The sequence below is a fragment of the Phaeovulum sp. genome, assembly GCF_030684035.1.
Classification (GTDB): Bacteria; Pseudomonadota; Alphaproteobacteria; order Rhodobacterales; family Rhodobacteraceae; genus UBA6213.
This window is the reverse complement of sequence record NZ_JAUXPI010000004.1, coordinates 1-56,452: the sequence shown is the minus strand read 5'-3', so window position 1 is coordinate 56,452 and position 56,452 is coordinate 1. Positions and strand designations below refer to the sequence as shown.

Annotated in this window: 49 protein-coding genes and 1 pseudogene (1 of these 50 cut by a window edge); 24 read left to right on the top strand and 26 right to left on the bottom strand. The window is 65.5% G+C overall.

What is annotated here, in order from left to right:
- Positions 1 to 87 carry the end of a PTS sugar transporter subunit IIA gene (locus Q8J98_RS01730; protein WP_305184565.1) on the top strand. It extends 378 nt beyond the left edge of the window, so the window shows 87 of its 465 coding nt (coding positions 379-465); its start codon lies beyond the left edge, outside the window; the stop codon is at positions 85 to 87.
- On the opposite strand, the gene Q8J98_RS01725 is transcribed toward Q8J98_RS01730, so the two are convergent.
- From Q8J98_RS01725 to cysQ, 8 genes are all read right to left on the bottom strand, one after another.
- Entirely contained in the window at positions 84 to 1,487 is a 1,404-nt protein-coding gene (locus Q8J98_RS01725; protein WP_305292875.1) for a nodulation protein NodH, read from the bottom strand. The genes Q8J98_RS01730 and Q8J98_RS01725 overlap by 4 nt on opposite strands.
- A gap of 12 nt (positions 1,488 to 1,499) precedes the next feature.
- The gene (locus Q8J98_RS01720) at positions 1,500 to 3,197 is read right to left on the bottom strand and encodes a beta-1,6-N-acetylglucosaminyltransferase (RefSeq protein WP_305292874.1); all 1,698 of its coding nucleotides are present in this window, start codon (positions 3,195 to 3,197) and stop codon (positions 1,500 to 1,502) included.
- A 10-nt stretch (positions 3,198 to 3,207) separates the two neighbouring features.
- Positions 3,208 to 4,209, bottom strand: a complete 1,002-nt coding sequence (locus tag Q8J98_RS01715; RefSeq protein ID WP_305292873.1) for a glycosyltransferase family 2 protein — start codon at positions 4,207 to 4,209, stop codon at positions 3,208 to 3,210.
- 210 nt (positions 4,210 to 4,419) lie between these two features.
- Positions 4,420 to 5,415, bottom strand: coding sequence for a glycosyltransferase family 2 protein (locus tag Q8J98_RS01710; RefSeq protein ID WP_305292872.1), 996 nt, complete (start codon positions 5,413 to 5,415; stop codon positions 4,420 to 4,422).
- 48 nt (positions 5,416 to 5,463) lie between these two features.
- Positions 5,464 to 6,450 carry a UDP-glucose 4-epimerase GalE gene (galE, locus tag Q8J98_RS01705; protein ID WP_305292871.1) on the bottom strand — a complete coding sequence of 329 codons (987 nt, stop codon included), beginning with the start codon at positions 6,448 to 6,450 and terminating at the stop codon, positions 5,464 to 5,466.
- 5 nt (positions 6,451 to 6,455) lie between these two features.
- Positions 6,456 to 7,349 (bottom strand): UTP--glucose-1-phosphate uridylyltransferase GalU, encoded by an 894-nt coding sequence (galU, locus tag Q8J98_RS01700; protein ID WP_305292870.1) that lies wholly within the window; start codon positions 7,347 to 7,349, stop codon positions 6,456 to 6,458.
- Between the two features lie 163 nt (positions 7,350 to 7,512).
- Positions 7,513 to 8,313, bottom strand: a complete 801-nt coding sequence (locus Q8J98_RS01695; RefSeq protein WP_305292869.1) for a 3-deoxy-manno-octulosonate cytidylyltransferase — start codon at positions 8,311 to 8,313, stop codon at positions 7,513 to 7,515.
- Entirely contained in the window at positions 8,310 to 9,107 is a 798-nt protein-coding gene (gene cysQ, locus Q8J98_RS01690; RefSeq protein ID WP_305292906.1) for a 3'(2'),5'-bisphosphate nucleotidase CysQ, read from the bottom strand. Before cysQ ends, Q8J98_RS01695 begins: the two co-directional genes overlap by 4 nt.
- 135 nt (positions 9,108 to 9,242) lie before the next feature.
- Here cysQ and Q8J98_RS01685 point away from each other — a divergent pair, with 135 nt between their 5' ends.
- The 4 genes from Q8J98_RS01685 to radC all read left to right on the top strand — a co-directional run bounded on the left by Q8J98_RS01685 (position 9,243) and on the right by radC (position 14,288).
- Positions 9,243 to 10,064 (top strand): ABC transporter permease, encoded by an 822-nt coding sequence (locus Q8J98_RS01685; RefSeq protein WP_305184557.1) that lies wholly within the window; start codon positions 9,243 to 9,245, stop codon positions 10,062 to 10,064.
- A gap of 241 nt (positions 10,065 to 10,305) precedes the next feature.
- Entirely contained in the window at positions 10,306 to 12,216 is a 1,911-nt protein-coding gene (dnaK, locus tag Q8J98_RS01680; RefSeq protein WP_305184556.1) for a molecular chaperone DnaK, read from the top strand.
- Positions 12,217 to 12,284: 68 nt separating this feature from the next.
- Positions 12,285 to 13,430, top strand: coding sequence for a molecular chaperone DnaJ (gene dnaJ / locus Q8J98_RS01675; protein WP_305292868.1), 1,146 nt, complete (start codon positions 12,285 to 12,287; stop codon positions 13,428 to 13,430).
- Between the two features lie 87 nt (positions 13,431 to 13,517).
- Positions 13,518 to 14,288 (top strand): DNA repair protein RadC, encoded by a 771-nt coding sequence (gene radC, locus Q8J98_RS01670; protein WP_305292867.1) that lies wholly within the window; start codon positions 13,518 to 13,520, stop codon positions 14,286 to 14,288.
- Here radC and Q8J98_RS01665 read toward each other — a convergent pair.
- Both Q8J98_RS01665 and secA read right to left on the bottom strand, forming a co-directional pair.
- Entirely contained in the window at positions 14,279 to 15,190 is a 912-nt protein-coding gene (locus Q8J98_RS01665; RefSeq protein WP_305292866.1) for a hypothetical protein, read from the bottom strand. The two genes, radC and Q8J98_RS01665, sit on opposite strands and share 10 nt — an antisense overlap.
- Before the next feature lie 127 nt (positions 15,191 to 15,317).
- Positions 15,318 to 18,017 (bottom strand): preprotein translocase subunit SecA, encoded by a 2,700-nt coding sequence (gene secA, locus Q8J98_RS01660; protein ID WP_305292865.1) that lies wholly within the window; start codon positions 18,015 to 18,017, stop codon positions 15,318 to 15,320.
- A gap of 184 nt (positions 18,018 to 18,201) precedes the next feature.
- On the opposite strand from secA, the gene Q8J98_RS01655 reads away from it, so the two are divergent.
- Genes Q8J98_RS01655 through Q8J98_RS01645 form a run of 3 tightly spaced genes read left to right on the top strand, consistent with a single transcriptional unit; the run spans position 18,202 to position 20,830 of the window.
- Positions 18,202 to 19,047: a peptidylprolyl isomerase gene (locus tag Q8J98_RS01655; RefSeq protein WP_305292864.1), complete on the top strand. Its 846-nt coding sequence runs from the start codon at positions 18,202 to 18,204 to the stop codon at positions 19,045 to 19,047.
- Positions 19,048 to 19,058: 11 nt separating this feature from the next.
- Positions 19,059 to 20,435: a bifunctional glutamate N-acetyltransferase/amino-acid acetyltransferase ArgJ gene (gene argJ / locus Q8J98_RS01650; protein ID WP_305292862.1), complete on the top strand. Its 1,377-nt coding sequence runs from the start codon at positions 19,059 to 19,061 to the stop codon at positions 20,433 to 20,435.
- The gene (locus Q8J98_RS01645) at positions 20,432 to 20,830 is read left to right on the top strand and encodes a (deoxy)nucleoside triphosphate pyrophosphohydrolase (protein WP_305292860.1); all 399 of its coding nucleotides are present in this window, start codon (positions 20,432 to 20,434) and stop codon (positions 20,828 to 20,830) included. Before argJ ends, Q8J98_RS01645 begins: the two co-directional genes overlap by 4 nt.
- A gap of 47 nt (positions 20,831 to 20,877) precedes the next feature.
- On the opposite strand, the gene infB is transcribed toward Q8J98_RS01645, so the two are convergent.
- From infB to pip, 6 genes are all read right to left on the bottom strand, one after another.
- On the bottom strand, positions 20,878 to 23,433 hold the full coding sequence (infB, locus tag Q8J98_RS01640; protein ID WP_305292858.1) for a translation initiation factor IF-2: 2,556 nt from the start codon (positions 23,431 to 23,433) through the stop codon (positions 20,878 to 20,880).
- A complete protein-coding gene (locus tag Q8J98_RS01635) occupies positions 23,430 to 24,059 on the bottom strand; it encodes an RNA-binding protein (protein ID WP_305184547.1) in 630 nt (209 codons plus the stop codon). The genes infB and Q8J98_RS01635 overlap by 4 nt, the downstream gene beginning before the upstream one ends.
- 23 nt (positions 24,060 to 24,082) lie before the next feature.
- A complete protein-coding gene (gene nusA / locus Q8J98_RS01630; protein WP_305184546.1) occupies positions 24,083 to 25,690 on the bottom strand; it encodes a transcription termination factor NusA in 1,608 nt (535 codons plus the stop codon).
- Between the two features lie 18 nt (positions 25,691 to 25,708).
- Complete coding sequence (gene rimP, locus Q8J98_RS01625) at positions 25,709 to 26,332, bottom strand: ribosome maturation factor RimP (protein WP_305184545.1); 624 nt, start codon at positions 26,330 to 26,332, stop codon at positions 25,709 to 25,711.
- Between the two features lie 144 nt (positions 26,333 to 26,476).
- On the bottom strand, positions 26,477 to 26,839 hold the full coding sequence (locus Q8J98_RS01620) for a TspO/MBR family protein (protein ID WP_305292905.1): 363 nt from the start codon (positions 26,837 to 26,839) through the stop codon (positions 26,477 to 26,479).
- A gap of 146 nt (positions 26,840 to 26,985) precedes the next feature.
- Entirely contained in the window at positions 26,986 to 27,960 is a 975-nt protein-coding gene (pip, locus tag Q8J98_RS01615) for a prolyl aminopeptidase (protein ID WP_305292856.1), read from the bottom strand.
- A 64-nt stretch (positions 27,961 to 28,024) separates the two neighbouring features.
- On the opposite strand from pip, the gene ubiG reads away from it, so the two are divergent.
- Positions 28,025 to 28,777: a bifunctional 2-polyprenyl-6-hydroxyphenol methylase/3-demethylubiquinol 3-O-methyltransferase UbiG gene (gene ubiG / locus Q8J98_RS01610; RefSeq protein ID WP_305292854.1), complete on the top strand. Its 753-nt coding sequence runs from the start codon at positions 28,025 to 28,027 to the stop codon at positions 28,775 to 28,777.
- Positions 28,778 to 28,780: 3 nt separating this feature from the next.
- Here ubiG and Q8J98_RS01605 read toward each other — a convergent pair whose 3' ends face one another.
- The 8 genes from Q8J98_RS01605 to Q8J98_RS01570 are packed head-to-tail and all read right to left on the bottom strand — an operon-like array spanning position 28,781 to position 37,393.
- A complete protein-coding gene (locus Q8J98_RS01605; protein ID WP_305292853.1) occupies positions 28,781 to 30,184 on the bottom strand; it encodes a glutamine synthetase family protein in 1,404 nt (467 codons plus the stop codon).
- Positions 30,181 to 31,548 carry a transaminase gene (locus Q8J98_RS01600; protein ID WP_305292852.1) on the bottom strand — a complete coding sequence of 456 codons (1,368 nt, stop codon included), beginning with the start codon at positions 31,546 to 31,548 and terminating at the stop codon, positions 30,181 to 30,183. Before Q8J98_RS01600 ends, Q8J98_RS01605 begins: the two co-directional genes overlap by 4 nt.
- A gap of 26 nt (positions 31,549 to 31,574) precedes the next feature.
- On the bottom strand, positions 31,575 to 31,991 hold the full coding sequence (locus tag Q8J98_RS01595; protein ID WP_305184539.1) for a Na+/H+ antiporter subunit G: 417 nt from the start codon (positions 31,989 to 31,991) through the stop codon (positions 31,575 to 31,577).
- 9 nt (positions 31,992 to 32,000) lie between these two features.
- Entirely contained in the window at positions 32,001 to 32,270 is a 270-nt protein-coding gene (locus tag Q8J98_RS01590; RefSeq protein ID WP_305184538.1) for a K+/H+ antiporter subunit F, read from the bottom strand.
- Positions 32,267 to 32,758 carry a Na+/H+ antiporter subunit E gene (locus Q8J98_RS01585; protein WP_305184537.1) on the bottom strand — a complete coding sequence of 164 codons (492 nt, stop codon included), beginning with the start codon at positions 32,756 to 32,758 and terminating at the stop codon, positions 32,267 to 32,269. The genes Q8J98_RS01590 and Q8J98_RS01585 overlap by 4 nt, the downstream gene beginning before the upstream one ends.
- Positions 32,755 to 34,251 carry a monovalent cation/H+ antiporter subunit D gene (locus Q8J98_RS01580; RefSeq protein ID WP_305292850.1) on the bottom strand — a complete coding sequence of 499 codons (1,497 nt, stop codon included), beginning with the start codon at positions 34,249 to 34,251 and terminating at the stop codon, positions 32,755 to 32,757. Before Q8J98_RS01580 ends, Q8J98_RS01585 begins: the two co-directional genes overlap by 4 nt.
- Positions 34,248 to 34,580 (bottom strand): Na+/H+ antiporter subunit C, encoded by a 333-nt coding sequence (locus Q8J98_RS01575; RefSeq protein ID WP_305184535.1) that lies wholly within the window; start codon positions 34,578 to 34,580, stop codon positions 34,248 to 34,250. The genes Q8J98_RS01580 and Q8J98_RS01575 overlap by 4 nt, the downstream gene beginning before the upstream one ends.
- Positions 34,580 to 37,393 (bottom strand): monovalent cation/H+ antiporter subunit A, encoded by a 2,814-nt coding sequence (locus Q8J98_RS01570; protein WP_305292848.1) that lies wholly within the window; start codon positions 37,391 to 37,393, stop codon positions 34,580 to 34,582. The genes Q8J98_RS01575 and Q8J98_RS01570 overlap by 1 nt, the downstream gene beginning before the upstream one ends.
- A 232-nt stretch (positions 37,394 to 37,625) precedes the next feature.
- Here Q8J98_RS01570 and Q8J98_RS01565 point away from each other — a divergent pair, with 232 nt between their 5' ends.
- From Q8J98_RS01565 to Q8J98_RS01540, 6 genes are all read left to right on the top strand, one after another.
- Positions 37,626 to 39,773 (top strand): FAD-dependent oxidoreductase, encoded by a 2,148-nt coding sequence (locus Q8J98_RS01565; RefSeq protein WP_305292845.1) that lies wholly within the window; start codon positions 37,626 to 37,628, stop codon positions 39,771 to 39,773.
- Complete coding sequence (locus Q8J98_RS01560; RefSeq protein WP_305292843.1) at positions 39,770 to 40,372, top strand: CDP-alcohol phosphatidyltransferase family protein; 603 nt, start codon at positions 39,770 to 39,772, stop codon at positions 40,370 to 40,372. Before Q8J98_RS01565 ends, Q8J98_RS01560 begins: the two co-directional genes overlap by 4 nt.
- Positions 40,373 to 40,391: 19 nt before the next feature.
- Positions 40,392 to 41,576, top strand: a complete 1,185-nt coding sequence (locus Q8J98_RS01555; protein ID WP_305292841.1) for an ABC transporter substrate-binding protein — start codon at positions 40,392 to 40,394, stop codon at positions 41,574 to 41,576.
- A complete protein-coding gene (locus tag Q8J98_RS01550) occupies positions 41,573 to 43,282 on the top strand; it encodes an ABC transporter permease (RefSeq protein WP_305292839.1) in 1,710 nt (569 codons plus the stop codon). The genes Q8J98_RS01555 and Q8J98_RS01550 overlap by 4 nt, the downstream gene beginning before the upstream one ends.
- Positions 43,279 to 43,914: an ATP-binding cassette domain-containing protein gene (locus Q8J98_RS01545; protein ID WP_305292837.1), complete on the top strand. Its 636-nt coding sequence runs from the start codon at positions 43,279 to 43,281 to the stop codon at positions 43,912 to 43,914. Before Q8J98_RS01550 ends, Q8J98_RS01545 begins: the two co-directional genes overlap by 4 nt.
- 325 nt (positions 43,915 to 44,239) lie before the next feature.
- Positions 44,240 to 44,989: an NYN domain-containing protein gene (locus Q8J98_RS01540; protein ID WP_305184528.1), complete on the top strand. Its 750-nt coding sequence runs from the start codon at positions 44,240 to 44,242 to the stop codon at positions 44,987 to 44,989.
- A gap of 84 nt (positions 44,990 to 45,073) precedes the next feature.
- Here the strand turns inward: Q8J98_RS01540 and Q8J98_RS01535 are convergent, their stop codons facing one another.
- Entirely contained in the window at positions 45,074 to 45,694 is a 621-nt protein-coding gene (locus Q8J98_RS01535) for a TetR/AcrR family transcriptional regulator (protein ID WP_305292835.1), read from the bottom strand.
- Between the two features lie 187 nt (positions 45,695 to 45,881).
- On the opposite strand from Q8J98_RS01535, the gene Q8J98_RS01530 reads away from it, so the two are divergent.
- From Q8J98_RS01530 to Q8J98_RS01490, 9 genes are all read left to right on the top strand, one after another.
- Positions 45,882 to 48,170 (top strand): M10 family metallopeptidase C-terminal domain-containing protein, encoded by a 2,289-nt coding sequence (locus Q8J98_RS01530; RefSeq protein ID WP_305292834.1) that lies wholly within the window; start codon positions 45,882 to 45,884, stop codon positions 48,168 to 48,170.
- Positions 48,171 to 48,293: 123 nt separating this feature from the next.
- Positions 48,294 to 48,605 carry a GNAT family N-acetyltransferase gene (locus Q8J98_RS01525; protein WP_305292833.1) on the top strand — a complete coding sequence of 104 codons (312 nt, stop codon included), beginning with the start codon at positions 48,294 to 48,296 and terminating at the stop codon, positions 48,603 to 48,605.
- Between the two features lie 68 nt (positions 48,606 to 48,673).
- Complete coding sequence (locus Q8J98_RS01520; protein WP_305292831.1) at positions 48,674 to 49,228, top strand: flavin reductase family protein; 555 nt, start codon at positions 48,674 to 48,676, stop codon at positions 49,226 to 49,228.
- Between the two features lie 82 nt (positions 49,229 to 49,310).
- Positions 49,311 to 50,159, top strand: a complete 849-nt coding sequence (locus Q8J98_RS01515) for a flagellar motor protein MotB (RefSeq protein ID WP_305292829.1) — start codon at positions 49,311 to 49,313, stop codon at positions 50,157 to 50,159.
- Between the two features lie 91 nt (positions 50,160 to 50,250).
- The gene (locus tag Q8J98_RS01510; RefSeq protein WP_305292827.1) at positions 50,251 to 51,558 is read left to right on the top strand and encodes a flagellar hook protein FlgE; all 1,308 of its coding nucleotides are present in this window, start codon (positions 50,251 to 50,253) and stop codon (positions 51,556 to 51,558) included.
- Positions 51,559 to 51,594: 36 nt separating this feature from the next.
- Complete coding sequence (flgK, locus tag Q8J98_RS01505; RefSeq protein ID WP_305292825.1) at positions 51,595 to 53,049, top strand: flagellar hook-associated protein FlgK; 1,455 nt, start codon at positions 51,595 to 51,597, stop codon at positions 53,047 to 53,049.
- 1 nt (position 53,050) lies between these two features.
- Complete coding sequence (locus tag Q8J98_RS01500; protein WP_305292823.1) at positions 53,051 to 54,064, top strand: flagellin; 1,014 nt, start codon at positions 53,051 to 53,053, stop codon at positions 54,062 to 54,064.
- Positions 54,061 to 55,158, top strand: a complete 1,098-nt coding sequence (locus tag Q8J98_RS01495; protein WP_305292821.1) for a flagellar basal body P-ring protein FlgI — start codon at positions 54,061 to 54,063, stop codon at positions 55,156 to 55,158. Before Q8J98_RS01500 ends, Q8J98_RS01495 begins: the two co-directional genes overlap by 4 nt.
- A gap of 185 nt (positions 55,159 to 55,343) precedes the next feature.
- Positions 55,344 to 55,787: a hypothetical protein gene (locus Q8J98_RS01490; protein ID WP_305292819.1), complete on the top strand. Its 444-nt coding sequence runs from the start codon at positions 55,344 to 55,346 to the stop codon at positions 55,785 to 55,787.
- A 352-nt stretch (positions 55,788 to 56,139) separates the two neighbouring features.
- On the opposite strand, the pseudogene Q8J98_RS01485 reads toward Q8J98_RS01490, so the two are convergent.
- Positions 56,140 to 56,452, bottom strand: a pseudogene (locus tag Q8J98_RS01485) (S-(hydroxymethyl)glutathione dehydrogenase); the annotation flags it as partial.

Genomic DNA, 56,452 nt, shown 5'->3' with positions numbered 1-56,452 from the left:
GAATTCTGCGCCAAGCTGCGTGCCAATTCGGCACCCACGGCGCTGCATGCGCTGCTGACCGAGGCGGTGGGAACCCAGGCCGCCTAGCCGCGCCAGTCGGCAAAGCCAAAGCTCATGTAGTCGCGCGGGTAGGCTTCGCGCACCGCTGCTTCCATCTCGCCATCGTAGATTTTCGCAAGCGGAATCCCCTCGGCCTTGGCCGCAGGTGGCAGCGCCGGGCCGGGCAGGCCAACCGCCGCTGCAAGGCAGCCAAGATCGGCGGCCAATGTTTCCTCGCGGCAGAGCATGTCGGGCGGGGCAAAACTGCCAAATCCCTGAATCACCGCGTATTGGCTGGCCCAAAGCTGGTCGATGCGCACCGAGGTCTGGCCATTCAGATTGGCCTTGAGAAACTTCAGGAACGCCATGAACGCGTTGCGATGCGCCAGCGCGCTCAGCTTGCCCGCCGCCTCGACCGGCGGCAGCGGCACCTCGTAAAGCGAGCGCAGCACCTCGCGGATTTCGCCATAACGCCCCGGCAGAATTGCCTCGGTAAAGGCGGCATGGGCGCGCGACAGCGGGTGGCGGAGCACGGTAAAGCTGCGGTGGCCGGGGTGCCCGCGCTTCCACTGGCGCAGCGACTTCTGGGTGAAATCCTCGATCAGGCCGCCGTCAAAGCCTGCGAGCCAGCCGCGCACCCGCGCCTCGGGCCCGGTCTTCAGCGGCAGATAGAGCAGTGGCGCGCCGCTGGCGGCCACAAAGCCCGGCACGTTCGGCCCCCGGCGCGGCTCGAAGTTCGGGGTGCGCGAGAGGTTGAACCAGTCGATCCGCGTCAGCGCCGCCTCCATCTCGGGAAAATTGCGCACCTTTTGCGCCATTTCCTCGGGGTTCTGCACGATCAGCGCCTGCGATACCGCCCCCACGCCCTCCGGATGGCCCAGAAATCGGGCCATGCCGTTCAGCACGTCAACATTCAGAATGTCTTCGTAATCGACATAAAATGCGGTCTGGCCCGAGGTCTGCAAGGCGCGCAGCAGCTTCACCTGAAACTCCAGCAGCGGCGCAAGAAATGCCTCGAACTCGGCGGGCTTGAACGGAGCCTTGAATTCGCGCCGGTCGCGCACGTCGGTCAGCCGCCAGCGGTCGGTGTTATAGGCGATCTTCAGGCTGATGTAGCTTTCCACCGGGTTGCGGGTGAGAATGATCTTGGCGCAGCGCGGATCGGCCAGCACCGCCTCGAGCACGCGCGGGTCGTGGTCATGGAAATAGCGAAAGCCGTTCAGCCCCTCGGCCCCGCGGATGCGGGCCAGCAGGCCGAGCGGGTCGGCGGTGCGCTCTGCCAGCGTCACCCCCAGAAGCTCCTGAAGTTTCGGGTCGCCCAGATGCGCCGGGTTGAACGCCTCGCCGTGGCAGGTCAGCCCCTCGATCTGGTTCAGGCTCGCTTCCAGCAGGTTGGAACCGGTGCGCATTTCGGCAAAAATCACGAATGTGTCGAACGGGCGGGTCATGCGCGCGGGGCCTTACCTGACAATATAGGGGCGGCCGCGCTGCGGGCTAGGGCCCTGCGCATCGTCACCCACCGGAAACTCGCCCATCAGGCGCGGCTGCATGCCCTGATTCTTGAGGTTCTGCAAGAACCGGCCAAAGCCGGTCAGGTCCACCAGCCGCGGCACCTCGGCCAGCCGCCGGGTCGAACGCGGGCTGATTTCGTCGATGATGGTCTGCATCAGCTCCATCGGGTTCTCGATGAAATCGGCCATCGTCCAGATCCGCACCCGCGCCTTCACATACATCGAGCGCAGAATGTTGATCTGGTCGAGCTCGATCTTTTGCAGCCGCGCCGCCTCGCGCCGGGTCACCGCAAAGCTTTCGGGAGAACGGAACAGCGGCACCGCCCAGGCACCGCTGATCACCGAGATCTGCGCATTCGGGTCGGTGGCGAGGAACCAGTTGCAGGCCTGATTGTCGCGCGGGCTGAACTGAAAACACTGCCGCTCGCCGCGGCTGTTCCAGATCAGGTTGGTCAGGAAGGCTTGCGGGTTATAGTCGCGCAAGGTGGCGCTGTCGGTCAGGCAGCCCGCAAAAACGCTCTCGCCGCCTGCAAACCCGGCGCGTTCGGGCGCAAAAAGGTGCCCGTGCACCCGCGCGCCCGCGTATTTTGCCAGCCATCCGTCGAAGTTCTCGAAAAGGTCGGTAAAGCCCTGAAACACCGAATAGGGGGCCGAGGTCTTGCCGTTCTCGCGGTCGCGGTGCGGAAAGCGGCTTTGCATGTAAAGACCGGGCCGCCCGGTGGTGCGCCGCTCGACCGCCTTGGTGAAAAGCCTGTCGATCTTTACCGGGTCCGGTTCGGCGGTCGCGTCAATCGCGCTGCGCTGCGCCAGGAAGGCGGAATAAAGCCGGTCGGCGCGCGGCCATATCTTGCGCGCCACAAAGCAGTTGGAGCGGCGCAGCAATTGCAGGTGATCGTCATAGAAGAGATGCGGCTTGCCCTGATAGTCGAATTTGGAAAGCGTCAGCGAGCGGCTTTCGACATTGGTCGCGTAAAGCCGGGTCAGGGTCTGAAAATAGCTTTCGTCGGGGATCCAGACCTTGGCAAAATAGTCGTCATAGGCGGGCCGCTCGGGGTCTTGCAGAATCGAGGCGAGCGTGCGGCGGCTCAGGCACCACCACTGGCTGCCCATATGCGGTGCCAGCCCGTCGGGCACCTTGCGGCGCAACCCAAAGCGGCGTTGCAGCGCCACATAGCGGTCGAACAGCCGCCGGTGCCGCTTCCAGCTGAACGGAAAGTGCAGCGTGAAACGTTCCTCATCCAGCCCGCCAATGGTCCAGCCGACATCGGCGGTGGTGACGCTTTCGATGAAATCGGTGTGCGGTCGTGCGGCCAGATAGGCGGCAAGATCCTGCACCGGGCGCAGCGGCAGGCACGACCCCGAGGCAAGGAACACATGCCCCGCCTCGGGGTGCCGCGCCAGCATCTGTTCGGCCCCCGCCTGCGCCGCCGCCACCAGCGACCAGGTGCCCCATTCGCATTTGAAGCGGCGCGAAAAGCTGACATTGGCAAGATCGGCAAGGCTGCGCTGGAACTTGGTGTTTGCCAACGCATCGACCCGGCGATCGACATGGATCACCACCGGCGCGCCGCCCTCGGCCCAGAACCGCGCCACCTGCGCGGCCCGGTCAAGCTCGGTGTGGCACATCATCACGAAGCCGACCGTCACCCGCGTCTCCTCATGCCCAGTTGCCCTTCGACATCAGCCCCAATATCTCCAGCTGCCTCCAGTTGATGTATTTTTCGCTCCATTTGCACCAGAGGTCAGGCTCGGTCGAAAGCTGCTCGGAATAGACCATGTATTCACGCGAGCCGGCAAAATGCTCGCGCCGCTCAAGCTCCTCTGAAACCTTGGCGGTCAGCGGCGAGATGAACTTGGCATGCAGCAGGCAGCCCGAAACCTTTTCGCCGCCCCAGTCGTCAAACACCACGTTCAACCCGCGCGGCAGCAACATGTGGGTGGAAGAGGCGTAGGCATAGCGCCGCTGCCATTTCACCAACGGAATCTTGTTCAGCGACGGCGCATTGTGGGGGTCATCGGCAAAGAACATCCGCGCCCGTGGGCCGCCCTGAATCCAGAGGTTGTTGAACTCTCGGTTGCGCGAAATGGTATAATCGCCGCTATCGAACCACTGCGCGATGTCAAGCGGGTTCTGCCCCTCGCGGTAGGGTTGCGCATCGATCGGCCCCTTGGGATACATGTCCAGCAGCATCGCCGGAAACGAGCGGATCTCGTAGGTGTCAAGCCAGTCTGTCAACGCCCGGATCGGCCGGGTATCGCAGAACGGAAAGACGAGGAATTCATCGGGATCGACCGTCAGTGTCCAGTGCCGGTGGCCATAGCGCGCGAGCAGCCAGTTCATCCAGTCCATGCCGTAGCGCGAACCCTTGTAGCTGGCGGTGGTGTGCCAGAGCGAAACATCCTTTTGCGCGGCGAGATATTCGCGCGAGCCATCGTCACTGTCGTTATCGACGATCAGGAAATGGTTGATGCCAAGCTCGCGGTAATAGCGCAGGAACCATGGCAACCGCACCCGCTCGTTGCGCAGCGTGGCAAACAGCAGAATGTCGTCGGGCCTGATCGCGTCGGTGCGCCGCGCCACGGGTTTCAGGGCGTGGCGTTTTCGCAAGGCCCGCAGCAACAGCCGCCTGCGCTTCAGCCGCAGGCGATATGATTGCATCCAGCCCAAGCCCTTGCCCCACCCTCGCTTTGCCCCTGCGGCACGGCGTATTCTGGCCCCGTTATGCTTAACAAATCCCTCAATTGCCTGATGGGAATGCCCGGGGTCTTGCTGCTGTGTCCGCCGTTTGCGTCGTTTCCAAGAATATGCATTCATGCCGGTTGCGTAAACAACTGTATTCCAAGCAGAAACAAATATGCCCTTGGTTGCTCAGCGCGCGTTGCCTTCGTGCATCAGCCCAAGTGCGACAAGCTGCCGCCATCCCGCATATTCGCAAGCCGCCTCGTGCCAGAGGTCTGGGTTGGCAATCAACCCGTCGTAATAGGCATCAAACGCCTCCGCCTCGCCGAAATGCTCGCGCCGGGTCTTTTCCTCGCGCGATTTGGCGATGATCGTGGGCAGGAACTTGGAATGCAGCAGCACGCCCGAGGCAAGCGGCAGCCCCGCCGCGTCATGCATCTGGTTAAGCTGCCGTGGCAGCAGCGAATGGGTGGAATTCACATAGGCAAAACGCCGGTGCCATTTCACCAGCGGAATCTTGTTCAGCGTCGGCGCGCGGCGCGGCTCGTCGGCAAAGAACAGCCGTGCCCGCGCACCGCCCTGCACCCATTGGCAGCGCAGCAAGGGCTTGTGCAGCACCGTGTAGTTGCCCGCATCGAACCAGCGCAGGGTTGCAAACGGGTCGTCGCCCATCCGGTAGGGCGCGGCGTCAAGCGGCCCCTTTGGGTACATGTCAAGCATCAGCGCGCCAAACGCCCGGGTGCCCTCCGCATCCAGCCTTTCGGTCAGCGCGCGCAGCGGCAGCGTGTCGTGCCGCGGGTAGATGAAGGCCTCGTCGGCATCAAGCGTCAGGCACCAATGGCCGTGGCCATAATGCATCAAAAGCCAGTTCACCCAGTCAAGGCCAAAGCGCGAGGCCTTGTAGCTTGCACCCGTGGTCCAGACCGAGCAATCGGGCTCGCCCGCCAGAAAGTCGCGGCTGCCGTCGTCGCTGGCATTATCGACAAAAAGGAAATGCTGCACCCCAAGCGCGCGGTGATGGCTGAGGAACCACGGCAGCCGCACCGCCTCGTTGCGCACGCAGGCAAAGGCCAGAATGTCGTCGCGGCCGATCTGCTGCGTGCGGTCGGCTACGGCGCGAAGCCGGTGGCGCGAGCGGAACGACCGCCAGAGCAGCCGCTGCCGCTTCAGCCTGAGCCGCAGCATGACCCGAAGCTCCCGCATCCTCTGCCGCAAGCTGCCACCCATGTCGGCCTAGCTTTCGTAATGACCCGATTGCATCCAGCGCCAGGCGTCGGTGATCATCGCCGGCATGGTCGAGCGGGTGGGCCGCCAGCCAAGTTCGGCCATGGCGCGCGCCGAACCCGACACCAGAGATACCGCGTCGCCCGCCCGGCGCGGGCCATGGGTCACCGGCACCGGCCGGTTGGTCACCCCGCGCGCCGCCTCGATCACCTCTCGCACCGAAAACCCGGTGCCGCTGCCAAGGCAGAAAACCCGGCTTCCCCGGCCCGCCTCCAGCCATTGCAGCCCCAGCAAATGCGCCTCGGCAAGGTCCATCACATGCACATAATCGCGCACGCAGGTGCCGTCGCGGGTGGGGTAATCGGTGCCATGGAGCGTCAGTTCGGCCCGCCGCCCGTCGATCGCCTCAAGCAGCAGCGGCACCAGATGCGTCTCGGGCCGGTGAAACTCGCCCAGCTCGGCCTCGGGGTCGGCCCCGGCCACGTTGAAATACCGAAATATCACGCTTTGCAGCCCCTGCGCCGCGCCAAAATCCCGCAGCATGTGCTCGATTGCCAGCTTTGATGCGCCATAGGCGTTTAGCGGCACCTGCGCGGTGTCTTCGTCAAGCAGCACCCCGTCATGGTCGCCGTAAGTTGCGCAGGTCGAGGAGAACACGAAGTTGCGGCACCCTGCCGCCAGCGTCGCCTCGATCAGCGTCAGCGACGAAAGCACATTGTGGCGCCAGTAAAGGCCGGGGTCGGCCATCGCCTCGCCAACCTGGCTCAGCGCCGCGAAATGCATGACCGCCACTGGCTGCCAGCGCGCGAAAACCGCATCGAGCGCGCGGCGGTCGGCAAGCTCGCCCTGCTCGAACGGCCCGAACTTCACCGCCTCGCGCCAGCCGGTCACCAGGCTGTCGTAGCTCACCGGCACATAGCCCTGGGCGGCCAGCACCTTGCACGCGTGCGAGCCGATGTAGCCTGCGCCGCCGGTGACCAATACATGTTTCGCCATGCGCCTTACTCGGCGGCCTTCTGCACTGCAGTCATATGCGCGAGATACTGCGCAAATTCCTCGCGCAGATCGTCACGCGCCAGGCCAAAGGCCACGGTCGCTTGCAGGAAGCCGGGCTTTGATCCGCAGTCGAACCGCTGGCCACGAAAGCGGAAGCCGTAAACCGGGTCGCCTTGCGCAATTTCTTCGGCAATCGCGTCGGTCAGCTGAATCTCGCCGCCCGTCCCTGCCTTCAGCCGGTGCAGGTGCTGCATGATCCTTGGCGTCAGGATGTAGCGCCCGATCACCGCGAGGTTCGAAGGCGCGTCCGCAGGCGCGGGCTTTTCGACCATGCCGCGGGCGCGCACGATCGCGCCCATGTCGTCGGCGACGTCGAGAATACCGTAGGATGAAGCCTTCTCCGGCGGCACTTCCATGATGGCAACCATGTTGCCGCCGGTCTCGGCATAGGCTTCCATCATCTGTTGCAGGCAGGGCTTTTCGGCGGCGATCACGTCATCCGTCAGGATCACCGCGAAAGGCTCGTTGCCCACCAGCCGGCGCGCGCACCAGACTGCATGGCCAAGCCCGAGTGCGCGGTTTTGCCGCACATAGGCAATCGCGCCGCTATCCATGTTGGTGGTCTTCAGCATCTCCAGCATCGCGGTCTTGCCCGCCTTGCGCAGGGCATTTTCAAGCTCGGGCGCGTCGTCGAAGTAATCCTCCAGCGCCGATTTGCCGCGCGAGGTGACAAAGATGAACTCGCGGATGCCCGCTGCCCGCGCCTCGTCGATCGCGTATTGGATCAACGGTCGATCCACCAGCGTCATGATTTCCTTGGGAATGGATTTTGTCGCGGGCAGAAAACGGGTGCCCATACCCGCGACCGGAAAGATCGCCTTGGTAACCTTGCGCTTCATCGTACACCTGTTTGTTCCGCCTCATCGCGGGCGGTTTCCACTGACCCTGTCCCTTTAAACCCGCTTGGTGGATTTTTGGCAAGCGCGCGGCAAAAATCGCAAGGAAATTACGAAAAATGATGCGCAGTTTCCACGAATTGCGCCGTGCGGGCAGGCAGGGGCGCTAGTTCAGGCCCATTGCCGCCATCATCGCCTCGATCCGCGGCACGTCGGTGGGGTTGTTCAACTCCCAGAACTGCCGCCCCCGCGCCTCGACCTCAACGCAAAGCACGCGGCGGCCGTTTTCCAGGAAACGAAGCTGTTCCAGCCCTTCCAGCGTTTCCAGCGGCCCGACTTTCCATCCCGAATAGGCCAGCAGCGTTTCCGGCCGGTAGGCGTAAACGCCGACATGGTGAAACACCGGTGTCGGGGCCTCGGGCGCATAGTCGCGCCCAGTATAGGGGATCACTTCCTTGGAGAAATAGAGACCCCGGTTGCCGGTGCCGAAAACCGCCGTGGTGCCGCCCACCCGCCCCGCCGCGCGGTCGGCGCGCAGCGAAGACAGCATCGCCCCCTCGCAACGCAGCACCGGGGTCGCCAATTCGGCCTCGGCATCGGCGCGCAACCCCGCGACCAGTTCCTCGACGAACCACGGCGGGGTCAGCGGCGCATCGCCTTGCAGGTTCACCACGATGTCATGGCCACCGCCCAGCAATGCCAGCGCCTCGGCGCAGCGCTCGGTGCCATTGGCGCATTCGGGCGAGGTCATCACCACCTCGGCACCAAAGCTTTCGGCCTCGGCGCGAATGCTTCCCGCGTCGGTCGCCACCACCACGCGCGCCACGCCCTGCACCGCCATTGCCGCATCCCAACTGCGCCGGATCAGGGTTTTCGCCGCGCCACCGGCACCACGCAGGCTGACCAGCGGCTTGCCCGGATAGCGGCTTGAGGCATAGCGGGCGGGAATGACGATCAGCACGCTCATGGCTGCACCAGCAGCACGCCGGGGGCATAGGCAATGAAAAACGGGTTCTCGAAGCCGGGCTTGCCATAGCTGAGCGGCGTGTGGTCATCAAACCGCACCACCACGCCGCCGGCCCCGCGCAGCACCGCATCGCCCGCCGCCGTGTCCCATTCCATGGTGCGCCCCAGACGCGGGTAAAGGTCGGCCTCGCCGGTCGCCACCAGACAGAACTTGAGGCTCGACCCGGCGCTCGTCATGTCCTGCACCCCGTAAGACGCAATGTAATCGTCAGTTGCCTGATCGCGGTGCGATTTCGAGGCGACCACCATCAGCGCGCGGTTGTCGGGTATCGAAACCGAAATCGGCCGCTGCTCGCCGGGGGCTTCCTTGGCAAAGGGGCCGATCTCCTCAACGCTGCGACCATCGGCGAGCGTATAGAAAAGCCTGCCCTTCGCCGGGGCATAGACGATGCCGCGCAGCGGCACACCGTTTTCCACATAGGCGATGTTCACGGTGAAATCGCCGCGCCGCTGCACGAATTCCTTGGTGCCGTCCAGCGGATCGACAATCAGAAACGTATCCGCGCTTTGCCCGTGGCTTGCGGCCTGTTCTTCGGTAATCAGCGCCACGCCCGGAAACGCCGCCCGCAACCCTGCCGAGATCAGCGCATCCGCAACTTCGTCGGCCTCGGTTATCGGGCTGGAATCGGACTTGGCGCGCACCGCGAAATCAGCTGAAACGTAAATGTCCATGATCCGGTCGCCCGCATCCAAGGCCAGGCGGCGCATGATGGTCGCAAGTTTTTCATGGTCCATCGCGGGGTTCTCCGAAATCGGCGGCTGGCGTTGATCCGCCGAGGCATTCACTTTATGATCTGCCATCAAGGGATCGGCAAGGTTTCCCGGCAAGGGTGCAGGCAGGGCCGCCATCGCGGCAGAAACGGGCAGGCCATGTTTACGCCGCAGCGACGCAAAGGCAAGATCGGCACCGGGTTCAGCATTCTCGGGCTGATCTACCACGCCACCGTGCGCTCGATCCGCAAAAGCCACGGCAATGCGATGCTCGGGCTGGTCATGAACATGATGCAGACCATCGTTCTGGTCGCGGTGTTCTATGTGATGTTCGACATTCTGGGTATGCGTGGTTCCGCGGTGCGCGGCGACTTTCTGCTTTACATCATGTCGGGCATCTTCCTGTTCCTGACCCACACCAAGGCGCTGGGCGCGGTGGCCGGAGCCGAGGGGCCGACTTCGGCGATGATGAAGCATGCGCCGATGACCACGGCGGTCACCATCGGCTCGGCGGCGCTTGGCGTGCTTTACATCCAGACGCTGTCGCTTCTGGTGGTGCTGTTCATCTACCACGTCGCCTTCACCCCGATCAGCATCGATCGGCCGATCGAGGCTTATGGCATGCTGCTTTTGTCGTGGTTCACCGGCGCGGCCATCGGCACCGTGCTTCTGGCGGCAAAGCCCTGGGCCCCGAACGCGGTCGGGGTGATCCAGCAGCTTTACAGCCGCGCCAACATGATCGCTTCGGGCAAGATGTTTCTGGCCAACACGCTTTCCTACACGATGCTGAAGCTGTTTGACTGGAACCCGCTGTTTCACACCATCGATCAGGCGCGCGGCTATGTCTTCATCAACTACAACCCGCATTACTCAAGCTGGACCTATCCGCTCTATGTCGGCCTTGCGCTTTTGATGATCGGGCTGATGGGAGAGTTCTATACCCGCCAGTATGCTTCGGTAAGCTGGGGCGCGCGGCGCTGACCCATGCCGAAGTCGCGTGCAGCCGGGTTTGCCGCGATACTCGTCACGAAATGCGGTGCATGGCAGCCGTTTTTCGCAGTCGCAGGGCGCTTGCAGGGCGCTTGACCCCTCCTTATATACGCCCAGAAGCCGGAGCGGGCAAAGCCTCGCGCCGGATCGTATTCAAAACCTGGGATCGGAGGGCAGGGGCCGTGCTCGGGCCTGTCATCCATAAACATCGCCGCGAGAAAAGGGTTACATCATGGCCAAAGTCATCGGCATCGACCTCGGAACCACCAACAGCTGCGTCGCCATCATGGATGGTGCCCAGCCCCGCGTCATCGAAAACTCGGAAGGCGCGCGCACCACGCCGTCGATCGTCGCCTATACCGAAACCGAGCGTCTGGTCGGCCAGTCGGCCAAGCGCCAGGCGGTCACCAACGCCACCAACACGATCTTCGCCGTCAAACGCCTGATCGGCCGCCGCGTCACCGACGCCGAGGTTGAAAAGGACCGCAAGCTGGTGCCCTACACCATCGTCGATGGCGGCAATGGCGATGCCTGGGTCGAGGTGCGGGGCCAGAAATACTCGCCCGCGCAGGTCTCCGCCGTGATCCTCCAGAAGATGAAGGAAACCGCCGAAAGCTATCTGGGCGAAGAAGTCACGCAGGCGGTCATCACCGTGCCTGCCTATTTCAACGATGCCCAGCGGCAGGCCACCAAGGACGCCGGCAAGATCGCCGGGCTCGAGGTGCTGCGGATCATCAACGAACCCACCGCGGCGGCGCTCGCCTATGGGCTCGACAAGAAGGAATCGAAGACCATCGCGGTTTATGACCTCGGCGGCGGCACCTTCGACATCACCATTCTGGAAATCGACGATGGCCTCTTCGAGGTGAAATCGACCAACGGCGACACCTTCCTGGGTGGCGAAGATTTCGACATGCGCATCGTCAACTACCTCGCCGATGAATTCCGCAAGGAGCATGGCGTTGATCTCACCGGCGACAAGATGGCGCTTCAGCGCCTGAAAGAGGCGGCGGAAAAAGCCAAGATCGAGCTTTCCTCAAGCCAGCAGACCGAAATCAACCAGCCCTTCATCTCGATGAACGCGCAATCCGGCACGCCCTTGCACATGGTGATGAAGCTGACCCGCGCCAAGCTGGAAAGCCTCGTGGGCGACCTCATCAAGGCCTCGCTCAAGCCCTGCGCCGCCGCGCTGAAAGATGCCGGCGTGAGCAAGGCCGACATCGACGAGGTGGTGCTTGTCGGCGGCATGACCCGGATGCCCAAGGTGGTGGAAGAAGTCACCGCCTTCTTCGGCAAGGAGCCGCACAAGGGCGTCAACCCCGATGAGGTGGTGGCGCTGGGAGCCGCTATTCAGGCGGGCGTGCTGCAAGGCGACGTGAAGGATGTGGTGCTTCTTGATGTCACGCCGCTGTCGCTCGGCATCGAAACCCTGGGCGGCGTCTTCACCCGCCTGATCGACCGCAACACCACGATCCCGACCAAGAAAAGCCAGGTGTTCTCGACCGCCGAAGATAACCAGAACGCGGTCACCATCCGGGTTTTCCAGGGCGAGCGCGAAATGGCGGCCGACAACAAGATGCTCGGCATGTTCAACCTTGAAGATATCCCGCCCGCCCCGCGCGGCCTGCCGCAGATCGAGGTGACGTTCGACATCGATGCGAACGGCATCGTCTCGGTCAACGCCAAGGACAAGGGCACCGGCAAGGCCCAGCAGATCACCATTCAGGCCTCGGGCGGTCTGACCGACGCCGAGATCGACAAGATGGTGAAGGATGCCGAGGCCAACGCCGAATCCGACCGCAATCGCAAGGAGCTGGTGGAAACCCGCAACCACGCCGAAAGCCTGCTGCATTCGACCAAGAAATCGCTTGATGAACATGGCGACAAGGTCGATGGCTCGACCGTCGAAGTGATCGAACTGGCGATGAAGGCGCTTGAGGAGACGCTGAAAACCGAGGATGTCGGCAAGATCAAGGGCGGTGTGCAGAACCTCACCGACGCCGCGATGAAGCTTGGCGAAGCGATCTACAAGGCCTCGGCCGCCGCTGGCGAAGCCGCCGCCGACGAAGATGCGCCGCATGGGGTCGATGATGATATCGTCGATGCCGACTTCGAGGATCTTGGCGACAAAAAGCGCAAGTAAGCGCTGGAACCCGCGCCCCGGCCCCGCGCAAGCGGTGGCCGGGGCAGGGCTCCCGATAGGGGCGGCTCATGGCAAAACGAGATTTCTACGAGGTTCTTGGCCTCTCACGCGGCGCCACCGCCGAAGAGATCAAAAAGGCCTACCGCGGCAAGGCAAAAGAGCTTCACCCCGACCGCAACCAGACAAGCCCCGATGCCGAGGCCAGATTCAAAGAGGTGAACGAGGCCTACGACGTGCTGAAAGACGAGCAGCGCAAGGCGGCCTATGACCGTTTTGGCCATGCGGCGTTTGAAGGCGGCATGGGTGGCGGGCACCCCGGTGCCGGCGGTCAGGGCGATTTCGCCTCGGCCTTTTCCGACGTGTTCGAGGACCTCTTTGGCGATTTCATGGGTGGCCGCGGCGGTCAGGCCGGCCGCGGCCGCGCCAGCCGCGGATCCGATCTGCGCTACAATTTGCGGGTGACGCTGGAAGAGGCCTATGCCGGGGTGCCGAAATCGATCACCGTGCCCGGCTCGCACGCCTGCACCGCCTGCAATGGCACCGGTGCCGAGGGCGGGGCCGAGCCTGCCACCTGCCCGACCTGCTCGGGCATGGGTAAGGTGCGCGCGCAGAACGGCTTTTTCACCGTCGAACGGACCTGTCCCACCTGCAACGGTGCTGGTCATGTGATCAAGAACCCCTGCCGCACCTGCCACGGCGCGGGGCGGCTTGAGAAAGACCGCACGCTACAGGTCAACATTCCCGCCGGGGTCGAAACCGGCACCCGCATTCGCCTTGCCGGTGAAGGCGAGGCGGGCGGGCGCGGCGGCCCTTCGGGCGACCTCTACATCTTCATCGAAGTGCGCGAGCACACGATCTTTCAGCGCGACGGGGCGACGCTGTTTTGCCGGGTGCCGGTCAGCATGGCGAGCGCGGCGCTTGGCGGCGAGGTCGAGGTGCCGACCATCGAGGGCGGCCGCAGCCTGGTAAAGATCCCCGCAGGCAGCCAGTCTGGCCGCCAGATGCGGTTGCGCGGCAAGGGCATGCCGGCGCTGCGCGGCGGTGGCCAGGCGGGCGACATGGTGATCGAGCTGGCAGTGGAAACCCCGGTGAACCTGACCGGTCGGCAGCGCGAGATACTGCGCGAATTCGACAAGATCGACGCCGACAACAACCCCGAAACCGCCTCGTTCTTCAAGAAGGTGAAAAGCTTCTGGGCGGCGATGAAGGGCTGAGCCCTGCAGGCGCCTCCGGCGGGGATATTTGGTCTGAAGCAGGGCGGAGTTAACCATTCCTAAACCATGCCGGGCGAGCATTGCGGCATGCCCCGTGACCCCGCCTTTACCGAACGCCCGCTGCCGCTGTTCGCGCCTGATGGCGATGAGGCGGAGGCGGTGGTGCTGGCTCCCGGTGCGCGGCTTCCCTCGTATATCCGCGACCATCGCCAGCGGCTGCGAGCGCGGTTCATGCAGGGCGGGGCCGGGGCGATGCCGGAATACGAATTGCTTGAACTGCTGCTGTTCCGCGCCATTCCACGCCAGGACGTAAAGCCGCTGGCGCGCTGCTTGCTCGATACGTTTGGCGATGTGAACCGCGTGCTTTCCGCGCCCCCCGCCCGGCTGGCCGAAGTGGAAGGCGTGGGCGAGGCGGTGGTGCAGGAGTTGAAGCTGATCGAGGCGGTGGCGCATCGGATGGCGCGCGCGCGCATCATGCACCGGCAGGTGCTGTCCAGCTGGGATGCGCTTCTGGATTATTGCCACACCGCGATGGCGCACCGCGAGACCGAACAGTTCCGCGTGCTCTACCTTGACCGCAAGAATGTGCTGATCGCCGATGAGGAGCAGGCGCGCGGCACCGTTGACCATGTGCCGGTCTATCCGCGCGAGGTGGTGAAGCGGGCGCTGGAGCTGAACGCCTCGGCGCTGATCCTGGTTCACAACCACCCCTCAGGCGACCCGACGCCCTCCGACGCCGATATCGACATGACCACGCGGGTACGGGAGGCGGCAGAGGCGCTTGGGCTGGTACTGCACGATCACCTGATCATCGGCAAAAGCCGCGAGCTGAGCTTTCGCGCCCAGGGCTATCTCTGATCGACCGCGGCAAGCGCCACCGGGGTGGCAGGCAGGGGCAGCAGCACCGCGCCCTCGATTCCGTCGCAGGCGGGCATGGCAATGGTGATCGCCAGCGGCGCGGACTTGCCCGCGCGCAGCACGCTTGCGGCAAGGTCGGTGCCGCAGGTGGCGGCAGTCAGCTCGGCCTCTATCGCAAGCTGCGCTTCAGGCTGGCCTGCGGCGGCGGAATAGACCTCGGCGAATAGCGCCGGGCGCGCGGCTGCATCGCCGAGATAGGTCAGATAGCCGCCCGGCCCGGTGCCCGGCGTGCCCGGCGCGGCCGGGTGCCGGTGCCCGGCATCGCCAAAACCCGCCCCATTCTCGAATGCGTTGAGGTGCAGCGCCCCCGAGGCTCCGGCAACGAGCGCGGTCCGCTCGACGGTATCAAGGGTGCCGACCAGTGCCGAGGCGGCAAGCCGGGCCCCGTCCGGCAAGGTTGCCTGCACCGTCGCCTCGCGGGTCAGCGCCGGAATCCGGCCCTCGAAAATGCCGCCGGTATCGGTAAGCACCGCGAAGGCCAGGGCACCGTGACGCAGCTCGACCCTTGCGCCCGGCAGGCAGGGCGCGCTCAGCCGGACCGAGAGCATGGCCGCGGCGGCGGTCTCGACGCGCAGGCTTGCGGCGGCGCAGCTGGGCTGGGTTGCACGCGCGGCGGCGGTCAGCGTGGCACCCGCATCGCGCGGCAGCGGGCGGGGTGGCAGCGCGGCCAGCACCGGCAGCGCGGCGACCGCCTCAGGCGGGGCGGCAACGCTTGCCGGGGGTGCCGCCGCCGTTCCAATGGCGGAAACCGCGTCGGGAGAGCCGCGCAACAGCAGGAATGCGACTGGAAGCGCAAGCGTGATGCCCGCGGCGGCGATAACCAGTTTGCTAGCGTTGCGCATGTCCTGCCTCTCAGCCCTTGCGACCGAGGCGAGACTGACCGGAAAAAATGGCACCGTCGTGGCGCAGGCAAGGCATTGCGGCATCGGGGCGCTTCGGTGCAAGTGCCCGCCGCGCCGCAATCAGGCTTCAGGCAAGGCGGCCGTGGCAGTGCTTGAACTTTTCGCCCGAACCGCAGGGGCAGGGGTCATTGCGGCCAGGGTCGCCCCAGGTGGCGGGGTCGGCGGCGTCAAAACCGGCGACAAGCGGCACGAACGCCGCAGCGCCTGCGGTGGCGGCGGCTGCCTGCGGCTGCTGGCCCTGTTGCGCCTCGATCGCTTCGCGCAGCAGGCGTTGCTGCTCTTCCTGGCTGACCGGGCGAATTTGCGAAAGCCGCTCGGTCACGTCGCTACGCAACCCGTCAAGCAGCATCTCGAACAGCTGGAAAGCCTCGGTCTTGTATTCGTTCAGCGGATCGCGCTGGGCGTAGCCGCGGAAGCCCACGACCGAGCGCAGGTGTTCCAGCGTCACCAGATGTTCGCGCCATTTGCTGTCGATGGTCTGCAACAAGACCTGCTTTTCGATCGCGCGCATGGTTTCTTCGCCGAAGATCGCGGCTTTTTCGGCGGCGGCGGCATCGCTTGCCTGCTCCAGCCGCTCGCGCATCGCCTCCTGGTCAACGCCTTCTTCGCGCGCCCAGTCGATCACCGGCAGATCGAGGTTCAGCTTGGCAATCACCGCGGCATGAAGGCCCTCGGAATTCCATTGGTCGTGGTAGGATTTGGGCGGCAGGAATTCGTCCACCTGATCGTCGATCACCTGATAGCGCATGTCGCGGGCGATCTCGGCGATATCCTCGGTTTCCATGATCTCGCGGCGTTGGCTGAAAATTGCCTTGCGCTGGTCGTTCATCACGTCGTCGAATTTGAGCAGGTGCTTGCGGATGTCGAAGTTGCGCGCCTCGACCTTGGCCTGCGCGCGTTCGAGCGATTTGTTGACCCAGGGGTGAATGATCGCCTCGCCATCCTTCATGCCGAGCGACGAGAGCACCTTGTCAAGCCGTTCCGAACCGAAAATGCGCATCAGGTCATCTTCAAGCGACAGGTAAAAGAGCGAGCGCCCTGGGTCGCCCTGGCGGCCCGAGCGGCCACGCAGCTGGTTGTCGATACGGCGGCTTTCGTGGCGCTCGGTGGCAAGCACGAATAGGCCCCCGGCGGCGATCACCCGCGCCTTTTCGTCGGCATGGTCGGCCTCGATCCGGGCGCGCAGGGCAACCGGGTCTGCCTCGGGATCGGCGGCCAGCGCCTCCATCACCTGCATCTCGATATTGCCGCCAAGCTGAATGTCGGTGCCGCGGCCTGCCATGTTGGTGGCAATGGTGATGCCGCCGAATTTGCCCGCATCGGCGACGATCTTTGCTTCCTGCTCGTGCTGGCGGGCGTTGAGCACGTTGTGCGGCAGGCCTTCGGCCTTGAGCATTTCCGACAGCATTTCCGATTTTTCGATCGAGGTGGTGCCCACCAGCATCGGCTGGCCCTTGGCATGCGCCTCCTTGATCGCCACCACCACGGCGGCGTATTTTTCGGCTGCGGTGCGGTAAACGTGGTCGTGGTCATCCTTGCGCACCACCGGGCGGTTGGTCGGTATTTCGACCACCCCGAGCTTGTAGATCTCCAAAAACTCCTCCGCTTCGGTAACCGCGGTGCCGGTCATCCCCGCAAGCTTCTGGTAAAGCCTGAAATAGTTCTGGAACGTCACGCTTGCCAGCGTCACGTTTTCCGGCTGAACCGTGACCCCTTCCTTGGCTTCGATGGCCTGGTGCAGCCCGTCCGAAAGCCGCCGCCCCTTCATCATCCGACCGGTGAATTCGTCGATCAGCATGATCTCGTCGTCACGCACGATATAGTTCTGGTCTTTGTGAAACAGCGTATGCGCGCGCAGGGCCTGGGTGACGTGGTGCACGATCGAGGTGCTTTCGGGGTCATAAAGCGTCTGTCCGGGCGGCAGAATACCTTCGGCATGCAGTCGCTGTTCAAGGAATTCGTTGCCCTCTTCGGTATAGGTCGCGTTGCGGGCTTTTTCGTCGAGCTTGAAATGCTCGGGCGCAAGTTCGGGAATGAAGCGGTCGAGCGTCTTGTAAAGCTCGCTGCGGTCCTGGCTTGGGCCGGAAATGATCAGCGGCGTGCGCGCCTCGTCAATCAGGATGCTGTCAACCTCATCCACGATCGCGTAAAAATGCCCGCGCTGCGCCATTTCGGGCAGGCTGGCGCGCATGTTGTCGCGCAGATAGTCAAAGCCAAGCTCGTTGTTGGTGGCATAGGTGATGTCGGCGGCATAGGCGGCGCGCTTTTCGGCGTCGCCCTGAAACGGCACCACCACGCCGGTGGTCAGCCCGAGTTGTGCATAGACCTTGCCCATCCAGTCGCTGTCGCGCTTGGCAAGGTAGTCGTTGACGGTGACGATATGCACGCCCTTGCCCGCCAGCGCGTTGAGATAGGCGGGGAAGGTGGCGACCAGGGTCTTGCCCTCGCCGGTCTTCATTTCCGCGATATTGCCCTGATGCAGAAAGATGCCGCCTTTCAGCTGCACATCGAAGGCGCGCAGGCCCAGTGCCCGCCGCGCCGCCTCGCGGCAGTTTGCAAAGGCTTCCGGCAAAAGCACATCAAGGCTTTCGCCGCCCTGCGCGCGGGCCTTGAATTCCTCGGTCTTCGCCTTGATGCCCTCGTCGCTCAGCGCCGCATATTCGGCCTCGAGCGCGTTGATCTTTGCCACCAGCGGGCGGACCGATTTCACCTTGCGGTCATTGGGCGTGCCAAAAACCTTTTTCGCGAGTGTCCCAAAGCCCAGCATGTGTTCTCCGCAGGTTCATCTGACCAATCCCGTGATGTCTGGTCTTGCCCGCGGGTCCGGGCTTGCCTAGAACGGCTGCGAACAAAACGGCGTGCGGCCTTCACGAGAACCATTGGCGATGTAAGGGTCTGCTGTCAGAGTGTCAACGCTGCCGCAAGGTGCGGCGATTGTGGGAGTGTCTTTGATGTCGTTCGGAACGAAACTTCTTGCCGCGAGCGCGATGGTGCTGGCGCTTTCAGCCCCGCTCTCGGCCGCCGATCTTTCGGCCGAAACGGTGGTGGCCACGGTGAACGGCACCAACATCACGCTCGGGCATATGGCGGCGCTGCGCGCGGGCCTGCCCGAGGGCTATCTGGTGCTGCCCGACGAGATCCTGTTCGACGGCATCTTGCAGCAACTGATCCAGCAAACCGCGCTGGCGCAGATCGCCGAAACCCGGCTGACCCAGCGTGACCATGACATGCTCGAGGTGCAGCGGCTGAACTACCTCGCCTCGACCATGCTCGACGAAGCAGTATCGTCAGCGGTCAGCGACGAAGCACTTACCGCCGCCTACGAGGCGCAATATGTCTCTGCCGGTCCGGTGCGCGAATACAATGCGGCGCATATTCTGGTGGCCACCGAAGACGAGGCCAAGGCGATTCGTGCCGAGCTTGATGCGGGCGGCGACTTTGCCGCAATCGCTCGGCTGAAATCAACCGACGGCGCGGCCGCCGATGGTGGCGCGCTTGGCTGGTTCACCCTCGATGTGATGGTCGAACCCTTCGCGGATGCGGTGGCGCAGATGGAGGCCGGGCAGATCGGCGGTCCGGTGCAAACCGAATACGGCTGGCACCTCATCAAGGTTTCCGAAACCCGTCTGGCCAATGCGCCCACGCTTGCCTCGGTTCGCGCCGAACTGGTGAACAAACTGCAAAACGATGCCGTTCAGAACCGGCTCGATCAGGCGGTTGCCGAGGCCGAGATTGTGGAATCGGTCGAGGGCATCGACAAGGCAATCTTGAAAGACCCCGCGCTGCGGGGCGAATAGGCGGGGCGCAAATGGCCAAGACCGACAGGGACTGGAAAAGCCGGGCCGACAAGCTGAAAGCACGGCTCAAGAAGCTTGAGAAACGGCTGGCGACGGCGCTGAACCCGGCATCGCCCGCGCCCTCGGGCAAAAAGGCCGCCAACAAGCCCGCCGCGATCTCGCCGCTCGCGCCCGCTGCCTTTCCGGCGCTGCCGGTGATCGCGGGGGCCGAATTTGCCGCCATCGCGGCGGGGGTGCGCTATGCCGGGCGTTCCGATGTCATGCTGGTGCGGCTTGCGCCGGGCACCGCGCTGGCGGGGGCCTTTACCCGCTCTTCCACCCGCGCCGCCTGCATTCTCGATTGTCAGGCAAAGCTGCGGGCCAAGGTGCCCGCGGGCGCAGGTGCTGCGATCGTGGTGAATTCGGGCAACGCCAACGCCTTCACCGGTGCGGCGGGGCAAGAGGCGGTCGATGCCGTCACCGGTGCCGTTGCCACAGCACTTGGGGTTCCCGCAAGCCGGGTGTTCTCCTCTTCCACCGGCGTCATCGGCGAGCCGCTGCCATTCAAGCGCATCACCGCCAAGGTGCCGGAGCTTGCCGCGACCCTTGCCGAGGGCGGTATCGAGCTTGCCGCCCGCGCCATCATGACCACCGACACCTTCCCCAAAGGTGCCAGTGCAGAATTCGAGGCCGAGGGCGGCCTGATCCGCATTGCGGGCATCGCCAAGGGTTCGGGCATGATCGCGCCCGACATGGGCACGATGCTGGTCTATATCTTCACCGATGCGAAAATCGCCCCGGCCAAGCTGCAAAAACTGGTGTCACGGCAGCTTGACGCCTCGTTCAACGCAATCACCGTCGATAGCGACACCTCCACCTCCGATGCGCTGATCGTTGCGGCAACCGGGCAAAGCGCCGCCGCCGAGATCACCTCGCTGGGCTCGCGCGCGGGCCGCGCCTTTGATGCGGCGCTTGGCGCGGTGATGCTTGATCTGGCGCGTCAGGTGGTGCGCGATGGCGAGGGTGCCAGCAAGTTCGTCGAGGTGCGGGTGACGGGGGCCGAAACCGCCGCCGATGCGCATCGCGTGGCAATGGCCGTGGCCAATTCGCCGCTGGTGAAAACCGCGATTGCCGGCGAAGACGCGAACTGGGGCAGGGTGGTGATGGCAGTGGGCAAATCCGGTGCCAAGGCAGACCGCGACCGCCTGCGCATTTCCTTTGGCGACATGGTTCTGGCCGAAAACGGCTGGCGCGTGCCCGACTACGACGAAGAGAAAGCCTCGGCCTACATGGAGGCGCAGGAACTGGTGATCGGCGTTGATCTTGGCCTCGGCACCGCCGCCAAGACCGTCTATACCTGCGACCTCACCCACCGCTACATCGACATCAACGCCGATTACCGGTCGTGACCCTGCTGCTTGTTGCCGCCGTTGCGCTGATCGATGTCGAGGGGCGGGTGCTTCTGGCCGAACGCCCGGCGGGCAAATCGCTCGCCGGTCTCTGGGAATTTCCGGGCGGCAAGGTGGAGCCGGATGAAACCCCCGAAGCCGCGCTGATCCGCGAGTTGCACGAGGAACTCGGCATCGAGACCTGGCAAAGCTGCCTCGCGCCGCTCAGCTTCGCCAGCCACGCCTACGCCGATTTTCACCTGCTGATGCCGCTTTTCGCCTGCCGCAAATGGGGCGGCATCGCCCATGCGCGCGAAGGCCAGCGCCTCGCCTGGGTCCGCGCCGCCGACCTGCGCAATTACCCGATGCCCGCCGCCGACCTGCCGCTGATCCCGATTCTGCGCGATTGGCTCTGAAACGAAAAGCCGCCCGAAGGCGGCCTTTCCGGGTCTTTCGTCGCGGCTCAGTCGAGCTTGCGCACGATTTCTTCGCGGGTGAAAATCTCGATCACGTCGTCCTTGCGGATGTCATCGTAATTCTCGAACGCCATGCCGCATTCCTGGCCAGAGATCACTTCCTTCACCTCGTCCTTGAAGCGTTTCAGCGTTTTCAGCGTGCCTTCGTGAATCACCACATCGTCGCGCAACAGCCGAACCCCGGCGGCGCGCTGCGCCACGCCTTCGGTCACCAGGCAACCAGCAACCTTGCCGACGCCCGAAACCTTGAACACTTCCTTGATCGTCGCATAGCCGATGAAGGTCTCGCGCACTTCGTTCTTCAGCAGCCCCGACGCGGCGGCTTTGATATCGTCCACCAGATCGTAGATGATCGAATAGTAGCGAATCTCGACGCCCTTCTGGTTTGCCGCCGCCCGTGCCGGGGCGTTGGCCCGCACGTTGAAGCCGATCACCGGCGCGCCCGAGGCCTCGGCAAGGCCAATGTCGCTTTCGGTAATCGCGCCGACGCCGGAATGCAGAACCCGCACCCGCACCTCGTCGTTGCCGATCTTTTCCATTGCCTGCGCGATGGCCTCGGCAGACCCCTGCACGTCGGCCTTGACCAGAATCGGCAGCTCGGCCACCGACTTGTCGGCCTTGGCCTTGGCCATCAGCTGTTCCAGCGTCGTTGCCGCCCCCGCCGCCGCGCGCTTGTCGCGCGCCAGCTTGATCCGGTAGTCGGCAATTTCGCGCGCCTGCGCCTCAGTTTCCACCACGTTCAGCACGTCGCCCGCCTGCGGCGTGCCGTTCAGGCCCAGCACCTCGACCGGCACCGAAGGCCCGGCGGCTTCCACCCGCTCGCCCTTGTCGTTGATCAGCGCGCGCACCTTGCCCCACTGTTCACCGACCACGAAAATGTCGCCCGCGCGCAGCGTGCCGTTTTGCACCAGAACCGTCGCCACCGGGCCGCGGCCGATATCGAGCTTGGCTTCGATCACCGCGCCCTGCGCGGCGCGGTCGGGGTTGGCGCGCAGATCGAGGATTTCGGCCTGCAACGCGATCGCTTCCAGAAGCTTGTCGAGCCCCTGCCCGGTTTTCGCCGAAACTTCCACATCGAGCACGTCGCCCGACATTTCCTCGACCACCACCGAATGCTGCAACAGGTCGGTGCGCACCTTTTGCGCATTCGCTTCGTATTTGTCGATCTTGTTGATCGCCACGATCATCGGCACCTTGGCGGCCTTGGCATGGTTGATCGCCTCGATGGTCTGCGGCATCACCTGATCGTCGGCGGCGACCACCAGCACCACGATATCCGTTACCTGCGCGCCACGGGCCCGCATGCTGGTAAAGGCGGCGTGGCCGGGCGTGTCGAGAAAGGTCAGCGCCGCGCCGGTATCGGTTCGCACCTGATAGGCACCGATGTGCTGGGTAATGCCCCCGGCCTCGCCGGTTGCCACCGTGGTATGGCGGATCGCGTCAAGAATCGAGGTCTTGCCGTGGTCAACGTGGCCCATGATCGTCACCACCGGCGGGCGCGGCACAAGGTGCTCGGCGCTGTCCACCACGGTGTCGATCACATGCTCGACGTCGGCATCGGAAACCCGCACCGACCGGTGGCCGAATTCCTCTACCACAAGCTCGGCGGTGTCGGCGTCGATGGTTTCGTTGATCGATACCATCATGCCCATTTTCATCAGGCTTTTCACCACGTCGGCGGCGCGCTCCGACATCCGGTTCGCCAATTCAGAAACCACGATGGTTTCGGGCAGTTGCACGTCGCGCACCTGCTTTTCGGGCTTCGCATGAATGCCCATCGCCTTCGCGCGGGCCTTTTCCTGCTTGCGCTTCATCGCCGCCATGCTGCGCTGGCGGCCACCTTCGCCGTTCATTGCCTCGCTCAGGCTCAGCTTGCCGGTGCGGCGGACATCATCGGCGGTCTTGGCCTTGCCGCGCGCGTCGCGGTCGGTGGTGGTGCTGCGGTCAACGCGGTCGCGGTCGGTCTTGCGCGGTCCAACCGAAGCCACGCCCTTGGTTTCGGCGCGGCTCGCGGCGGCTTCGGCAGCGGCGGGGTCCACAATCGGTTCGGGCTTGCCGGAACCGGCGGGCTTGCGCACGTCTTCCTTTTTCTTTTCGCGGGTTTCGGCGTCGCGCTGGTGCCGCGCGTCTTCCTCGGCCTTCAGGCGCAGCGCTTCTTCGTGCTCGCGCTCTTCGCGGGCCTTGGCTTCGGCCTCGGCAACGCGCACCGCGCGTTCCTCCTCGCGCACCTTTTCCTCGACCACACGCTTGGCGGCGTCTTCGACATCGCGCACCTTGGCGGCACGCAATGCCGCCATGCGGCGGTCCATCTCGGCATCGGAAATGCCCGCCGGGCGCTTCGACGGATCGCCGGAAGCCTGCGAGGGGCCACCCGAACCCGGCGGCTTTGCCGTCGGCGCACCCGGCTTGGGCACCAGAACGCGCTTGCGCTTGGTCTCGACCACGACGCTTTTGGTCCGGCCGTGGCTGAAGCTCTGCTTCACCTGACCGGGGCGCGCCGCGCCGCCAAGACCGAGAGGTTTTTTGCCGTCAGTATCGTTCATGCCGTCTTCGTATCCTTCTCGGCGGTCGTGCCGCCGTCCCGCTTGCGCAGACCTGAAAGCCTCGCAGCATCGACTATTACCCGAGAGGTCAAGCCGCCAGCCGCAAGCGCGCCGTGTATGGCATGATCGCGGCCGAAAGCCAAACCCAATTCAGATGCGGTAAGGCAGCCAAACCAGCGCCCGCCTTCGGGCGTCCAGAGCTTGCCCTTGCCGCGGTCGGAACCGTCGGAGGCCTGCAAAAGCACCTTCGCCCGGCCCTCCGAAAGCCAGGTCTTCACCTTCTCGAAGCCGCAGACCGCCCGCCCCGATTTGCGCGCCAGCGACACCAGTTCCACCACCCGCGCCGCCATCCCCGCCTCGACCAGATCCACAAGACCCTCGGGCAAGGTCACCGGAGCCTTCGCGGCGCGGGCAAACAGGCCCTTCTTCACCGCCTTTTCCAGCACGTCGCGGTCGGCGCTGACCCAGATCCCCCGGCCCGGCAGCTTTTCCGCCAGATCGGGGTAGATCATGCCGTCGGGTCCGACCACAAAACGGATCAGCCCGGCCTTGGGCTGCACCTCGGCGGTGACAATGCACCGCCGTTCGGGGTCTTCCTGAGCCTTGTCCTTGCCACCGCGGGTCATCGCTCTGGTTTCCGGGGCCTCGGTCAGTCCCCGGCCTCCTCGGTTTCGTCGTTGGTCGCTGGTGCCTCCAGCTCGGACGGGTCCACCCAGCCCAGTTGCACCCGCGCCGTCATCACCAGATGCTGCGCTTCCTCAAGGCTCATCTCGTATTTCTCCAGAATCCCCTCGTCCTTCACCCGCGCGCCATTGACCGTGGTCCAGCCGCCCGCCAGTTCCCAGTCGGCGCAGGTGGCAAAGTCTTCCAGCGTCTTGACGCCATCTTTCGCCAGCGCTTCCAGCATCTGCGGCGTCAGCCCCTCGAAATCGATCAGGCTCTGCTCGACCCCCAGCGCCACTGCGGCTTCCATCGCCTGGCGGTTCTGCGCCTCGATGTATTCGCGCGCCCGGGTCTGCAATTCGCCCGCCGTGCCCTCATCGACGCCCTCGATCTGCAACAGCTCGTCAAGATCGACATAGGCGACCTCTTCAAGGTTGGTAAAGCCCTCGGCCACCAGCAGTTGCGCGAAGAATTCGTCAAGGTCGAGCGCATCTACAAAGAGCTTGGTGCGCTCGGCGAATTCGGCCTGACGGCGGCTCGATTCGTCGGCTTCGGTCATGATGTCGATGTCAAGCCCGGTCAGCTGGCTGGCCAGCCGCACGTTCTGCCCGCGCCGCCCGATTGCCAGCGAAAGCTGCTCGTCGGGCACCACCACCACGATGCGGTTGGCCTCTTCGTCGATCACCACCTTGGAAACCTCGGCGGGTTGCAGCGCGTTCACCAGGAACGTCGCCTGATCGGCGTTCCACGGAATGATGTCGATCTTTTCGCCCTGCAATTCGCCGACCACCGCCTGCACCCGGCTGCCGCGCATACCGACGCAGGCCCCTACCGGGTCAATCGAGTTGTCGTAGGAAATCACCGCAATCTTCGCACGGCTGCCGGGGTCGCGCGCCACCGCCTTGATCTCGATGATGCCATCGTAAATCTCCGGCACTTCCATCTTGAACAGCTCGGCCATGAATTGCGGGTCGGTGCGCGAGAGGAACACCTGCGGCCCGCGCGGTTCGCGCCGCACATCCTTGATATAGGAGCGGATGCGGTCGTTCGGGCGGAAGCTTTCGCGGCCGATCCGCTCGTTGCGGCGCAGAATCGCCTCGCCCCGGCCGATATCGACAATGATGTTGCCGTATTCCTCGCGCTTGACCACACCGTTGATGATCGTGCCCTTGCGGCCGATGAATTCCTCGAACTGGCGGTCGCGCTCAGCCTCGCGCACCTTCTGGAGAATCACCTGCTTGGCGCTTTGCGCGGCGATCCGGCCCAGATCGACCGGTGGCACCTCGTCAATGATCTCGTCACCCAGTTTCGGCTCGGCGAGGTAGGGTTTCGCCTGCTCGACGGTAAGCTGCGCCTGATAGTTTTCCACGCCGTCATCGGCGACCACGGTGCGCACGCGGGTAAAACGCGCGCGCCCGGTCTTGCGGTCGATTGCCACGCGAATGTCCATTTCGGCCCCGTAGCGCGATTTCGCCGCCCGCGCGAGGCTGTCCTCCATCGCCTGGATCACCAGTTCGGGGTCGATCATCTTCTCGCGCGCCACCGCCTCGGCGGTTTGCAGAAGTTCAAGCTGGTTGGCAGAGGTAATCGCCATGTCAGTCCTCCGGGGTGGTCAGTGTTGGGTCGGGGCGGCGTCGGGGGCGTCTTCGCCCGCTTCCTCGTCGCCTTCGGATACGTCAATCTGGTCGAACTCGGCTTCGTCAAGCGTGCCCGAGGCCTTGCGCTGGCGCAGCATCTCGGCAATCAGCTCTTCGGTCAGAACCAGCTTGGCATCGGCCAGCCAGTCGAACTTGAGGCCAATGGTAAGCGCGCCCTCGGCACCTTCGGCAAGCGTTATCAGCACCTCGTCGCCCTCGGTTCCCGCCAGAATGCCCTTGAACCGCTTGCGCCCGTCAATCTGCGCCTCGGTTTCAATCCGCGCCTCGTAGCCGATCCAGACATCGAAATCCTTCAGCCGGGTCAGCGGGCGGTCGATGCCGGGGCTCGAAACCTCAAGCGTATAGGGCTCGGAAATCGGGTCTTCTACATCAAGCGCCGCCGAAACCGCGGTCGAAATCTTCGCGCAATCATCCACGTCGATGCCGCCGTCGGGCCGGTCCGCCATGATCTGCAAGGTCTTGTTGAGCCCGCCCATCAGCCGGATGCGCACCAGTTCATAGCCAAGCCCCTCGATCACCGGGGCAACAATGCCTGCCATGCGCTGGTCGATGGCGGCTTTGGCGATAAGGTCGGTCATGGGTCGCACTTTCAAAACAAAAAACGGGCCATCGCGGCCCGTTGCTCTTTCCCGGTGCGCCGCGAGTTTGGACCCCGCTGCGCCGCTGTTGAAGGCGATATAGGCGAAAGGGCGGCGGGGTGCAAGAAAGATGTGGCGTCGGTCTCAGGCAGGTTCGGGATTGTCGCGCCAAACCCGGAAGTTGAGCGCGCTCGCCACGCAAAGCCATGCCAGATAGGGCACCATCAAAAGCCCCGCCAGCCAGTCAAGCGCCCAGAACTGCCAGACCGCCGCCGCCACCGTCAGCCAGAGCACACCGATGATGGCGAAGCCCGCGCCCTTCTTGCGCGCGCCGAAAAATACCGGCGTCCAGAGCGTGTTGAGCGCGATCTGCAAGGCCCAGAGCGCATCACCCGGCTTGAAGAAACCGCCACTTGCCGCGGCCGCGCCGGAAGCGGCCAGAAACACGAGGAATAGGGTCCACGCGGCAAACCTCCCGCAAACCGCGCCATGATGCGCGCGACAGATATGGGGCGCTCTGTCAGCATCGCGTGGGGCACGGCGCGGGTATCTGCGCCCCGCCGGTGACAAACCCCGCGCAAACCTTGCCAAAAGGTTAACAGCGCCACTCATAAAATAGTTAAATCAATGGGTTGGGCAGTATAACACGCGTGTTATGCGCCCCTCAGCCCGTCCATCACCCGCAGCAATTCCGCGGTGATCCGGGTTTCCGAAAGCGCGTGCCCCGACGCCGCCACCAGCCGCAGCTCGGCCTTGTTCCAGCCCGCCGCCAGCTTCCAGGCCGCGGCGGGCGGGCAGACCATATCAAGCCGCCCCTGCACGATCACCGCCGGAACATGCTCGATCCGGTGCCGGTCGCGCAGGATCTGGTCGTCGCATTCAAGAAATGCGCCGTGCTGGAAATAGTGGTTCTCCAGCCGCGCGAAAGTGCGGGCATATTCGGGCGGTGCCTCGCCGATGCTGGCGTCCCCCTCGACGCTCGCCAGCACGTTTTCCCAATGCGCCCAGATCCGCGCGAATCGCGCCTCGGTCGCCCAGTCGCCGCTGAACAGCCGCCGGTGATAGGCCCCGATCAGGTCGCCCCGCTCCGCCAGCGGCACCATCTCGCTGAACTGCTGCCAGATATCCGGCCAGAAAACCCCCGCGCCGCCGCCATAGAACCAGTCAAGCTCGGCCCGCGTTGCCATGAAAACCCCGCGCAGCACCAGTTGGCGCACCCGGTCCGGGTGGGCCTCGGCATAGAGAAGCGCCAGCGTCGCGCCCCAGCTGCCGCCGAACAGAATGAAATCCTCGATGCCCAGCGTCAAACGGATCAGCTCGATATCGGCGATGAGATGCGCGGTGGTGTTCGCCTCGACCGCCGCCGCAGGTTTCGAGCGCCCGCAGCCGCGTTGATCGAACAGCACCACCCGATAGCTCGCGGGGTCAAAATAGCGCCGCATCGCCGGGCTGGCCCCGCCGCCCGGCCCGCCATGCAGCACCAGCACCGGCCGCCCCTCCGGATTGCCGCATTGCTCGACATAGACGCGGTGCCCGTCGCCGACCTCCAGCATCTGCCGGGAGAATGGCTCGCAAGGCGGGTAAAGAATCCCGCCGATCGCGCGTTTTTGGCCTGCGGTTCTGTCCATGCCCGGACTATATAACGGGAAAGCGCGGCCCGCCACGGCCAGCGCCCGGAAATCGGAGACCCGAATGCAAAACCCCGCCGAACCGATCAGCTCGATCAACCCCGACGAAGTTGCCAAGTTCGAGGCGATGGCAGCCGAGTGGTGGGATCCGGCGGGCAAGTTCAAGCCGCTGCATCTGATGAATCCTTGCCGGCTTGACTACATCATCGGCCAGATCGCCGCCGAGTACGGCCGCGACCGCGCCTCGCTTCGCCCCTTCGAGGGGTTGCGCCTGCTTGATATCGGCTGCGGTGGTGGCCTTTTGTCGGAACCGATGGCACGGCTTGGGGCCGAGGTGGTGGGTGCCGACGCCGCGCCCCGCAACATTCCGGTGGCCCGGCTTCATGCCGAGGCGCAGGGACTGGAGATTGATTATCGAAACACCACCGCCGAGGCGCTGGCGGCGGCAGGCGAGCGGTTCGACGTGGTGCTGAACATGGAAGTGGTCGAGCATGTCGCCGACCCGCAGGCGTTTCTGACCACCTGCCAACAGCTTCTGAAAACCGGCGGCCTGATGGTCTGCTCCACCCTCAATCGCAACCCGAAAAGCTGGATGATGGCAATCTTCGGGGCCGAACGGGTGATGCGCTGGCTGCCGGTGGGCACCCATGACTGGGCAAAGTTCATCACCCCGGATGAGCTTTACGCGCTGATCCGCAGCGCCGGGCTTGACCCGGTGGACCGCAAGGGCATGGTGTTCAACCCGGTAAGCTGGCGCTGGAGCCTTTCGGCGCGCGATCTTTCGGTGAACTATGTCACCGCCAGCGTGAAGCGGTAGAGCCTAGACCGTGTGCAGATAGAGGTCGTAATCGACATCGGCGATGGTGCGCGCGACGCGGGCATATTCGGCAGCCTTGATGGCGCAAAAGGTGCGGTGCATGTCGGTCCCCAGCGCGTCGCGCAGAAATGCCGAGCCGGTCGCGGCGCTTATCGCCTCGCGCCAGTCGCCGGGAATGGGCAGCGCCTCGGCCTCGCCAGTGTAGCCGTTGCCGGTGGTTTCGGGGCCGGGGTCGATGTGCTCGGCCAGCCCCTTGCGCACCCCGGCAAGCACGGTTGCCGCCACGAGGTAAGGGTTCGCGTCCACCCCCGAGGGCCGATGCTCCACCCGCCGCGCGGCGACCGGCCCGGCGGGAATGCGTAGCGCCACCGAGCGGTTGTTGACGCCCCAACTGGGCGAGACCGGGGCGTAGCTCTGGCTGGCAAAGCGCCGCCATGAATTGGCATGCGGGGCGAAAACCAGCATCGATTCGCCCATTGTGGCGCGCAGACCGCCGATGGCGTGGCGGATTGCTTCGTTCCACTGGCCTTCGGAGGCTTCGGCAAAGATGTTGCGCCCCGAGGCATCTTGCAGCGAAACATGGAAATGCATGCCCGAGCCCGCGTATTTCTCGACCGGCTTGGCCATGAAGCAGGCGGTCACCCCGTGGCGGCGCGCCTGCAAGCGCACGATCCGCTTCAGCCGCACCAGATCATCGGCGGCGACCATCACATCGGTGCGGTAATGCAGCGTCAGTTCGTATTGCCCGGGCGCGTATTCGGAAATCACCGTTTCTGCCCTGATCCCCATCAGCTCCGCCGCGCGGTAGATATCGGAAAAAAGCGGCTCCATGCCGTGCAGATGATCGACCGAATAAACCTCGGTCTTGTCCGACCGCCGCCCGTCAAGCACCGCCGCCGCGGGGCGCGCGTAGCCCTGATCGTCAAGCTTCGGGTCGAGCAGAAAAAATTCCAGCTCGAAGGCACCTGCCGGATAAAGCCCTTCGGCCGCCATCGCAGCCACCTGCCGCGCCAGCGCATGCCGGGGGTCAGAGGTCATCTCGGTGCCGTCGAGGTGATACATGCTCATCAGCAATTCGCCGCGCGGCGGGTTGGTTCCGTGCAAGGGCTTCAGCGTGCCCGGAATCGGCCAGGCCTTGAGGTCGCCATCGCCCTGATCCCAGATCAGGCCCGTCTCGTGCACGTCTTCGCCGCAGATATCGAGCCCGAGAATGGAAATCGGCAGGTGCCTGCCGCCGGAATAAAGCCCCGGCAGTTCGTGCCGCCGGATGATCTTGCCACGGCCGATGCCATTGGCGTCGGTCAGCACGATGTCGAAGGCCTCGATCTCGGGGTGTTCGGCCAGAAAGGCTTCGGCCTCGGCGGGGGTCGAACCGGTGGGCGAGGGGGTCATGGGTCGGTCTTTCATGCAAAAAGTTCCGCCAGCGTGGCGCTGAAGGCGGCAATCAGCCGGCCAATCTGCGCCCTTGTGGTGGCGGGGCTGACCAGCATCATGTTGTGAAATGGGGCGATCAGGCAGCCACGGTTCAACAGGCGCGCGTGAATCGCCGCTTCGAGCGCGGGGGCATGCGCGGCCTCGGCTTCGCTGCCATTGCGCAAGGGGCCGGGGGCGCAGATAAATTCCACCCGCGCGCCGACCCGCACCACATGCCACGGCGCGGCATGGGCGGCGATGGCGCGGGCGAGGCCCGCTTGCAGCCGCTCAGCACCCGCCTCCATGCGCGCGTAGTTGGCAGGGGTCATCACCTCGGCCAGTGTCGCGCGCAGGGCGGCGAATTGCAGCATGTTGGCCGAAAGCGTGGTGCCCATGCCGGAATGCCCTGCCGGGCGGCTGGCATTGTAGCTGGCGAAGCGGTCGGCAAGTTCGGGCGACAGCCCCCAGACGGCGGCAGCAAGGCCACCGGCCACGCATTTGCCAAGCACGAAGATGTCGGGCGCGAGGCCGTGCACGCGCGTGTAGCCGCCGAGCCCGGTCGAGATTGTATGCGTTTCGTCGATCATCAGCAGCGCGCCATGGCGGCGGGTCAGGTCGCGCAGGCCTTGGTGAAAGCCGGGATCAGGCAGCACCATGCAGGAATTGGTCATCACCGGCTCGGTCAGCACCGCTGCCACATCGCCCGCCGCCAGCGCCGCATCAACCGCCGCGAGGTCGTTGAACTCTACCGCCACCGCGGTTGCGCCCAGGTCTGCCACCTGCCCGACCAGACCGGGGCGCGCTTCGGTGCGCCCGTCGCGCAGCCGCACCATCGTCTCATCGACGGTGCCGTGATAGCAGCCGTTGAAGACCAGAACCTTGGGCCGCCCGGTCACCGCGCGGGCAATCCGCAGTGCAAAGCGGTTGGCGTCGGTCGCGGTGGTGGCGATCTGCCAGCGGAAGGGGCCGAACCGCTCGGACAAGAGCGCGCCGACCGCCAGCGTGTCCTCGCAGGGCAGCATGCAGGTGAGGCCGCGCCCCGCCTGCGCGCGCAGGGCGCGGGCTACCGGCGGCGGCGAATGGCCGAACATCGCGCCGGTATCGCCAAGGCAGAAATCGTCAATCCGATGCCCGTCGATGTCTTCGAGCACGGCACCCTTCGCCCGCGCCACCAGCAACGGAAAGGGCTGCGGCCAATCCCGCATCCAGTGCATCGGCACGGTGCCAAGCCACGCCCCCGCCGCCGCTGCCAGCGCGGCAGCGGTGCGCGGCCGCGCCGCGACATGGGCGGCGGCGGCACGGTCGGTCAGATCGGCGATGCGGGCGGCGGTAACGCCACCGCCGGGCTGGCTGGGCATGGTCGGGGCCTTTGAATATGCGGCCCCTAGGTTTCACGCCCTTCGCGCGGCGTCAACGGCTGCTCTGGCACCGGGCCGGCCAGTGTTTCGGCGGCGGTATCGGTGCCGATCCGCAGGATCGCCCATTCCGACCCCTCGGGGTGCGGCAGGTTCTGCGGGCGGTCGTGGTGCAGGTTTGCCTTGGCCAGAAACAGCGCGCTGACCGGCGCGGTCAGGAACAGGAACAGCGTGATCAGCAGCTCATGCGCACTGAAATGGCCCATCTTGGCGGCAAAGAACAGCATCGAGGCAATCAGCACCCCGCCAACGCCAAGCGTTGTGGCCTTGGTGGGCGCATGCAGGCGCGTCATCGGGTCGGGCAACTTGACCAGCCCGAACGAGCCGACAAGGCCAAAGACCCCGGCAAGCACCAGAAACCCCGTGATCAGCAGATCCCAGACCATGGCCTTCCCCTATTCCACAATGTCGCCGCGCAGCATGAACTTGGCATAAGCGACGGTCGAAACAAATCCGACCATGGCAATCAGCACCGCCGCCTCGAAATAGACTGCCGTGCCCTGCCGAATGCCATAAAGCACCAGAAGCGCAATGGCGTTCACCACCATCGTGTCAAGCGCCAGAACCCGGTCGGTCACTCCGGGCGCGCGAACGATGCGCCAGAGGTTGAGCAACAGCGCCAGGCCGAAGCAGCCGAAGGCAAAGTCGAGCGCGATGGCGATCATGCGAATATCTCCAGAAGTCGGGCCTCGTAGCGGGTCTGAATTGCGCGCACCACCGCCTCGGGGTCCGGCGCGTGCAGGCAATGCACCAAAAGCGAGCGACCATCGGCGGAAAGGTCGGCGGATACGGTTCCGGGGGTCAGGGTGATCGTAGCGGCCAGCACGGTGATCGCCTCGGGCTGGGTCAGCCGCAACGGCACCGCGATCCATGCGGGCCGGAGCCGGGCGTTGGGCATGGCAAGCACGATCCGCGCGACGGTGAAGTTTGCCACCACGATGTCGTGGAGCACGATGGCGACATAGGTGCCGATCATCGGCAGATTGTGCAGGCGCGGGCGCTCCGGCCAATAGGGCGCGGTCAGGAGCGGAACGGCGGTGCCAAGGATCAGCGCCATGACCAGCGAGCCGAGGCTCAGATGGTTCACCAGCAACAGCCAGACGAGCGCCAGCAGAATTGTCAGTTGCGGATGCGGGAAAAGCTTGCGCATCACCCGGCCCCCCCGGCCAACACGGCGGCAATATATGGCGCGGGCGCATAAAGCGACGCGGCGGCGGCGTTCAGCCAGGCGCTGACCGGCCCGGCGGCAAGGCTCAGCCCCACCAACACGGTCAAAAGCCCGGCCACCCCAGCCAGCGCCAGCGGCTGCGAAGGCGCGGCGGCTTCCTCGGGCGTGGTTTCCCAGAAAACCGCAGCCCCCGCGCGCGCCAGCCCGGCAACCGCCATCAGCGAACCGATCAGGATTGCGGCCCAGATTGCCCAGCCGCCGGGCACCGCGCGCACCGCATCAAGGATCATCAGCTTGCCCAGAAAACCCGGCAACGGCGGCATTCCCGCCACCCCGATCGCCACCACGAAGAACACCGCCGCCAGCAGGCCGTGCGAGGCAAAGCGCGGTCCGGGCGCAAGCGACAGGCTGCCGCGCTGGCCCCGGACCAGATCGGCGGTCAGGAACAAGGCACCGGCAACCAGCGTCGAATGGATCAGGTAGAACAGCGCAGCACCGGTCGCTGCCGGGGTGAAAACCGCGACGCCAAGCATCATCGTGCCGATCGAGCCGATCACCGAAAACGCCGCCATCCGCCCCAGATCGCGCGCGCCAAGCACGCCGGTCATGCCGATCAGCAGCGTCACCCCGGCGGCTGGCAACAGCAGCGTGCCGCCAATGTCGCTGGCGGCGCTGCTTGGCCCGAAGCCGAGGGTGAACAGGCGCAGGATCGCATAGACCCCGACCTTGGTCAGAATGGCAAACAGCGCCGCCACCGGGCCGGGGGCGTTGGCATAGGTTGCCGGAAGCCAGAATTGCAGCGGCACCAGTGCCGCCTTGATCGCAAAGACCAGCAGCAAGAGCACTGCCCCCACCCGCAGCAAAGCCGCATCCGAGGCCGGAATCGCCGCCGCCCTCACCGCCAGATCAGCCATGTTGAGCGTGCCGGTAACCGCATAGATGGTGCCGAGCGCGAACAGGAAAAGCACCGAACCCGCAAGGTTCATCACCACATACTGCACACCCGCGCGCAACCGCGCGCGCCCGCCGCCGTGGATCATCAGCCCGTATGAGGCGATCAGCATCACCTCGAAGAACACGAAAAGGTTGAAGGCGTCGCCGGTAAGAAAAGCCCCCGCAAGCCCCATCAGCTGAAACTGGAACAGCGCGTGAAAATGCCGCCCGCGCGCATCCCAGCCGGTGCCGAGCACATGCGCCAGCACCGCCAGCGCCAGCGCGGCGGTCAGCCCGAGCATCAGCGCCGCAAGCCGGTCAACCACCAGCGCGATGCCGAACGGGGCCGGCCAGTTGCCAAGCCGGTAAACCCCGATCTCGCCGCTGCTCGACTGCGCCAGCAATACCCCGGCGAGTGCCGCAAAAAGCACCGTCCCCGCGCCCGAAAGCAGCCTTTGCGCCCGCAGATCATGGCGCGCGAGCAGCACCAGAAGCGGAGCCAGAAGCGCGGGCAACACCACCGGGGCGATGATCCAGTGGTTCATTCCCGGCCCTCGCCAAGGTCGATGTCGTCATTGCCCGAGGCGATGAATGCGCCCAGCGCCATCAGCACCACCACCGCGGTCATGCCAAAGGAAATGACGATTGCGGTCAGCACCAGCGCCTGCGGCAGCGGGTCGGTGTAGCCGGTCGCGGTATCGGCAAGCACCGGCGGCAGGTTCACCACCAGCCGCCCGGTGGCAAACAGGAACACGTTGACCGCATAGGAAAGCATCGCCGTGCCCAGCACCACCGGAAAAGTCTGCCGCCGCAGGATCAGGTAAACCCCCGCCGCCGTCATCACCGCCACCGCGCTTGCAACCAGAGCCTCCATCAGCCGGTCTCCCCGCGCTTGCGTTCATCGTGATGCGCGCGGTGCGAAAGCCGTGAAAGGCTGGCCAGCGCCAGCATCACCGCGCCGACCACGGTCAGAAACACCCCAAGGTCAAAGGCCATCGCGGTTGCCAGCTCGAACTTTTCAAGCGGTGGCAGCGTCACATAGCCAAAGGCCGAGGTCAGGAACGGCCGCCCGGCGAACCACGCGCCAATCCCGGTCAGCCCCGCAATCAGCACCCCGGCACCGATCAGCGCATGATAATCGAACCGCAACCGTGCCTCGGCCCAGGCAAGCCCCGAGGCCATGTATTGCATCACCAGCGCGATCGACACCACCAGCCCGGCAACAAAACCGCCCCCCGGCGCGTTGTGGCCGCGCAGGAAGATGTAAACCCCCACCATCAGCGCCACCGGCAGCACCAGCCGGGTGGTCACCACCAGCATCAGCGGGTGCGCATCGCCCGCCCGCGGCTGATCCGGGGTCCAGGCGATCAGGCGGCGTAGCGCCGGGCGGCGCAGCATCACATCTGCCAGCGCGAAAATGACCAGCGCGGCAATTCCGAGCACGATGATCTCGCCAAAAGTATCATAGCCGCGGAAGTCGACCAGAATGACGTTGACGATATTGGTGCCGCCGCCGCCGCTGTAGGCGTTTTCGACATGATAGGCGGAAATCGTCGGAGCCGCGAAATCCCGCCGCATCAGCGCATAGATCAGCGCGCCGACGCCAAGCCCCGCAGCCGAGGCAAGCCCCGCATCGCGGGCCCGGAGCGCGAAGGGCTCGGCAATGCTCTGTTTGGGCAGGAAATTGAGCGCGAGCAGCATCAGCACCACCGTCACCACCTCGACAGTGATCTGCGTGAGCGCAAGGTCGGGGGCGGAGAGGTAGATGAAACCGATCGACACCATGAGCCCGATGATGCCGATCAGCACCAGTGCCAGAAGCCTGTCGCGGTGCAGGAACGGCAGCCACAGGCTGGCCACGATCAACGCCAGCCAGCCCACCGCCACCACCGGCGGAACCGGCAGCATGGCGCGGGTTTCCGGCCCGAGGCCGGCGCTGGCAAAGGCCCATCCGCCTGCCGCGAGGGCCACCAGCACCAGCGCCGCCAGCGACCGCGCCATCGCCCCATCGTGTAATGCCGCGCTCAACCGCCGCGCGCCCGCCTCGGCCCCGGTCATGATCGCCGCATACACCGCCGGGGCGCTCAGCCGGGCCAGCGCCACACCGGCCCATTGCAGGCGACGGGCCTGGGTCAGCAGCAAGGCCCCGCCCGCCAGCGCAATGGCCGACATCGCCAGCGCCGGGGTCAGCCCGTGCCAGATCTTCAGCACCACCCCCGACATGTCCGCGCCCACCACGGCCCCGGCCGCGGCCGCAACCAACGGCCGGGCAAGCGCCGGGAAAAGCCCGACCACCACCACCACCGCCACCAAGAGCGCCGGGGCCAGCCAGAGGCCGATTGCGGGGTCATGCGGTTTGGTCGGGTAATCCTCGCGCTCCTGCCCGAGGAAGGTGAGCACAATCAGCCGGAACGAATAGCCCGCCGAAATCAGCGCGCCCAGCGTGGTCAGCGCCGCCAGCACCCAGACGCCGCCGAGGTAGGTGGTATGCGCCGCCTCCTCCAGCATCATTTCCTTGCTCAGAAAGCCGTTGAGCAGCGGCACCCCGGCCATCGAAAGCGCCGCCAGCGTCGCCAGCGCGAAGGTCAGCGGCATCAGGCGGCGCAGGCCGCCCAGCCGGTCGATGTCGCGGGTGCCGGTCTCGTGCTCGATGATCCCGGCGGAAAGGAAAAGCGCCGCCTTGAAACTCGCGTGGTTGAGCACATGAAACACCGCCGCCAGCGCCGCCGCCTTGCTGCCAAAGCCGAGCAGCATGACGATCAGCCCCAGATGCGAGACCGTCGAATAGGCAAGAAGCGCCTTGAGATCGGTGCGAAACAGCGCCACCGACGCTCCCCAGAGCATGGTCACAAGCCCGACCGTGGTGACCACATAAAACCATTCCGGCGTGCCCGACAGCGCTGGCCAGAGCCGCGCCAGAAGGAACACCCCGGCCTTCACCATGGTGGCCGAGTGCAGATAGGCCGAAACCGGCGTCGGCGCGGCCATCGCGCGGGGCAGCCAGAAATGGAACGGGAACTGCGCCGATTTGGTAAAGGCACCGAGCAGGATCAGCCCCAGCGCCAGTGGGTAGAGGCCGGAGTCGCGGATTGCCGGGCCAGCCTTCACGATCTGCGAAATTTCGTAGCTTCCGGCGATGCCGCCCAGAACCAGCATTCCCGCGATCATCACCAGCCCGCCTGTGGCGGTCACCACCAGCGCCATCACCGCCCCGGCGCGGGCATCGGGGCGGTGGCTCCAATAGCCGATCAAAAGGAACGAGCTGAGCGAGGTAAGTTCCCAGAAAATCAGCAAAAGCAATATGTTGTCGGAAAGCACAATGCCCAGCATCGCGCCCTGAAACAGCATGAGATAGGTAAAAAACCGCCCCGCCGGGTCAGCCTTGGCAAGGTAGTAGCGGGCGTAGAACAGGATCAAAAGCCCGATGCCGAGGATCAGAATCGCAAACAGCGCCGCCAGCCCGTCAAGCCTGAAGCTGGCGGAAAGCCCGAGCGCGGGCAGCCAGTCGAGACGCGCCACCACCGCCTCGCCCGCGAACACCCTTGGCAGATGCGCCAGCACCCCGGCCAATGCCGCCGCGGTAGCAAGCCCCGCACCCGCCGCTGCCATGCCACGGCCGGACCGGATCAGCACAGCTGGCAGCAGAGCCCCGAGAAACGGCAAGATGACAATCAGCAGCAGGCTCATGCGGCGCGGTGTTCCATTTCCTCGTCCCAACGCCACCTAACTGTAGGCTGCGCGCCGGGGTGTCAACCCGGACCCGGGCGCAAGGTCGCGGCAGTGCGGCGCAGGCAATTTATTGTCGGCGCACTTGTAACACGTCGGCGTCTGAGTGGTTATTCATGCAGCAGCGCAGCAAACAGGGAATCCGATGCCGCCGTCCGGGACCAAACCGCCACCGCATCGCCTTGGCAGGCCGATGGTTTTCGCACTGTTCGCGGTTGCGGCGCTGGCCTTGGGTCTTGCGCTGCGCGATCTGGTGCCCGATCTGGCAGCCCTTAAGGCGCTGGCCGAGGCAGCGGCGACCCGTCGCGCCGAACATCCGCTGCTGGCGGCCTTTGCCGCATTCTCCGTTTATGTCGCCGTCACCGCGCTTTCGCTGCCACTGGCAAGCCTGATGACGCTGGCTATCGGGGCGCTGTTCGGCCTGTTCTGGGGCACGGTGATCGTGTCTTTCGCCTCGACACTCGGTGCCACACTCGCCTTTCTGACCGCGCGGTTCCTGTTGCGCGATGCGGTGACGGCGCGGCTTGGCACCCGCGCCAAGGCGCTGGCCGAAGGCTTTGCCCGCGACGGCGCGTTTTACCTCTTCAGCTTGCGGCTGATCCCCGCAGTGCCGTTTTTCGCCATCAATCTCGGCATGGGCCTGACGACGATCCCGCTCCGCAGCTTTTATCTGGTGAGCCAGATCGGCATGCTTGCAGGCACGCTTGTCTATGTGAACGCGGGCACCCAGTTGGGGCGGCTCGACAGTCTTTCGGGCATACTTTCGCCCGAACTCGTCCTATCCTTCACCCTTCTTGGCCTTTTCCCATGGATTGCCCGCATGTTCCTGAACCGATTCAAATCGCGCAGAGTCTATGCCCGCTGGCAAAAACCGGCGCGGTTCGACCGCAACCTGATCGTCATCGGTGCGGGCGCGGCGGGGCTGGTCTCGGCCTATATCGGGGCCGCCGTGAAGGCCAGGGTCACGCTGATCGAAGGCCACCGCATGGGCGGCGATTGCCTCAATTACGGCTGTGTGCCCTCCAAGGCGCTGATCCGCTCGGCCAAGCTTGCCGCGCAGATACGCCATGCGGATCATTACGGCCTTGCCGCCGCCGCGCCGGAGTTTTCCTTCAAGCGCGTCATGGCACGGGTGCATGAGGTGATCGCCGAGGTTGCGCCGCACGATTCGGTCGAACGCTACAGCGGGCTTGGCGTCGAAGTGCTGGAGGGTCGGGCAAAGCTGATCGACCCCTGGACCGTCGAAATCACCGATGCGGCGGGCGCGGTGCAGCGGCTGACCACGCGCGCGATCATCCTTGCCACCGGGGCCGCACCTTTCGTGCCGCCGCTGCCGGGGATCGAGACGGTGGGTTATCTTACCTCCGACACGCTCTGGGAAAGGCTGGCCGGGCTCGATCATGCGCCGAAACGTCTGGTGGTGCTTGGCGGCGGGCCGATCGGCTGCGAACTGGCGCAAAGCTTCGCGCGGCTCGGCTCCGAGGTCACGCAGATCGAAATGGCCCCGCGCATTCTCATCCGCGAGGATGACGAGGTTTCGGCGCTGGCCAAGGTAGCGCTCGAAGCCGACGGCGTGCGGGTGCTGACCGGGCACAAGGCGCTGGCCTGCGGCGTGAGCGATGGCGAAAAGTGGATCGAGGTCGAGGCGAATGGTGCCAGCTTCCGCATCGGCTTTGACGAGATGATCGCGGCAGTGGGCCGCAGCCCGCGCCTGACCGGCTACGGGCTGGAAGAGCTGGGCATTCCGGTCAACCGGGTCATCACCACCAACGACTATCTCGAAACGCTCTACCCCAACATCTTTGCCGCAGGCGATGTGGCAGGCCCGTACCAGTTCACCCACACCGCCGCGCATCAGGCATGGTTCGCCTCGGTCAACGCGCTCTTTGGCCGCTTCTGGCGCTTCAAGGTCGATTACCGGGTGATCCCCTGGGCTACCTTCACCGACCCCGAGGTGGCACGGGTGGGCCTCAACGAACAGGAGGCGCGCGAGCGGGGGATTGCGCACGAGGTGACGCGCTTTGACATTGCCGAGCTTGACCGCGCCATTGCCGATGGCACCGCGCGCGGCTTCGTCAAGGTGCTGACAGTGCCGGGGCGCGACCGGATATTGGGCGTCACGATTGTCGGCGAACACGCGGGCGATCTGTTGTCCGAATTCGTGCTGGCGATGAAACACGGGCTGGGGCTGAACAAGCTTCTCGGCACGATCCACACCTACCCGACGCTGGCCGAGGCCAACAAATATGCGGCGGGTGAATGGAAGCGGGCGCATGTGAACCCGCGCGTGATGCGCTGGCTGGAACGGTTTCACACCTGGCAAAGGGGCGGCAGCCGATGATCGATTCGGCAATTCTGCCGCTGCAACGGCGGCTGCTTCTGCCCGTCGCCGCGGCGCTGGCGGCGCGCGGCATCAGCGCCGACCGGATCACGCTTGCGGGCCTCGCGCTTGGCATGCTCGTGGTTCCGGCGCTGGCCTATGGCCATTTCTGGCTGGCACTGGGGCTGATCGCGCTCAACCGCGTGGCGGACGGGCTCGATGGGGCGGTGGCGCGGCTGGTCGGCCCGACAGATCGCGGGGCCTTCATGGATATCGCCTTCGATTTTCTCTTTTACGCGCTGGTTCCCTTGGGTTTTGCGCTTGCAAACCCGGCCCATGCGGTGCCCGCCGCGGTGCTGATAACCGCCTTCGTCGGCACCGGATCGTCGTTTCTGGCCTTTGCCGCAATTGCCGCCAAGCGCTGCATCAAGGCCACCGCCTACCCGACAAAGGGCCTTTACTACCTTGGCGGGCTGACCGAGGGCGCTGAAACCATTGCGGTATTTGCCCTGATGTGTGTCTGGCCCGCGGCCTTTCCCGTGCTCGCCTACCTCTTTGCCGCCGCTTGCGCCATGACCACGCTGACCCGCTGGCGGCAAGGCTGGCAGACCTTTTCCTGAACCGAAGAACGGAGACCCCATGCGCCTTTCCCTCATCGCAGCACTTGCCCTTGGCCTCGCCACCCCCGCCCATGCCGATTGGGAGGCCACGCTTGCCGCCGCGCGTGGCCAGACGGTCTATTGGAACGCCTGGGGCGGCGATCAGCGCACCAATGATTTCATCACCTGGGTCGGTGCGCAGACCGCGTTGCTTTATGGCGTCAAGGTGCAGCAGGTGAAGCTGACCGATACCGCCGAGGCGGTGACGCGGGTGATTTCGGAGAAGGCCGCCGGGCAGGCAACGGGCGGCTCGGTTGACCTGATCTGGATCAACGGCCCCAACTTCCTGTCGATGAAGTCGCAAGGCCTGCTGCACGGCCCCTTCGTTGCCGACCTGCCGAATTCCCGCTACCTCGACCTCGCGCCCGCCGCCGCCGCCTCGGTCGATTTCACCGTGCCGGTCGAGGGCATGGAATCGCCCTGGCGGCTGGCGCGGTTCGTGTTCACCTACGATAGCGCCCGCCTGCCCGAACCGCCGCGCTCGATGGCGGCGCTGGCCGAATGGGCGGCGGCGCATCCGGGGCGTTTCACCCATCCGGCGGTCAGCAACTTCATGGGCGCGACTTTTCTCAAGCAGGCGCTGATCGAACTCGCCCCCGATGCCGGGGTGCTGCAAGCCCCGGTTACCGATGCCGCCTTCGAGGCCGCCACCGCGCCGCTCTGGGAATGGTATGACGGGCTGCGGCCGAACCTCTGGCAGGGCGGTGCCACCTACCCGGAAAGCCAGTCGATCCAGCAGCAGATGCTGAACGATGGCGCGGTCGATATCTCGCTTTCGTTCGACCCGGCGTCGGCGGCGGCGGCGATCGAACAGGGGCTCTTGCCCGAAACCGCCCGGGTGTTCACCCCCGCGCTTGGCAGTATCGGCAACATCAGCTTTGTCGCCATACCGTTCAACGCGGCGAACCGGGAAGGCGCGATGGTGGTGGCGAACTTCCTGCTTGCCCCCGCCACCCAGGCGCATCAGCAGAACATCACCGTGCTCGGCAGCTTTTCGGTGCTCGATCCCGCCAGGCTTGGGCCGGATGAGGCGGCGGCCTTCGCGGCGCTGCCCACCTCGCCCGCGCTGCCGACCCTTGCCGACCTCGGTCTGACCTTGCTGGAGCCGCATGCAAGCTGGATGGTGCGGCTGACCGAGGCCTGGGCGGAGCGCTATACCAGATGAAGCACGAAGGCCGCGCGCTCAGGATGACCGTGCTGGTGCTGGTTCTGGGCGGCGTTGTGGCCCCGATCCTCGCCGGGCTCTGGGAAACTCTGCGCGCGGGCCTTGGCGTGCTGCCCGCGATCGGGGCCACGCGCCCCAGCCTCGACCCCTGGCGGCAGCTTCTGGCGCTGCCGGGCTTCAGTACCAGCCTCGTGCTGACGCTCTGGACCGGCTTTGCCTCGACCCTGCTGGCGCTGGCGCTGGCGACCGGGTTCTGCGCGCTGGTGCATGGCCGGATGGCACCCGGCGTGGGGGCGCGGCTGCTGGCACCTCTGCTGGCCACGCCGCATGCGGCAATGGCGATCGGCGTGGCCTTTCTGATCGCGCCTTCGGGCTGGATCGCGCGCGTCTTGAGCCCCTGGCTGACCGGCTGGCACCTGCCGCCAGACCTGCCGACCCTGCACGACCCCTGGGGCGGCGCGCTGATCCTTGGCCTCTTGGTCAAGGAAGTGCCGTTCCTGCTGCTGGTCATGCTCGCCGCCCTCGGCCAGTTGCCGGTGGCGCAGCACATGGCGGCGGGGCGGGCGCTTGGCTATGGCCGCGGCGTGGTCTGGATCAAGCTGATCGTGCCGCAGATGTGGCCGCTGATCCGCCTGCCGGTGCTGATCGTGCTCGCCTTCGCGCTGTCGGTGGTGGATGTGGCGATCCTGCTTGGCCCGTCGAACCCGCCGACGCTGGCGGTGGCGGTAACGCGCTGGTTCACCGCACCCGATACCCGGCTCATCCTGCCCGCCTCGGCGGCGGCAAGCCTGCAAGCGGTGCTGGTGGCGGCGGCGATTGGCCTGGCGTGGCTTGCGCAAAGGCTGGCGGCGCGGCTGGGCCGCTGGTGGCTGCGGCGCGGCGGGCGCGGGGTTTCGGCAGAGCCCTGGCTGATGGTGGCAAGCGGCGGCACGCTGGCGCTGATGGCGCTCGGCTTTGCCGCACTGGTGGCGCTCGCGCTCTGGTCGGTGGCCTGGCGCTGGCCGTTCCCGGCGGGGCTGCCCGAAAGCTGGTCGCTGGCGCTCTGGGCCAACCCCTCGGGCGGCTGGGCAAAGGCAGCGGCCGAAACCGCGCTGATCGGGGCGGCAAGCACGACGCTGGCGCTGGGGCTGGCAATTGCCTGGCTCGAAGGCGAGGACCGCGCCCGGCGTGGCACGGCGCGCTGGGCCGGGGCGCTGATCGTGCTGCCGCTGCTGGTGCCGCAAGTCGGCTTTCTCTACGGGCTCAACGTGGTGTTCCTGCGCGCTGGCCTGCGCCCCGGGCATGGAACGGTGATCTGGGCGCATCTTCTGTTCGTGTTCCCCTATGTGATGATCGCGCTCGCCGCGCCCTGGCGCGCGCTCGACCGCAGATTGCTCCACACCGCAGCGGCGCTGGGTGCGCCGCCGCTGCGCCGCCTCGTTTCGGTCAAGCTGCCGGTGCTGTTGGCCCCGATCCTCACCGCCGCCGCAATCGGTTTCGGCGTTTCGGTGGCGCAATACCTGCCGACGCTGTTCCTCGGGGCCGGGCGCATTGCCACGCTGACCACCGAGGCGGTAACCTTGGCCTCTGGCTCTGACCGCCGTGTGGTCGGAGCCTACGCGGTTTTGCAGGCGGCGTTGCCTTTTGCCGCCTATGCCACGGCATTGCTGCTGCCCGCCGCGCTGCACCGCAACCGTCTTGGGCTGAGCGGAAGGGCGCGCGCATGAGCCTGCAACTGACCCGAGTCTGCGTGACCGCCGCGCAAGCGCCCGCGCCGCTGTTCGCGCCACTCACCCTGACCGTCGAGGCAGGCGAGATTGCCACCGTGATGGGGCCTTCTGGCATCGGCAAATCGACCCTGCTCGATGCCGTCGGCGGCCATCTTGCGCATGGCTTCGTGGCTTCGGGTCAGATCACGCTCAATGGCCGCGACATGCTGCGCCTACCTGCCGAGGCGCGCCGGATCGGCATCCTGTTTCAGGATGCGCTGATGTTTCCGCATCTTTCGGTGGGCGACAACCTTGCCTTCGGCCTCGCGCAGAGGCTGCGCGGCCGCGCGGTGCGGCAGGCGGCGGTGGCCGAGGCGCTGGCGCAGGCCGGGCTTGCGGGCTTTGCCGACCGCGACCCTGCGACGCTTTCGGGCGGCCAGCGCGCCCGCGCCGCGCTGATGCGCGCGCTGCTGGCCGAGCCTTTGGCGCTGTTGCTTGATGAGCCGTTCTCAAAACTCGACACCAGCCTGCGCGCCGAGATCAGGCGCTTCGTGTTCGATCACGTCCGGGCACGGGCGATACCGGTGCTCATGGTCACCCATGACGCAGGCGATGCCGAGGCGGCGGCAGGGCCGGTGGTCGGGCTTTAGGAGGCTGCCAAAGAAGGTCTTCGCCCCCAGCCCGGATTGCCGAGAGCGCAGCGCATGGCCTCGGAGATGGCCAAGGACATTGAGAGCGCGGCAAGAGCGATTTCCCGGCATCCGGGTGCAAAGCGCATGGTGCATCGGCTTTTTAGCAGCCTGTCAGAGCCTGCCCGACGAAAGTGGTGCCCGGTCTGTCGCAAGCGGGGCGCAAACAAGGTAGCCGAAACCTGTCTGGCGCTTCTGTCTGCGCCGGACAGGCCCTTGCCAATTCCGCTTTCCCCACCGCCGCGTTTCGGGCACAACCGGGGCAAATGCCAGGAAGGAAAAGCCGATGCCCCAACCCCGCGCGCCGCGCCTGTGTGTGCTGATCGACGCCGACAATGTGCCCGCATCCTACGCCGAGGCGATTTTCGAGGAGATCGCCGGGCTGGGCGAGGCTTCGGTGCGGCGCATCTATGGCGACTGGTCGGCGCTGCGCCTGGGGGCCTGGGCAAAGAAGGTGGCGGCGCTGGGGCTGGTGGCCGATCAGCAGTTTTCCAACACCAAGGGCAAGAACGCCTCCGACATCGGGCTGGTGATTTCCGCCATGGATTTCCTGCACTCCGGCCTTTTCGACGGCTTCGTGCTGGTCTCCTCCGACAGCGATTTCACCCGCCTCGCGGCGCGGGTGCGTGAGCAGGGGCTTGATGTTTACGGCATCGGCGAGAAGAAGACCCCCGAGGCCTTCCGCATGGCCTGCAAGCGTTTCATCTATGTCGAAAACCTTGGCGGTGCCGAAGAGGCCCCGGCTCGGCCGGCGGCGAAGCCCGGCACCGCCGCCGAGCCGCCCGCCGCCCCGCGCCCCGGCAAGGAAGCCCCGGCCAAGGCGATTCCGCTGATCATCCAGGCGATGCGCGCGATCGACCCCGAGGGCGAATGGTATTCGCTGGGGCAGGTCGGCCAGTACATCACCCAGGCCAACCCCGATTTCGATACCCGCACCTATGGCAGCGCCAAGCTGAGCGATCTGGTGCGCAAGATCAGCCGCTTCGAGGTGAAGCCGGGGCCGGGCGGGCAGCTTCTGGCGCGCGACGTGGCCTGAAAAAGGCGGGGGGCCTTCCGCCCCCCGAACCCCCCGAGGATATTTGGACCAAAGCAGTTTGCCGGGAGCGGGTGCGACGCGCAACTAGGCCGTGTCGGCACCATACCGGGCGAGAAAGGTTTCGACCGCGCCTTCGATGGTGCGATCGATTTCTGCCGGGGTGGGTGCCGGAATGATGCCAAAGATCAGCCGCGCATGGATGCCGGCGCGGCACAATTCGGCGAACTGGTCGGCGGCAAGGTCGAAATCGGTGATGGCAAGCTCGCCGCGGGCGGTGGCGAGGCGCAGATAGGCCCCCAGCTTTTCGCGCGCAAGCATCGGGCCAGAGCGGTAGAATGCTGCCCCGAGAGCGGGGAAACGATCCGCCTCGGCGACGCAGATGCGAAAGATGCGCTGGCCGAAATCGGAGCGCATGAAGCTGACAATATGTTCGGCCGCGGCGCGCAGCACCACCGCCGGTGCGGCGGCGGGGTCGATCAGTTGCAGCGCCGCCTCGGCCTGGCGGCGGCATTCGACATTGGCGACTTCCATGAACAGCCGCCGCTTGTCGGCGAAATAGCTGTAAAGCGTAGCCTTCGAAACCCCCGCCTCGCGGGCGATCAGATCGACGCTGGCACCCTCGAAGCCGTCGCGCAAGAACACGCCACGCGCCCCTTGCAGCACCTGATCCCATTTGCGCCCGCGCTTGATGTCTGCCGCTTCCACGCTTGCCCCTGGCCCCCGACAGCATGTAAACGCCCCGGTTCACAATGCGCAAGCGGCGCTGTCGGCTTCGTGATCGTTCGCATTCTAGGCTTTCGCCGCATCCGCGCCGCAATTGCACAAGCCGGTGTTAACGCGGCCAGGCGAGGCTTGCGGCTGCACGGGGGTGCATGGGGCAAGGGGAAGGTCGATGGCGGAGTTGCGCCATGTCGCGACGCTGGTCGGCACGAATGCGAGTTTCGTGACCAATATCACCGATCTGGACGTGGTCTGGGTCGACGGCCAGCCGCGGCTTTATGCAGCGACGCGGGTCGGCGGCGGAGTTTCGGTGTTCGATCTTTCGGCGACCTCGGGCAGCGCCAGCCTGTTGCAGCACAAGAGCTATGCCGCAAGCCTGACCACCCTCGATGCGCCCGACATGTTGATGGTGGCAAGCGGTGCTGCCAGCTACCTCATGCCGCTCGGGCTGCGCAACGCCGCCACCACCGCATGGCTCGTTGGCAGCACCGGCACCCTGGGAACATCGGCCAACCTTGGCGGCAGCGGCGGCCTGGCAGCCGATCTGACCACCGCGACCAGCCTTGGCCTTGGCGGCGCGGTCTATATTTTCGGCGCGCGGGCCGGGCGAAGCGAGCCGGTGGTCTATACGCTCAGCGCCGCCGGAACCATTGCCCAGGTCTCGCCAGGCACCCCGCCGCTTGGTGCCCCGATCGAGATGATGGCACTGGCCGAGGTGGCGGGGCAGAACCTGCTGCTGGCCGTTTCGACCACGGCGAACACCATCACCAGTTACCTGATCGGCAACACCGGCCTGCTGCAAAAGGTGGGCACGATTGCCGCCTCGGCGGGCATCGGCTTTTCGCAGCCGACGGTGCTGGCCACGGTTGCCGCCTATGGCAGCACCTTCGCCATTCTCGGTGCCGCCGAAAGCGGCTCGCTCAGCGTGTTCCGTCTGCAATCCGATGGCGCGATGATCGCCGTGGACCATATCACCGACACCCTGTTCAGCCGATTCGATGGGGTGAGCGCGGTCGAGGTGGTGGTGGTGGGCGAACGGGTCTTCGTGCTGGCCGGGGGCGCGGACGACGGGATCAGCGTGTTCACGCTGCTGCCTGACGGGAGGCTTTTGCACCTTTCCAGCATCGCCGACACGGCCGCGACCACACTGGCCGACATTACCGCGCTTGCGGCGGTGTTGGTGGCCGGGCGGATCGAGGTTTTCGCCTCTGGCGAGGACGCGGCAGGCATCAGCCAGTTCGATCTTGATACCGGCCCGCTCGGGGTTACGCTGGTTGGCGGCGTGGGGGCGCAGAACGGCACCAGTGGCAACGATCTGCTGGTGGCGGGTCCGTTGACCACCTCGATGAACGCCGGCACCGGCGATGATATTCTGGTCACCGGCGCGGGCGATATCGAGCTTTGGGGCCGCGGCGGGCGTGACCGCTTTGTCATCTCCGACGGCTCGCGCAACGTGACGATCAAGGATTACCAGTCAGGCACCGACATTCTAGACCTGACCGGCCTGCCGTTCCTGCGCACCATGGCGCAGGTCACGATCACCCCGATCACCGGCGGCGCGGTGCTTGAATATGGCGGGGCCGTGATCACCGTGCTGACCGCTAATGGCACCACGCTGATGCCGTCGCAATTCACCGGGATCGGCAGCATCGAGATTACCCGCTATCCGCCCGGCTACATTGCCGCCGCCGATCCCGCGATCATCGGCACCGGCGGTGCCGATGTGCTGACCGGAACCGACGCCGACGATCTGATGCAGGCCTGGGGTGGCGCGGACCGGGTTGACGGCGGGGCGGGCAATGACACGCTCGAAGGCGGCGAAGGCGATGATCTGCTGCTCGGTGGCGCGGGCAATGACAGCATCATCGGCGGCACCGGTGCCGACCTGCTCGATGGAGGTGCGGGCAATGACACGCTGATCGGCGGCGAGGGCAACGATTTGTTGCGCGGCGGCGGCGGCAATGACCTGTTGCAGGGCGGCGATGATGCTGATCGGCTTTTTGGCGGCGATGGCGATGACACGTTGCAGGGCGACGCGGGCAACGACTGGCTTGAGGGCGGCGCGGGTGCCGATCTGATCCAGGGCGGGGCCGGGTCCGACCAGCTTTTTGGCGGTGCGGGCAATGACACGCTCATCGGCGGTGCCGGGTTCGACATCTTGACCGGGGGGCTCGGCGCAGACAGCTTCGTGTTCGCGCCGGGCGATAGCGGCACGGCCGAGGCGGCCCCCGATCTGATCACCGATTTTACCCCTGGCGAAGACCGCATCGACCTTCGCGCGTTCGGGCAGGGCAGCTTCATCGGCGCTTCGGCCTTTGCCGGTATCGCCGGGCAGGTGCGCTACGAACTTGTTGCCGGGGGCGGCGTGGTTTCGGTCGATGCAAACGGCGACGCGCTGGCAGATCTGGTGATCCATCTTGAAACCGGCCCGGCGCTTGCCGCTGCCGATTTCCTGTTCTGAACGTGGCACCGATTCTGCGCGGTTGCAATGGGGCCGGGTTTGGATGATCCTTGGCGCAGGCCGCCTCCGGTGCCGCGCTTCTGCCAGATCTGGCACCTGCGGCGACCCTCCTGGGGAGGAGCCATGACCAGCGTTGAAATCCTGCGAGAGCAGTCGGCCACCCGTGGCCGCTACCTGATCCGCCTGAACGGCGAGCTGACCGAGGCGGAATTGACCTGGGCGCAGCTTGGCGATCATATCGTTGCCGCGGACCATACCGATGTGCCCGACATTTTTCGGGGCCGCGGCTTCGGCATGCTGCTGGTCGAGCATCTGGTCATCGATGCGCGCGACCGCGGTTTGCGGGTGGTGCCGCTTTGCCCCTTTGTGCGGGCGCAATATCAGCGCCACCCGGAATGGTCGGATGTGTTCGGCGGACCCGCCGCCACCGCATAGCAGCCGCGCACCCTTGCCAGCAGCGCCCGGCGCACTAGTCTTGCGGGGTCAGAAGACTGGATTGCCCGATGCTGATACCAACCGCCAACAGTGACCCGCAGGCCGCGGGCACCGTGCCCGACCCGGCCAACCCGCGCCCCTACCGCGATGCGCTTGGCCGCTACGCTACCGGCGTTGCGCTGGTGACCGCGCGCGAGGCGGGCGGCGGCGCGCCGCTTGGCATCACGGTCAACAGCTTTGCCTCGGTTTCGCTCGACCCGCCGCTGGTGCTCTGGTCGGCGGCCCGCGCCTCGCTTCGCCACGCGCATTTCTCGGTTGCTGGGGCCTTTGCGATCCATGTGCTGGCCGCAGACCAGGCCGAACTTGCCGCCCGCTTCAGCCGCAACGGTGCCGATTTTTCCGGAATCGGCTTCACGCTCAGCGAAATCGGTGTGCCGCTTTTGCCCGATACGCTGGCGCGGTTCGAATGCGTCACCGAAACCCGCCACGAGGGCGGCGACCACACCATCATCATCGGCCGCGTCACCCGCTTTGCGCCCGGCCGCGCGGCTGCCCCGCTGATTTTCGCGCAAGGCCGCTACGGCCGCCTTTCCGCGCTTGGCCCGCGCGATGGAACCGCCTGATAATCTGCGCCATTTTATCATTTAAGCCGGTCTTAACGCCGCTCTGCTAGGGCTGGTCTCGGGTGAATGAACGGGTGATGGGATGGCAGCGCGCAGCAACGCGGCGCCAGTCATTATCAAGCGCAGGAAGATCATCGCAGGCGGCGGGCACCACGGCGGGGCGTGGAAAGTTGCCTATGCCGACTTCGTCACGGCAATGATGGCCTTCTTCATGCTGATGTGGCTGCTGAACGCAACGACCGAAAAGCAACGCAAGGGAATTGCGGACTACTTCAATCCGACGATCGCGATCAGCCGGATTTCGGGTGGTGGCGAAGGCCCATTCGGCGGCACCTCGGTGTTTTCCGAGGAACAGATTGCGCAGGTGGGCACCGGTGCCAGCGCCCAGCGCCCGAGCACCGAACGGCAGGCGCAGGGTCAGGTGCAGGGCGGGCCGGAAGCCGCCGCCGAAACCGCAGCGCTTGCCGACATGCAGCAGCGCATCGATGCCGCGCTGACCGCCAGCAGCGGCGAATCGATGCAAGCGCCCGAACTGGCGCGCCATATCGTCACCCGCGTCACCGACGAGGGGCTGATTGTCGAATTCTTCGATCTCGACGATGCGCCGCTTTTTGCCGAAAACAGCGCCACGGCGGAACCGATCACGCTTGCCATCGCCGCCATGCTGGCGCGGGTTTTCGCGCTGGTCGGCAACGAGGTGGCGATCAGCGGGCATGTGCGCTCTTACCCGGAAATGCTGCGAGTCAACCCGGAATGGCAGCTTTCCACCGAGCGCGCGCAGGCGTTTCGTGGCCTGCTCGAAGTCGCAGGCCTTGATCGCGCGCGGGTGCAGCGCGTTGCCGGGTTTGCCGACCGCAAACCGGCGGTGCGCAATGTCGCTGCGGTGCGCAACAACCGCATCGAGGTGATCTTGCTGCGCGCCGGGCGGTGAACAGGGCCGAAAATCCGTTAGGGCGATTTTAAGGCGCGCCTGCGCATTCTGCCGCTCATCGAGGGGTGCTGCAGCAGAAAGGCGCAAGTTCATGTCCATCTCGTCATCGCTCAACGCGGGGGTGGCCGGTCTCGCGGCCAATGCCACCCGCCTTGCGACCATTTCCGACAATATCGCCAACTCCGGCACCTACGGCTACAAACGCGCCGCGGCCGAGTTCGAGAGCATGGTCATCAACCAGTCGCGCGGCTCCGGTGTCTATTCCGCCGGTGGTGTGCGGGCGCAGACCATGCGGCTGGTGGAAGAGCGTGGCGCACTGGTTGCCACCTCGAACGCGCTCGACCTTGCGGTTTCAGGGCGCGGCATGCTGCCGGTCATGCCTTCGGTCTCGCTCGGGGCGCAAATGGGTGCCCAGCCGCTGATGATGACCACCACCGGCTCCTTCAAGACCGATGCCAACGGCGTGCTGAAAACCCAGTCCGGCCTGGTGCTGCTCGGCTGGCCGGCCAATGCCGATGGCACCATTCCGGTGATGCCGCGCGACACGATGAGCGGGCTGGTGCCCGTGGTGATCAACGCCAACCAGACCGCTGGCGACCCGACCACGCGAATGAATCTGGGCGTCAACCTGCCCGCCGTCGATACCGAATCGAGCGCCGCAGGCACGCCGCTGCCGCTTTCGGTCGAATATTTCGGCAACCTTGGCACTTCGGAAACGCTCGACATCTCCTTTGCACCGACCATTCCGGCAACCGGCGCGTCAAACGAATGGACCATGGTCATCCGCGATTCGGCGCAGGCCGGGGCGATCATCGGCGAATACACGCTGGTGTTTGATGCAACGCGCGGCAATGGCGGCACGCTGGCCTCGGTCACCCAGATTTCGGGCGGCGGCTATGATGGCAGCACCGGCGCGCTGTCGCTTACCGTGGCGGGCGGTCCTTTGGAGATGACCATTGGCAAGCTTGGCGATCCGAATGGCCTGACCCAGCTTTCCGACAGTTTCGCGCCGACCTCGATCACCAAGGATGGCTCGCCGGTCGGCAACCTCACGGCGGTCGAGGTGGACGAGGGCGGCTTTATCCGCGCCACCTATGACACCGGCTTCATCCGCACCATCTACCAGATCCCGCTTGTCGATGTGCCAAACCCGAACGGCCTGACCACCCGCAACAACCAGACCTTTCAGGTTTCGCCGGTCTCTGGTTCGTTCTTTCTGTGGGACGCGGGCGACGGGCCGACCGGCTCGGTGGTGGGCTACGCGCGCGAAGGTTCCACCACCGATGTCGCGGCGGAACTTACCAACCTGATCCAGACCCAGCGCGCCTATTCGTCAAACGCCAAGGTGATCCAGACGGTCGACGAGATGTTGCAGGAGACGACCAACATCAAGCGCTGATCCCGCTTTGGCGGCCTTTAGAACGGAGGCTGAGAGATGAGCATTTCGGGCGCACTAAGCAACGCGCTTTCCGGCCTTACCGCGGTGTCGCGGGCCGCCGAGGTGGTGGCATCGAACACCGCCAATGCGCTGACCGAAGGCTATGCGCGGCGCGAGCTTTCGCTTTCGTCGCGCAGCCTTGGCGGCACCGGAGCCGGGGTCTGGGTCGATGGTGTTTCTCGCGTGGTCGATCGGGTGGTGCTGGCCGACCGCAGGCTTGCCGCCGCCGAAGCCGAAAACGCCTCGGTGCGCCGCGATTTTCTTGCCGGTTTCGAGTCGCTGCTGGGCAACCCCGGTGAACCCGGCTCGCTTTCGGCCAATGTCGCGGGCTTTGAAGCGGCGCTGATCGAGGCGGCGAGCCGCCCCGACAGCGAGGCGCGGCTGGCATCGGTTCTGGTCGCCGCCGAGCGGCTTTCGGGCCAGCTCAATTCGCTCTCCGCGTCGCTGCTCCAGACCCGCACCGATGCCGACCGCTCGATTGGCCAGCAGGTGCAAAGCCTGAATGCCTCGCTGGCGCAGATCGACCGGCTCAACGCCGAAATCCTCGCGCAGCGCGCTGCGAGGCGCGATGCCACCGCGCTGATGGATCAGCGCCAGCGCGCTGTCGATACCGTCGCCGAGATTGTGCCGGTGCGCGAGGTGGCGCGCGAGAACGAGCAGATTTCGCTCTATACCACCGGCGGCGCGATCCTGCTGGAAGGCAATGCGGCGGTGATCGGCTTTACCCCGGCCGGTATTGTCACCCCCGACATGACGCTCGGCTCTGGCGCGCTTTCGGGGCTCAGCATCAACGGCATGGCGGTGCCGCCTGGCGATGACGGGCTACTTGGCGGCGGCAGCCTGGGTGCCACTTTCGCGCTCCGCGATGTGCTGGTGCCCTCCGCCCAGACCCAGCTTGACGCATTCGCCCGCGATCTGATCTCGCGGTTCGAAAGCCCGGCGGTGGACCCCACGCTGGCCCCGGGCGAGCCGGGGCTTTTCACCGACCGCGGCAACCCGCTCGACCCCGCCGAAGAGCTTGGCCTGGCCGGGCGCATCGTCGTGAACGCGCGCGCCGACCCCGCCCGGGGTGGCGCGCTCTGGCGGCTGCGCGACGGGCTTGGTGCCACCGCCCAGGGCGCGGTCGGCAACTCCGGTGTGCTGACCGCGCTTGTCGATGCGCTGAGCCGCGGCCAGGTGCCCGCCTCGGGCAATTTCATCGGTGCGCAGCGCTCCGCCTCGGGGCTTGCCGCCGACATCCTTTCGCAGGCCTCCTCGGCGCGCCAGTCCGCCGAGGCGGGGCAGGCCTTCGCCAGCGCCCGGCAAGATGCGCTGCGCCAACTGCAACTGGCCGATGGCGTCGATACCGACCACGAAATGCAGATGCTGCTGCAGATCGAACAGGCCTTTGCCGCCAACGCGCGGGTAATGGGAACGGTGGATGAATTGATCAAGCAACTGCTGGCGATCTGAGATGAGCTTTCTTTCCATCGGCGACATGGCGCAACTCTTTCAGCTTCGCCAGCACAATGCGGGCCTGAAGTCGCTCGCCACCACGCTGACCGCCGAGCTGACCAGCGGCCAAAAGCACGATACCGGCACCGCGGTGCGTGGCGATTTTACCGCGCTCGCCGGGGTCGAGCGGTCGCTGACCACGCTTGCCGCCTATGCCACCGCCACCGCCGAGGCAGGCCAGCTTGCCGCGACCCAGCAGGTGGCGCTGGCAGCGATCGGCACGATGCTGGCCGACGCCGGGCCAACGCTGCTTTCCGCCGCAACCAGCTCCAGCCCGACCATGGTCAGCGCCACCACCGCCGATGCGCGGCAAAAGCTTGGCGCGGTGATTGCCGCGCTCAACACCAATACCGCCGGGCGCTACGCCTTTGCCGGCGACGCCACCGATACCCGACCGCTTGCGCCCGCCGAAACCCTGCTTGGCGCGATCGGCACCGCAGTTGCGGCCGAGACCACCGCCAGCGGCATCATCGCGGCACTCGACGCCTGGTTTGATGCGCCAACGGGCGGCGGCGGCTTTCTCGATACCGCCTATGGCGGCGGCGCTCCGCTTCGCCCCTTCGCCGTCGCCAGCGGCGAAAGCGTGGAGCTTGGCACCACCGCCGCCGCCCCCGAGGCCCGCAACATGCTCAAGGGGCTGGCGCTCGCGGCGCTGGTCGCGGAAGGTGCGCTTGCGGGCGATGCCACGGGCCGCGCCGCGCTGACCCGCGCGGCCGGCGAAAGGGTGATGACCGCCTCCGGCAGCGTTACCGCGCTTGCCGCCCGCATCGGCAGCGCCGAAGCCGGGGTCGCCGACGCCGCAACCCGCAACACTGCCGAGGGCGCAGCGCTTGAAATGGCCCGCGCCGGCATGACCGCCGCCGATCCCTACGATACCGCCACCGCACTGCAGGCGGTGCAGGCGCAGCTTGAAACGCTTTACACCCTGACCGCGCGGCTCTCGAACCTCAAACTGACGGATTACCTGCGATGAAACGCCTTCTCGTGCTGCTCTTCTGCCTGATTCCGCTTGCCGCCACCGCCGCGCCGATCCGGATCAAGGACCTGGTGGAGTTTGATGGCGTGCGGGGCAATGATCTGGTCGGCTACGGCCTTGTGGTCGGGCTGAACGGCACCGGCGACGGCTTGCGCAACTCCCCCTTCACCGAAGAGATCATGACCAATATACTCGAACGGCTCGGGGTCAACGTTTCGGGCGAACAACTCCGCCCGAAAAACGTTGCCGCCGTGCTGGTCACCGCCACGCTGCCACCCTTCGGGCGCACCGGCAGCCAGATCGACGTGACCGTTTCGGCGATTGGCGATGCGAAAAGCCTGCTCGGCGGCACCCTGATCATGACCCCGCTCAACGCCGCCGATGGCGATATCTACGCGGTGGCGCAGGGCACCATCATTGCTGGCGGTGCCTCGGCCTCGGGCGAGGGGGCCTCGGTGGTGCAGGGCGTGCCGACTGCCGGGGTGATCCCCTCCGGTGCCCGGATCGAGCGCGAGATCGCTTTTGAGCTGGCCTCGCTGGCCGATGTGCGTCTGGCGCTGCGCAGCCCAGATTTCACCACCGCCGCCCGTATCGAAGCCGCCATCAACACCGATTTCGGCCGCCCCGTGGCGCGGATGCTCGACTCGGGCACGGTGAATGTCAACATCGCAGCCGCCCGCATGGCCTCGCCCGCGCATGTGCTCGGCCGGATCGAGACATTGACGGTGGAACCCGAACAGCGCGCCCGCGTGGTCGTCGATCAGCGCTCCGGCACGATCGTGATGGGCGAAGACGTGCGCATCAGCCGCGTCGCGGTCAGTCAGGGCAACCTGACGCTGCGCATTCAGGAAGCGCCGCTGGTGGTGCAACCCAACCCCTTCGCGCGGGGCGAAACCGTGGTGGTACCGCGCACCGAGGCGACGATCACCGAAGAACCGGGCATCGGCATGGCCGAAATTTCGGCTGGCACGACGCTTTCCGAGGTGGTCGCGGGCCTCAACGCGCTTGGCGTTTCGCCGCGCGACATGATCGACATCCTGAAATCGATCAACTCCGCCGGGGCGCTGCACGCCGTGTTTCTGGTCCAGTAGCAAGCCGAACCGACGCGGCCGGGATTGCGGTAACCGGCAATCGGGGTAGTTGCCTGCGGTGGCGCGCCGCCGTAAAGTTCCCCGTTAGTTCTAAACCTAAACGTCAACGTGGAAATTGTCTGTTGAATCTAACGCACAGAAGGTTTACGTCCCTTGAGAAGCGGCACTGATTCAGGAAAGCGCAAATGGGACCGGTTGACATTCTGAAGGACGCGCGAACGAAACTCGTAATTGAGCGCGAGAAATTGTGCTCTGCTCTTGACGCCAAGATCGCGGACCTTGACATCGCCATTTCGGCACTTGAAGACCGATTTGGTCGTAGCAAGGTGCCCGACTCGATAGATGCGATTGCGCCAATTTCCCCAATCGATGTTGCCATTATTGAGGCGGTTCGCAGCGGAATGCACACTCCTGCGAAGATTCACGCGTATATTGCGCGACACCTCTCGATTGACACGACTGTCAACTCGGTGCGCACACGGGTGTCAAGACTCAAGTCGAGCGGCAAGATTGCACGCGATGATCGCGGTTGGATCATGCCAAATGAAGTTTATGAGGGACTACCCCTAAACGAGAATGACCCGCCCAAGGGCGGGTCAGACGGCGATGGTGATGCAACACCATCTTGATTCTCGACGAGCGCACGCGCGCGCAGACAGGAAAGGAACGGGCATGGTTTGGCAAACCATCCGACCAAGATCGGTAAGCCCCTGACGGGGCAACCCCTCCCTGCCCCCTTCCATAAGGGGTAAGAGCAAGTGCCGCCCCAGGGTCCACACTTGGTGCGGCACTTGTGCACTTGCTATTCGCTGCGAGTTAACAAGTCAAGAATCGCACAAGATTCCCAGGCAGCTACGAAAAGAAATCATGTATTGGGTCTTCTGCCGTTGCTCTCGAAGATGCTAACAACTTCTTAACGCCGCCACCATTACCCTTTTATTTCAATACTTTACCACCAATAACACGCGTGTTATCGCGCCCTCAATACACCACCACGCTGCGGATGCTTTCGCCCGACCGCATCAATTCAAACCCCCGGTTGATCTCGTCAAGGCTCAGAATATGGGTGATCATCGGGTCGATCTCGATCTTGCCCTGCATGTACCAGTCAACGATCTTCGGCACGTCGGTGCGCCCCCTCGCGCCGCCTAAGGCGGTGCCTTTCCAGACCCGCCCGGTCACAAGCTGGAATGGCCGCGTCTGAATCTCCGCCCCCGCCGGGGCCACCCCGATCACCACCGAAACCCCCCAGCCCCGATGCGTGCATTCCAGCGCTTGCCGCATCACGGTCACA

Bases quoted from the DNA above. Each gene is read 5' to 3' on its own strand.
- Q8J98_RS01555 (WP_305292841.1), top strand. From the start codon at position 40,392: ATGCGCCTTTCCCTCATCGCAGCACTTGCCCTTGGCCTCGCCACCCCC.
- Q8J98_RS01490 (WP_305292819.1), top strand. From the start codon at position 55,344: ATGGGACCGGTTGACATTCTGAAGGACGCGCGAACGAAACTCGTAATT.
- Q8J98_RS01575 (WP_305184535.1), bottom strand. From the start codon at position 34,580: ATGGAGGCTCTGGTTGCAAGCGCGGTGGCGGTGATGACGGCGGCGGGG.
- dnaK (WP_305184556.1), top strand. From the start codon at position 10,306: ATGGCCAAAGTCATCGGCATCGACCTCGGAACCACCAACAGCTGCGTC.
- Q8J98_RS01495 (WP_305292821.1), top strand. From the start codon at position 54,061: ATGAAACGCCTTCTCGTGCTGCTCTTCTGCCTGATTCCGCTTGCCGCC.
- secA (WP_305292865.1), bottom strand. From the start codon at position 18,017: ATGCTGGGCTTTGGGACACTCGCGAAAAAGGTTTTTGGCACGCCCAAT.
- Q8J98_RS01595 (WP_305184539.1), bottom strand. From the start codon at position 31,991: ATGGTCTGGGATCTGCTGATCACGGGGTTTCTGGTGCTTGCCGGGGTC.
- infB (WP_305292858.1), bottom strand. From the start codon at position 23,433: ATGAACGATACTGACGGCAAAAAACCTCTCGGTCTTGGCGGCGCGGCG.
- galU (WP_305292870.1), bottom strand. From the start codon at position 7,349: ATGAAGCGCAAGGTTACCAAGGCGATCTTTCCGGTCGCGGGTATGGGC.
- Q8J98_RS01565 (WP_305292845.1), top strand. From the start codon at position 37,626: ATGGTTTTCGCACTGTTCGCGGTTGCGGCGCTGGCCTTGGGTCTTGCG.
- Q8J98_RS01725 (WP_305292875.1), bottom strand. From the start codon at position 1,487: ATGACCCGCCCGTTCGACACATTCGTGATTTTTGCCGAAATGCGCACC.
- Q8J98_RS01560 (WP_305292843.1), top strand. From the start codon at position 39,770: ATGATCGATTCGGCAATTCTGCCGCTGCAACGGCGGCTGCTTCTGCCC.
- galE (WP_305292871.1), bottom strand. From the start codon at position 6,450: ATGGCGAAACATGTATTGGTCACCGGCGGCGCAGGCTACATCGGCTCG.
- Q8J98_RS01685 (WP_305184557.1), top strand. From the start codon at position 9,243: ATGTTTACGCCGCAGCGACGCAAAGGCAAGATCGGCACCGGGTTCAGC.
- Q8J98_RS01545 (WP_305292837.1), top strand. From the start codon at position 43,279: ATGAGCCTGCAACTGACCCGAGTCTGCGTGACCGCCGCGCAAGCGCCC.
- Q8J98_RS01635 (WP_305184547.1), bottom strand. From the start codon at position 24,059: ATGACCCGCGGTGGCAAGGACAAGGCTCAGGAAGACCCCGAACGGCGG.
- cysQ (WP_305292906.1), bottom strand. From the start codon at position 9,107: ATGGACCATGAAAAACTTGCGACCATCATGCGCCGCCTGGCCTTGGAT.
- flgK (WP_305292825.1), top strand. From the start codon at position 51,595: ATGAGCATTTCGGGCGCACTAAGCAACGCGCTTTCCGGCCTTACCGCG.
- nusA (WP_305184546.1), bottom strand. From the start codon at position 25,690: ATGGCGATTACCTCTGCCAACCAGCTTGAACTTCTGCAAACCGCCGAG.
- Q8J98_RS01580 (WP_305292850.1), bottom strand. From the start codon at position 34,251: ATGAACCACTGGATCATCGCCCCGGTGGTGTTGCCCGCGCTTCTGGCT.
- Q8J98_RS01525 (WP_305292833.1), top strand. From the start codon at position 48,294: ATGACCAGCGTTGAAATCCTGCGAGAGCAGTCGGCCACCCGTGGCCGC.
- dnaJ (WP_305292868.1), top strand. From the start codon at position 12,285: ATGGCAAAACGAGATTTCTACGAGGTTCTTGGCCTCTCACGCGGCGCC.
- rimP (WP_305184545.1), bottom strand. From the start codon at position 26,332: ATGACCGACCTTATCGCCAAAGCCGCCATCGACCAGCGCATGGCAGGC.
- Q8J98_RS01540 (WP_305184528.1), top strand. From the start codon at position 44,240: ATGCCCCAACCCCGCGCGCCGCGCCTGTGTGTGCTGATCGACGCCGAC.
- Q8J98_RS01590 (WP_305184538.1), bottom strand. From the start codon at position 32,270: ATGATCGCCATCGCGCTCGACTTTGCCTTCGGCTGCTTCGGCCTGGCG.
- Q8J98_RS01500 (WP_305292823.1), top strand. From the start codon at position 53,051: ATGAGCTTTCTTTCCATCGGCGACATGGCGCAACTCTTTCAGCTTCGC.
- Q8J98_RS01510 (WP_305292827.1), top strand. From the start codon at position 50,251: ATGTCCATCTCGTCATCGCTCAACGCGGGGGTGGCCGGTCTCGCGGCC.
- Q8J98_RS01655 (WP_305292864.1), top strand. From the start codon at position 18,202: ATGTCGTTCGGAACGAAACTTCTTGCCGCGAGCGCGATGGTGCTGGCG.
- Q8J98_RS01605 (WP_305292853.1), bottom strand. From the start codon at position 30,184: ATGAAAGACCGACCCATGACCCCCTCGCCCACCGGTTCGACCCCCGCC.
- Q8J98_RS01715 (WP_305292873.1), bottom strand. From the start codon at position 4,209: ATGCAATCATATCGCCTGCGGCTGAAGCGCAGGCGGCTGTTGCTGCGG.
- Q8J98_RS01550 (WP_305292839.1), top strand. From the start codon at position 41,573: ATGAAGCACGAAGGCCGCGCGCTCAGGATGACCGTGCTGGTGCTGGTT.
- Q8J98_RS01665 (WP_305292866.1), bottom strand. From the start codon at position 15,190: ATGCGCAACGCTAGCAAACTGGTTATCGCCGCCGCGGGCATCACGCTT.
- Q8J98_RS01600 (WP_305292852.1), bottom strand. From the start codon at position 31,548: ATGCCCAGCCAGCCCGGCGGTGGCGTTACCGCCGCCCGCATCGCCGAT.
- Q8J98_RS01520 (WP_305292831.1), top strand. From the start codon at position 48,674: ATGCTGATACCAACCGCCAACAGTGACCCGCAGGCCGCGGGCACCGTG.
- Q8J98_RS01695 (WP_305292869.1), bottom strand. From the start codon at position 8,313: ATGAGCGTGCTGATCGTCATTCCCGCCCGCTATGCCTCAAGCCGCTAT.
- pip (WP_305292856.1), bottom strand. From the start codon at position 27,960: ATGGACAGAACCGCAGGCCAAAAACGCGCGATCGGCGGGATTCTTTAC.
- Q8J98_RS01530 (WP_305292834.1), top strand. From the start codon at position 45,882: ATGGCGGAGTTGCGCCATGTCGCGACGCTGGTCGGCACGAATGCGAGT.
- Q8J98_RS01710 (WP_305292872.1), bottom strand. From the start codon at position 5,415: ATGCTGCGGCTCAGGCTGAAGCGGCAGCGGCTGCTCTGGCGGTCGTTC.
- radC (WP_305292867.1), top strand. From the start codon at position 13,518: ATGCCCCGTGACCCCGCCTTTACCGAACGCCCGCTGCCGCTGTTCGCG.
- Q8J98_RS01570 (WP_305292848.1), bottom strand. From the start codon at position 37,393: ATGAGCCTGCTGCTGATTGTCATCTTGCCGTTTCTCGGGGCTCTGCTG.
- Q8J98_RS01515 (WP_305292829.1), top strand. From the start codon at position 49,311: ATGGCAGCGCGCAGCAACGCGGCGCCAGTCATTATCAAGCGCAGGAAG.
- argJ (WP_305292862.1), top strand. From the start codon at position 19,059: ATGGCCAAGACCGACAGGGACTGGAAAAGCCGGGCCGACAAGCTGAAA.
- ubiG (WP_305292854.1), top strand. From the start codon at position 28,025: ATGCAAAACCCCGCCGAACCGATCAGCTCGATCAACCCCGACGAAGTT.